The organism is Prevotella amnii DSM 23384 = JCM 14753, from assembly GCF_000378745.1.
Classification (GTDB): domain Bacteria; phylum Bacteroidota; class Bacteroidia; order Bacteroidales; family Bacteroidaceae; genus Prevotella; species Prevotella amnii.
The window spans coordinates 1-57,671 of record NZ_KB905276.1 but is presented as its reverse complement, the minus strand read 5'-3'; the positions used below and the strand labels follow the sequence as shown (position 1 = coordinate 57,671).

Here is a 57,671-nt window from a genome sequence, read left to right as displayed (position 1 = left end):
TCTTTGGTTATTAGATGAGGGGCATTGTTTTAGAGATCAGTTGATGAAATTCTGTTCATTAAAATCGGCTGCTAATAGTAAAAGAGCATATAATTTAGGGAGTATTGAGACTTTTATGCGTATTGTAGAAAGTGGAAAAGGAGTTACATTTATTCCCGAATTGGCTATTTCACAACTTACAGAAGAACAAAGTAAATTAGTCCGTCCTTTTGCTCATCCTATACCTTCACGTGAGATAATTATGATGACAGGTAAAAGTTTTGTACGTAATACATTACTTCAGTTTCTTATATCTACTATTCAAAATGCATTGCCACAAGAAATGATAATATCACATAATATAAAAAAGAATAATGTAGTGAAGATATAAAACACTAAAGGTTAGTTTCGTAACTATAGTATAAGGTAAATATAATATCTCTATCTTGAAAGCTTTGTTTTATGGTAAATTAATTTGATTATAGTTAAGGTGAATTTATATAACTATAGTAAACATAAAATAGAAATCTTATAAATATCTGAGTAAAGCATATTTTTATTATTTTATTATATAACTTTTAATAAAGTTCTCGCCTAATTTCACACCTTCATTATATAATGTTTCGAGTTTTATAGTATTCTTTTCTATTCGTCCTACTTCAACGGGTTTTTGAGGACGAATAACAATAATTTTGCCAGAATCTTCTAATTGTTCTACTAACTCTAATTGTTCATTATAGACTTTTATTCGCTGACTTAATGCTTCACGTAAGTGTGGATAATTTCTATATATAAAATTTGGAATTTTTATATCATGCCCAGTAGCTCGCCATCCTTTATTGCGTGTACATATAACAACATTTGTGTCATGCCCTTTACTGATAGAGCGTTTAATAGGGATAGAGTCTATGATGCCACCATCTAACATAGGAACACCATCTACATAAATTATTTTACTAACAAAAGGCAAACTTGATGAAGCTTGTGCTAATTTGTTAAGGCGTTTTATATTTCCATCTGTTTCAGTTAAGTATTCTGCTTTACCAGATATGCAGTTTGTTGTAACAAATTCAAATGAAAATCCATGATTGATATTGTAAAAATATTCAGTATAGTCGAAAGGAATAAGCTCGAAAGGAAATTTCTCATATAATAATTTTGTGTCAAAAATACAACCTTGAGTTATCAAATGGCGTAATCCTATGTAATTGTATTTTGTTAGCAACTCAATGTTTGATATCCTTGAACGACATGGTTGCCTGCTAATATATGAAACTCCGTTACAAGCACCTGCTGATACAGCTACAACATAGTGAAACCAAAGATCATGCATCATAAATGCATCTAAAACTCCAGATGTAAAAACACCTCTCATTCCACCACCCTCAAGGACGAGTCCTGTATTATTATTTATTTGCATAAAGTTTATAAAAATCTAATAGCAAAGTTACATAATTAAAATGAAATTACTTATCTTTGCAGCATAATCAATATTCCATAAAGTTAATATATGTTTAGCAAAGATACTTATATAAATAGACGTAATGAGCTAAAAAAGCTTGTTAAGAGTGGTATCATTATCTTATTCGGGAATAATGAATCGCCTGTAAATTTTCCTGCTAATGGATATTATCCATTTCGTCAAGATTCTTCGTTTCTATATTATTTTGGACAGAAAAGAGAAGGATTAGTAGGTGTTATTGATATTGACAATAATAAGGAATTGTTAATAGGTAATGATATAGAAATAGAAGATATAGTTTGGTTTGGTAGTGTTAATTCTGTAAAGGATATGGCAGAAGCCGTTGGTGTCGCTTCTACAGCATCGATGAAAGAGTTGGATTCTATTTGTCGTGATGCCGTACGTTTACATCGTAAGATACATTTCTTACCTCCTTATCGAGCAGATATTAAGATTCAAATTTTTGATCTTTTGGGTATCCATCCTACTAAGCAAAAAGAATCTTCAAGTTTAGATCTTATAAAGGCTGTTGTAAAAATGCGTTCTGTAAAAAGTAATGAAGAGATAGCAGAATTGGAACGTGCGGCTATTATAGGATATAATATGCATACTACAGCAATGCGTCTTACAAAGGCTGGTCTTACGGAAAAGTTTGTTGCAGGTCATGTAGATGGTGTAGCTAATTCTTTAGGTTCGATGGTATCATTTCCTACTATTTTTACACAACATGGAGAGATTATGCATGGTAATCCATCAATGAATGTTTTAGAAGATGGTAGGCTTGTTTTATGCGACTGTGGTGGTGAAACTATGGAACATTATTGTTCAGATAACACTCGAACATTTCCTGTTAATGGAAAGTTTACACAAAGACAATTAGATATTTATAAAATAGTAGAGGAGTGTCATGATTCTGTATTAAACATAGCTAAGCCAGGTGTAAAATATAAAGATGTTCACTTTGCTGTATGCCATATCATTTTTGATAGAATGAAAGAATTAGGCTTAGCAAAAGGTAATACCGATGAAGCTGTTGCTGCTGGTGCCCATGCCTTATTTTTACCTCACGGGTTGGGACATATGATGGGTATGGATGTTCATGATATGGAAGCTCTTGACCAAATAAATGTAGGCTTTGATGAAGAAACAAGACCAAATTTAGAACAATTTGGAACTAATGCTTTACGCATGGGCCGTCGTTTAGAAGAAGGATTTGTAGTAACCGATGAGCCTGGTATTTATTTTATTCCAGACCTTATAGATAATTGGAAAATAAATAAGCATTGTGCAGATTTTCTGAATTTTGATAAAATAAGTATGTATAAAGATTTTGGAGGGATTAGAATAGAAGATGATATTTTAATAACTCAAACAGGTTGTCGATTTATAGGTAAAAACATAATACCTTATAAGCCTAAAGATATAGAGGAATATATGGCTTCTAATAAGGAGTAAACTTATTATAGACAAAAGAAAGAGTAAAGAATATCATTTTAATATAAAATTATCAATTAATTAAAAATAGGAATAATATAAGATTATGAATAAAATTATTACATTAACAGTAGCTACTCTCATAACGACTTCAGTATGTGCTGCTACTAATCAAACAGAAAAAGCAAAGGCTAATAAGCCTGTATTTACAGTAGTAAAGGAAAATCCGATTACAAGTATTAAAGACCAACACCGCTCTGGAACTTGTTGGGATTATTCTACATTAAGTTTCTTTGAAGCTGAAATTTTAAGGAAGACGGGTAAAACTTACGATTTATGTGAAAGTTTTGTCGCTAACAAAAACTATATGGATCGTGCAAAAACTGTAGTTCGTATGCATGGTGATGCTCAATTCTCACAAGGAGGTTCGGCTTATGATGTACTTTACGTTCTTAAGAATTATGGTATTTGCCCACAAGATGCAATGCCTTTCCCAGGTTCGTTAACAGGTGATTCTCTTTTTAATTTTAATGAATTCTTTTCTGTTATGGAGCCATACGTTAATGCTGTAGCTAAGAGTAAAGCTCCTAAAATATCTAATCAATGGAAGCAAGGTTTGCAGGCTATTTTAGATGCTTATTTAGGTAAATGTCCAGATAGTTTTACTTATAAAGGGAAAAGTTATACTCCAAAGACTTTTGCTGAGAGTTTAGGGCTAAACTGGAATGATTATGAAACATTTACATCATATACTCATCATCCATTCTATACTACTTTTCCTGTTGAAGTGCAAGACAACTGGCGTCAACCAGGCTCTTGGAACTTACCTTTAGATGAGCTTATGAAGATTATTGATAATGCTATCATGAAAGGTTATACTATAGCATGGGGTGGTGATGTTAGTGAAATAGGTTTCACACGTACAGGCTTAGCTTATATGGTTGATGGTAAGAAAATAGAAAGTAATAAAGGTAGTGATATGGCTCATTGGTTAGGTCTTTCTGTAGCTAAGAAGAAGAATATAATAGATTCTCTTGGTGTGAATGTTCCAGAGATAAAAGCTACTCAAGAGCAGCGACAAGCACGTTTTGATGGTTGGGAACTAACAGATGATCACGGCATGGTTATATTTGGTATAGCTAAAGACCAAAATGGTAAAGAGTATTATATGGTTAAAAATTCTTGGGGAAAAACAGGAACTTATAATGGTATTTGGTATATGACAAAAAATTTCATTGCAGCAAATACAATGGATTTTATGGTTAATAAAAATGCTGTACCAAAAGATATTCGTAAAAAGTTAGGAATATAAATATTGTAATAATAATAGAAGATATAAAAAGCGTAAATCTTAATTGATTTACGCTTTTTTTTGTAACTTTACACCTTAAAAAATAATAAAGATGCACTTTAAATGGAAATATATTCCCCCAACGCAGCAAGAAGAGATTGCTGCAAAGGAATTAGGAGAGAAGCTAAGTATGAGTCCTGTTCTTTCCCTTATTCTTATTAGACGTGGTATTACTACAGAAAGTGCAGCTAAACGTTTCTTTCATCCTCAGTTGTCTGACCTAATAAATCCTTTCTTAATGAAAGATATGGATTTAGCTGTAGATAGATTAAATGATGCTATGGGACATAAAGAGCGTATTCTTGTCTATGGAGATTATGATGTAGATGGGTGTACTTCTGTAGCTTTAGTCTATAAATTTTTACGTCAATACTATTCCAATATCGATTACTACATACCTAACCGCTATAATGAAGGTTATGGTGTAAGTAAAAAAGGCATTTCTTTTGCTAAAGAAACTGGGGTTAAACTAATAATTATATTAGATTGTGGTATTAAGGCTTTAGAAGAGATTGCTTATGCAAAAGAATTAGGTATTGATTTTATAATTTGCGATCATCATGTTCCTGATGAGAAAATGCCTCCTGCTGTTGCTATTCTTAATCCTAAGCGTAAAGATGATACTTATCCTTTTAAACATCTTTGTGGGTGTGGTGTTGGTTTTAAATTTATGCAAGCTTTTGCTAAAAACAATAATATTCCTTTTTCAAGACTTGTTCCATTACTCGATTTCTGTGCAGTAAGTATAGCATCCGATTTGGTACCTGTAATAGATGAAAATAGAATATTAGCATATCATGGGTTGAGGCAGTTAAATAAAAATCCCAGTTTAGGGCTTAAAGCTATTATTGATACTTGCGGATTGTCAGGTCGTGAACTTGAGATGAGCGATATTATTTTTAAGATAGGTCCTCGTATAAATGCCAGTGGGCGCATGGAAACAGGTAAAGAGAGTGTAGATTTATTAGTAGAACGCGACTTTGCAGAAGCGGTAAAGGCAGCTAAACATATAGATGAATATAACGAACAACGGAAAGGTGTAGATAGGCAAATGACCGAAGAAGCTAATAAAATAGTGGAACGATTAGAAAATCAAAAACACCAATCAAGCATTTTCTTATATGATGAGCATTGGAAAAAAGGTATAGTTGGTATTGTTGCCTCACGGCTAACAGAAATTTATTTCCGTCCTACGATAGTTCTCACTAAAGATGGAGAATATGCGACCGGGTCTGCACGTAGTGTTGCAGGATTTGATATTTATGAAGCTATAAAGAGCTGTCGTGATTTATTAATTAACTTTGGAGGTCATACTTATGCAGCAGGGGTAACTTTAAAATGGTCTAAAGTAAAAGAATTTCGTAAACGTCTTCAGCTTTTTGTGGAAAAACATATTCAGCCTCACCAGCAAGAACCTATTTTAAATGTAGATGCAATAATTGATTTTAAAGATATTACAAAGAAAATGCATAATGATTTAAAGCGTTTTTCTCCTTTTGGTCCTAATAATTCTAAACCTATCTTTTCTACAGAAAAAGTGTATGATTTTGGTACAAGCAAAGTAGTTGGTAGAGAGCAGGAACATATAAAGCTGGAGCTTGTAGATTCTAAATCGAATAATGTTATGAATGGTATTGCTTTTGGACAAAGTGCAGCTGCAAGGTATATAAAGTCAAAGCGTTCTTTCGACATAGCATTTACTATAGAGGATAATATTTTTAAACATAATTTGGTGCAATTGCAAATAGAAGATATCCATCAAACGGAAAACGAATAATAAATCTTTTCTCTTTATTATTTTTTAAGCAAAAATACCCATGAGCTATAAAGATATTCTAAAAAAGTATTGGGGGTATGACGATTTTCGTGGCATACAACAGAATATTATAGAAAGTATAGGTGAAGGTAGGGATACATTAGGCTTGATGCCTACAGGAGGAGGAAAGTCTATTACTTTTCAAGTGCCTGCTTTAGCAAAAGATGGTGTATGTATTGTTATTACGCCACTTATAGCTTTAATGAAAGATCAGGTAGATCACCTAAAGAAAAAAGGCATACAAGCTGCTGCTATATATTCTGGTATGAGTAGAAATGAAATTGTTTCGACCTTAGAAAATTGTATCTTTGGCGGTATTAAATTGCTCTATATATCCCCTGAACGTATTTGTTCTGACATTTTTCAGACAAAGTTAAAACGTATTAATGTTAGTTTTATTACAGTAGATGAAGCCCACTGTATTAGTCAGTGGGGATATGATTTTCGTCCTTCTTATCTTGCTATTGCAGATATAAGGAGGCAACTTCCTAACATTCCTATTCTTGCTCTTACTGCAACTGCTACTTCAGAGGTTATAGATGATATTCAAGACCAACTTCTTTTCGCAAAAAGAAATGTGTTCAGAATGAGTTTTGAACGTAAAAATTTGGCATATATTGTGCGTAGGGCAGATGATAAATACTCTGAAATGATACATATATTAAAAGCTATACCTAAAGCTGCTATTGTTTATTGTAGAAGCAGAAAGCGTACAAAGGAAGCTGCAGAGCTACTTGTTAAGAGCGGAATATCAGCAACATGGTATCATGCAGGGTTAGAAAATACTGTTAAAGATCAGCGCCAGAAAGAATGGCAAGCCGATAAAACACGTGTAATTGTTGCTACAAATGCTTTCGGAATGGGTATAGATAAACCAGATGTAAGGGTAGTGATTCATATTGATTGTCCAAGTTCGATAGAAGCTTATTTCCAAGAAGCAGGTAGAGCTGGTAGAGATGGGAAAAAATCTTATGCAGTGCTGCTTTATAATGGTCATGATAGAGCAAAACTTACTAATAGGATAGAAGAAACTTTTCCACCTAAAGAGTATATTAGGCAAGTGTATGATCATTTGTCTTATTTCTTTCAGGTAGGTATAGGAAGTGGCAAAGGGTATACTTTTGAATTTCCTATAGATAAGTTTAGTTTCAATTTTAAGCATTTCCCCACACGTGTAAATTCAGCATTACAAATAATTCATCGTGCTGGTTATATTAAGTATGAACCTAATCCCAATAATATAGCACGTGTTCATTTTCTTCTTAACCGTGATGATTTATATCGGTTAGATTCTCTTTCTAAAAATGAAAATAGTGTGGTTACAGCACTTTTACGGTCTTATGGAGGATTGTTTTCAGACTATGGTTTCGTTGATGAAAGTTGGATTGCTCAGCAAGCAGGATTAGATGTGAATAAAACCTATATGGCTTTAATAGATTTAAGTAAAAAGCGCATTATAAGTTTCATACCACGTCATAAAGTGCCACTTGTTACCTATTTATATGATAGAATAGATGGAGATGATATAGAGTTGTCTGAACAGGTATATGATATTAGGAAAGAAGAGTTTACAAAACGCATCAAAGCAGTAATATCTTATGCAGAAGAAGATAGTATTTGTCGTAGCAGACAGTTACTTCGTTATTTTAGTGAAACAAAAACGTCAGATTGCAATCAGTGTGATGTTTGCCTTTCTAATGTTCATAAACAAGATAAAATAAAATCATCTAATATAAGAAATAAGATAATGGTCTTGCTAAGTGATAGGAAACAGCATCTCATAACAGAAATAAAAGCAATATTTAATGATGAGGTTACTACTTTAAATATAATAGAAGAAATGCTTGCAGAAGAAAAGATAATAATAGATGGAGAGATGATAAGCATGAATATTTAAGCGATAGGCAGATGTGTTTCTTTTATATAAAAGTTTCTGTTTACTTATATATAGTATGAAAATATTTATAGAATAAGTTGTAAGTTTTGTAAAGTGTAGAAACTTTTAGATTGATATATTTTTGTAAATTTGCAAAAAAGGGACAAAGATGAAACAGATAAATTGGGGTTTTATAGGTTGTGGTGAGGTAACTGAGCAGAAATCAGGTCCAGCTTTTAATTTAGTAGCAGGCTCACATGTAGTAGCAGTGTTTAGCAGAAGTGAACAGAACGCTCGGCGATATGCAGAAAAACATAATATACAGAAATGGTATACCGATGCTCAGGCATTAGTAGAGGATCCCGATGTTAATGCTATTTACATAGCAACACCTCCTTCGTCTCATGCCACATTTGCTATAATGGCTATGCAGTCTGGTAAGCCTTGCTATATAGAGAAACCATTGGCATCTTCGTATGATGATTGTGTGCGCATAAATCGTATATCTGAGCAGACTGGAGTAGATTGTTTTGTGGCATATTATCGTCGTTATTTACCTTATTTTCAAAAGGTAAAACAGATGATAAGAGAAGGCGCGGTAGGTAAAGTGCTTACTATTCAGATACGTTTTGCAGTACCACCACGCGATCTTGATTATACACAAAAAGGAGAGCTGCCTTGGCGTTTACAATCTAACATATCAGGTGGAGGTTATTTTTATGATCTTGCTCCTCACCAGCTCGATTTGTTACAAGATATGTTTGGAGTTATTGTAAAAGCTCATGGATATACAGCCAATAGGCGAGGTTTATATGAAGGAGTAGAGGATACTGTAAATGCAGTATTTCGTTTTGATAATGGGCTTACAGCAAGTGGCGCATGGTGTTTTGCTGCACACGAGAGTGCTCGCGAAGATAGGGTAGAGATATTTGGTGAAAAGGGTAGATTAGCTTTTTCTATTTATACATATGATCCTATTCGCTTACATACTAGTACAGGTATAAAAAAAATAGAAATAGAAAATCCTGCTTATGTGCAACTTCCTATTATAAAAGCTGTTATAGAAGATATGCAAGGGATAGGTGTGTGTAAGTGTAATAGTGTTAGTGCTACTCCCACAAATTGGGTCATGGATAGAGTTTTAGGCAAGATTTAAAAGATAAAGATAAAATATTTATTATAAATTCTTTTTTAATATTAATGGTATTGTTTTGCGAATAGTGTTATCATACCTTATGTTGCTTATTTTTGCACAATCCTCTTTTGCTATTAAAATAGATAAAGGGGTTAGTGCTGATTTGTATAAAGATACAGTGAAATGGATGCGAGTAGATACTACTTCTATATGGTATCAGCGACAAATAAATAAGGCGAGAAAAGTAGTATGTGGTTTTAATAAGATAGATACTACATATATAGAACCACAGAGGTATAACTTTACAGTGATGTTACAAAACACTAATACATATGAGCATTATAGAATTAGTAGTTCTTCTAATCAAAGTATTTCGCTTTCTCCTAGTGCAAGCATAAAGGTAGGTCCTTATTTTGGGTGGAGATGGATGTTTTTAGGATATACTATCGACGTGCGTCATTTTAGTTTGTTTAGCAGTAGCAAAGTGCAGAAGCAAGAGTACGATCTTAGTCTATACAGCTCTATGATAGGGATAGATTTATATTATCGCAATACAGGTAGTAATTTTAAAATTCGTCATCTTAATTTAGGTGAGTATATTAATACAGATGTTTTGCACGGTGTAGATTTTGGAGGACTGTCTTCTAGCATATATGGTATTAATCTTTATTATATATTCAATTATCACTATTTTTCTTATCCTGCTGCGTTTAGTCAAAGTACGGTACAACGTCGCTCTGCTGGTAGTCCTCTTATAGGTTTTGGATATACTATACATAAATTATCAGTATCTTGGGACGAATTAAATACGCTAATCCATAATTATTTGCAATATAATTACCCTACAGCAAGGCTTGATAGTACAATCATGTTTAAGCAGCTAAAATATAAGGATATATCTATAAGTGGAGGATATGCTTATAATTGGGTGTTTAAAAAGAATTGTCTTTTAGCAGTTTCTTTGTCTTTAGCTTTAGGATATAAAGCAAGTTCTGGAGAATTAAAAAAAGAGTATAGTATTGGTAATTTCAATTTAGAGAATATTAATATTGACGGCATAGGGCGCTTTGGATTAGTATATAATAATAGTAAATGGTATGCGGGTATGAGTGCTATTTTTCATACTTATAATTATAGAAAAGAAAATTTTTCAACAAACAATTCCTTTGGTAATGTAAATATATATGTAGGGATAAATTTTGGCAGAAGGAAAGTATTAAAAAGTAAAGATAAATAAGTCTTTAATATAATGTGCGCATGTTTTATTTTAATAGGAATAACCATTACTTGTTATAATAGAAGCATGTATGTTTTATATTAAAAACTATATTTGCTTACCCTGAAAAAGAAATCTTTATAAAACATTTTTAATCTATTTTTCGTACAAAAATAGATTAAAAATAAAACAAAAATAGATTATTTTTGTTTTTTAATACTCATCTTTTATTAATAAAAATGTAGTTTTTAGTATTTTAAAAGTTATCTTTTACTATGTATATGACTTATATGCTTAATATAGAGACTTAATTTATTTTGCTGAAGTCTATAAATTTTAGTTTTATACGAGTAGTTTGCGAACTTATATTTTTTAGTTTATATGTTTAGGAACTTTATAAACTTTTCATCTAAAGATTATATAGTAGAAGTGGATATATAAATGTGAATAGTGTTGTGTACTTATATTATAATAGCATTTAAAGGTTTATAGTATTTGCATAGATGAATATTGTTAGTTTTATTTTAGAAATATGTAATATAAAAAATATAGTAACGAACTTGTATAAGCATATATAGGTATTTCCTTTTATTAACCTTTACAATCCAATATATTTTGTTTTTAAAATAAAAAAATCAAGCAACGAAAATATAAAGATGTGTAGATTCGTAGCAAAATGTTTACGCTTTAGAATTTAAAACACAAAATGTAGATAATTATATACATTCTAAAACTGCATACTTTTCCATATACGAAACTGTAATATAACTACTTATATATTAGCCTGTTAATACTTTTGAATAAAGATGTGCTAAAGGTTCTAAGCGTGCCTCTTTAATAAATATAGCATAATTAAAAGTATTTATAGGTTTATAGGAGAGTATAAATAACTGATAATCATTTTATAGTAAAGTTTAATTAAATAATAAAAGGGACTCTTCTTTTCGGTGTTTTATTTACAAAGGTGAATAAAAGGGTAAGTGTCTATTTTGTGTTTACGTTTTAAAACGTAGACGGAATTATTATAGGTTTTTATTTTTAAATTTAAATGAATTTTATTTTGTAGTTTTCTTTTTTATATTTACCTTTGTAGATATGATATATAAAGAAAGGTTTACTTATAGATTATTAAAGATTTTATTATGAAGGATAGAATAAAACTACTTATGGAATTTGAAAAAATGACTCAGCAAGACTTTGCTAACTTTATAGGAATATCTCCTGGTGCTTTAAGTAGCATTTTTAGTGGGCGAACTAAGCCAACACTTAATACTGTAGAAGCTATACACAGTAAATATCCTGAAATTAATCTTGATTGGTTAATGTTTGGAAAAGGTGAAATGTTTTTAAATGCTAATGGTTCAAGAAAAACTAATAAGTCTTGTTATAATAATAATCCTGTATTACCTTTTGATAATTTAGATGTAGATAATTTTGCAGAACAAGATACAAAACCTTCGCCAAAAGGTAATTTAGAAAATGTGCATAAAGAAATTAAATATATTGATAAGCCAGCACGTAAAATTAAAGAAATTAGAGTGTTTTTTGATGATCAGACGTGGGAGACTTTTTCTCCAAAAGATGATTAGTTTGACAGTAGGAAGCGATTGTTCAAGTTTGTTTATAATCAGCTTTTGATAAATTGATATAAGGTAGTAATTCTATTCCTGTTGTATAAAGAAAAGAAAAAGAAGGCTAAAAGATAACCTTCTTTTTTCTTATTAAAGCCGATTTATATATTTAAAAAATCTTGTAGCTTTAAAGTATCAATAATATCTTTTGATAAAGATTCATTATCAGATTTAGTGTATCGTACATCTGTAAATACTTGTGCAAGTGTTTCTTTATGATTGATTTCTACAAATTTTTTATTTTCAGTTTTTTCTTCTTTGTCATAATAAAAATGATCAATACGCTTAGGAGAATAATCTGTATAAGTTTCCTCATGTATTATACCTTCTAAAGGTAAGCGTTCGCATTGTTTTGGATTTTCATCAGGATAGCCAAGGGTTATGGTAGCTATAGGAAACACAAGGCGAGGTAGTTTAAGAATGTCTATAATAAGTTTTGGTTGATATATTGTTGTTCCTAAGAAACAAGTACCAAGCCCATTTGCCTCTGCGAGATTACAAAAAGTTTGGCAATATAGAAGAGTATCTGTTGAGGCATTAAGGAAAGATAGAAAATTATTATAACCAGGTGTAGCTTTGCGGTTTAAAGCCCATTGAGTAGTGCGATTAAAGTCGGCACAAAATGTAAGCACAACAGGTGCTTCTGTTATCATAGGTTGATTAAAGTGAGCTGGTGCTAATGCAGCTTTCTTTTCAGGATCACGAGTAATAACTACTGAGTAAAGCTGTAGATTCCCCATAGTAGGAGTATGCATTGCATCGCTGAGTAATTGCTTTAAAAAGTCAATAGGAACTTCTCTATTAGAATATTTTCGAATAGTTTTTCGTTGAGTAATTGTTTTCATTTTTGGAAATTTTAATATTGCAAAGGTATATAAAAGTTTTCTATTTTGGATAACTATTAGTAACTTCGCAACCATTAAGATGAAATAAATACCGATAATGGAAACCTGTAAAATATATTCTTACGAAGAAGTTTTAGAGTCAGCTTTAAATTATTTTGGAAATGATGAAATTGCTGCCAAGGTGTGGATAGATAATTATGCACTTAAGGATAGCTTAGGTAATTTATATGAAAAAAGTCCAGAAGATATGCATTGGCGTATAGCTAATGAAGTGGCGCGTATAGAAAAGAGATATGTTAATCCTATCAATGCTGCAAAAGTCTTTGAAGTGTTGGATCATTTTCGTTATATTGTCCCTTCAGGAAGTTCAATGGTTGGTATTGGTAATAAATATTTGTTGAGCTCTTTGGCTAATTGTTTTGTAATAGGTTCAGCAGAAGATGTACATTCTTATGGTACAATTATGCATATAGACGAGGAGCAGGTGCAGTTGATGAAGCGTAGCGGCATTGTAGGACATGATTTAAGTTATATTCGTCCTAAGGGTTCTTCTATAAAAGATTCTAAACTTATTTCTACAGGTATATTACCTTTTATGGAACGTTATTTTAACAGTATGCGTGAAGTAGTACAAGGTGGGCATAGTGGAGCTTTAATGTTATCGGTGAATATAAAGCATCCAGATGTAGAGTCTTTAATAGATGTAAATATTAAAAAGGCTAAAGATAATAGTGCTAATATATCAGTAAAAATTACGGATGAATTTATGAAGGCTGTTATTAATGAAGAATCATATATTCAGCAGTTTCCTATTATATCTACTAAGCCTATATTTACTAAAGAAATATATGCAAAGCATCTTTTTGAAAAAATATTATATAAAGCATATCATGATGCAGAGCCGACTGTGTTGTTTTGGGATAATATTTTAAAGGATAGTCTTTCCGATTGTTATGCAGACTTAGGTTTTCAAACAATATCTATAACCCCTTATTATAAAATCCCATTAAGTCCTTATGATAGTTGTCATTTGTTATCATTAAATCTTTATTCCTATGTAATAGATCCATTTACTAAAGAGGCTCGTTTCGATTTTGATAAGTTTGCAGAGCATGTTCAGATAGCTCAGCGTGTTTTAGATGATATTGTAGATCTTGAGTTGGAAAAAATAGATCTCATTTTATCCAATATAGAAAAGGCTTCGGTAAGTAAAGAAATAAAGGAAACGGAGTATAATTTATGGAAAAAGATTAAAGAAAAGAGTGCTATGGGACGTCGTATAGGAATAGGCGTTACTGCTGAAGGTGATATGTTTGCAGCTATGGGGTTATGTTATGGAACTCAGGAATCTATTGATTTTTCTGTTAAAGTGCATAAAGTAATGGCATTGAATGCTTATCGTTCTTCGGTAAACATGGCAAAGGAGCGTGGTAGCTTTGCTATTTATGATGCAATTCGTGAGAAGAACAATCCTTTTATTTTACGTCTTAAGCGAGAAGATGAGCAATTGTTCAATGACATGGAGAGGTATGGTCGTCGTAATATAGCTTGCTTAGCGATAGCTTCTATAAAAACAGTTTCGTTAATGACTCAGACAACATCTGGTATAGAACCAAAATATATACCAGTATATAAGCATCGTGATAATGACAAAATAAATAGTTATAACAAAAACACTAATACAAATACAGATTTAGCATACGAATTAGATAATTCGTTTAGGGAACATATTATTTATCATAGTAAGTTCTTAACATGGATGAAAGTAAATGGTATAGAACCTACAAAAAAATATTCTCAAGAAGAAATAGATGATTTGATAAAACGTTCTCCTTATTATATGACTACTGCAAATTATGAGAGTTTGTCTATGATAATACATATGCAGGGAGCTATTGAGAAATGGACAGATCAATCTGTTTCTGTTACTATAAATATGCCAAGTAGTATTGATGAAGAATCAATAAGCAAACTTTATTTCGAGGCATGGAGGTGTGGGTGCAAAGGTTGTAGTATTATTTCCCATAAAGGATTGTTTGCAGATATGAAGACCTATTTATTAAAAGATAATGATAACAAGGATAATGTAAAAAGAGTTGATAAACAAATTAACTTATATGAAGAAAACCATGACATGCCTTTTCAGCGTCCTGAAGTAGTAGAACATCGCCCAAAAGAATTAGATTGTGATGTAGTTCGCTTTCAGAATAATAAAGAGAAATGGGTAGCATTTGTTGGTTTACTTAATGGTTATCCATATGAAATCTTTACAGGTTTGCAAGATGATGAAGAAGGAATAGCATTACCTAAAAGTGTAACAAAAGGTAAAATTATTAAGCAAACAGAAGAAAATGGGCAGCATCGTTATGATTTCCAGTTTGAGAATAAACGTGGTTATAAGACAACAGTAGAAGGGTTATCAGAGAAATTTAATCCAGAATATTGGAATTATGCTAAACTTATTTCAGGTGTGCTGCGTTATCGTATGCCAATAGAGCATGTTATGCGTTTAGTAGCTTCATTACAACTAAAAGATGAAAGTATAAATACTTGGAAAAATGGTGTAGAGCGGGCTTTAAAGAAATATTTAGTAGATGGGACTAAGGTTAATGGTTTGAAGTGTCCTATTTGTGGAGAAGAATCTTTGATTTATCAAGGTGGTAATCTTATTTGTAAACACTGTGGTGCATCAAGAGGTATATAATATTTTAAAAATTAGTAATGGAAATGATCACACTCTTAAAATATATATTCTATTGAAATATAAATTAAATTTAGAATTATTATTATTTCTAATTTCAAAATACCATTTATTTCAAATAAAATAATGCTTTTAACATCTTCTTTTATTTATATTCATCATCTTAAGATTCATTCTTATATAGGGGTTTCAGAACAAGAAAAAATGGTGGGAAACGATTACATAGTAGATTTAAAGATAAAGAGAAATATTATAAAAGCTATTATGTCAGATGACGTAAAAGACACAATAAACTATGCTTCTGTATATGAGGTTATAAAGAAAACTATGTCATATTCATGTAACTTGTTGGAGTATGCTGCTGGTAGAATAGGGGAATCTTTGTTTGAGCAATTTCCTCAGATAGAAGCTATAACCATCTTGTTAACAAAAAAAAATCCACCTATGGAGGCAGATTGTTATGGTGCAAGTGTAGAATTACACTTAATGAATGAGAAAAATATTACAAAAAATATAGCTTTATCTAAAAAGAGGTAAGTTATATTTCTATAAACGTGACTGTATGAATAAGAAAATTTTATTATTATTTGCTTTCATTTTTTATTTGACTATTAATAGTTTAGCAAAGACAGGAGATAAGTTTACACTTGTGATAGATCCAGGACATGGAGGACATGATGCTGGAGCTTTGGGAACGTTTTCAAAAGAGAAGGATATCAATTTGAATGTATCTTTAGCTTTTGGAAAATATGTAGAGCAGTACATGAAAGATGTAAATGTTATCTATACCCGTAAAACAGATGTGTTTATCCCTTTGCATACTAGAGCGGATATTGCTAATAAAGCAAAAGCCGATTTGTTTATATCTATTCATACTAACTCTGTTGCTCCTGGGCATTATGCTAAGGGCTTTCAGGTGTATACTTTAGGTATGCATCGCGCTAAGGATAATCTTGATGTAGCTATGCGAGAGAACTCTGTAATTTCTATGGAATCGGATTACAAACAAACATATGAAGGTTTTAATCCAAATTCTTCAGAAAGTTATATTATGTTTGAATTTATGCAAAATGCAAATATGGAGAAAAGTGTAGAGCTAGCTCGATTAATACAAAGTAATGTTTGTTCAACTGCAGGCAGGATAGATAAAGGTGTTCATCAAGCAGGATTTCTAGTTTTAAGAGAAAGTTCTATGCCAAGCTGTTTGATAGAGTTAGGATTTATTACAGCTCCAGATGAAGAAGAATTCTTAAATTCTCAAGCGGGTATAAATGCTATGGCTAATGGTATTTATCGTGCATTTGTCAGTTATAAAAATATGTATAATAATCATTTGGTAGCCCCTTATAGAGGTCCTGATAATCCACGTATATCGGTAGGAAGAGCAGTTCCAACTCCGGTTGTATCATCTGCTTCTATTCAGTCTTTAAAATTTCCTCCTAAGAAAAGTAAGATAATACGAAAAATAGAAAAAACAGAAAAGACTCTGCCAGCTTCACCTAATATTGCAGATGCTCCTATTTTTAAAGTACAGATTTTTGCAGCAAGTATGATTTTACCTATTAATAATTTTCAATTGAAAGGGCATAAAGAGGCAGAATACTATAAAGATAATAATTGGTATAAGTATACTATAGGTAGTAGTCAAAATTATAATGAGATGAGGAAATTAAGAGAAAAGTTATTAAAAGATTTTCCTCAGGCTTATATTGTAGCTTTTAAGAAAGGTGTTAAAATGAATATAAATACAGCTATTGATGAATTTTTAAAAAATAAAAGAAGATAAAATATAATGAAAAAATTTTTCTCACCAGAGGTTAAAATCGCGCTTGTCGCAGTGTTAGCTATTATCGTACTCTTTTTTGGATTACAATTTTTAAAGGGATTAAGCTTGTTTTCTAATTCCACACATTATCAGATGAAATTTAATGATATTAGTGGAGTAACCCCCACAACTCCTATATTTGCTAATGGTGTAAAGGTTGGTACTGTAAGAGATATAAATTATGATTATAATAACCCTAATAATCCTATATTGGTAGATGTTAATATTGAGAAAGATATGAAATTACCAATAGATACACATGCTGATATTCTTAGCGATATTATGGGAAATACAAAGGTTAATCTTATTCTTGGTAAAAGTAAAGAAATATTAGCAGAAAATGGATTTATTAATGGTCAGATAAATGATGGCAGTCTTGGACAGATGAAAACAATACTTCCTTCTATAGAAAAGATGCTTCCTAAAATAGATAGTATTTTGGCTAATGTCAATAATCTGCTTGCTGATCCTGCTATGAAAGGAACTTTGCATAATTTTGATAAGATTAGTTCAGAGTTGACTATTTCTGCAAAGCAGTTAAATTTGATAATGGCTAAGGTAAATACAGATTTACCTATATTGAGTTCAAAGGCAAACAACCTACTTATTAATGCAAATAATGTAATGGCAAATGCAAATAATGGTATTTCAGAAGCACAAGAAGTGATGAAAGGAGCTGGAGGTGTAGTAAGAAACTTAAGGAATCAGTTAGATGGGATTGACATATCAGTTACAATGGCTAAGATAAATACTATTTTAGAAGATATTAATACTTTTACAACAAATATAAAAAACAATAAGGGGTCTCTTGGGTTATTAATAAATGATCCAACATTATATTATAACTTAAATAGTACGATGAAAAGTGCTGATAGCTTATTGATAAATTTCAAAAGATATCCTAAGAGATATATTCACTTTTCTGTTTTTGGTAGTAAAAATAAATAATAGTGTGATAAGATATGTATTAAGTTATTTCTAAGTAAGGATATTAATTGGCTGATAACTGATCGTTTGTGATATAATGAAGATTATGATAAATAGAAAATATGTAATATTTCCCATTATTCAACATTGATAGAAATTTTACGAAATAGTGTTAATACGATATATTTTCAAGTAAAGACTAGATAAAAATAATTTTATCTACAGAGATGTTCTCTTAATAATTTTATTATTAAATGAGCTGTATTATCTGGTGCTACTTCGTCTCCAAGCTTTTGTCGTATACTTTTATATTCTTCTAATATACGTTTACGCTCTATATGTGAAGGTAATAAGCGATAAAGTTCATTAGCTATATTATACACACGGAAGGAATCTGCAAAAAGTTCTTTTATAATTTCTTTGTTAGCAATAAGATTAACTAATGAAATATATTTTACTTTTAGAATATGGTTAAAAGCAAAACGAATAAGTTTAGGAAAAGGTGTTTTATAACAAACAACCTGAGGAACATTAAGAAGAGCAGCTTCTAATGTTGCTGTTCCACTAGTAACTATTGCTGCTGTAGAGTGAGTTAAAAGCTCATAAGTTTGCTTTCTTATTACTCTGATATCTTTATTTTTGATATACATGGAATAGAACGATTCACTTATAGAAGGTGCTCCAGCTATTACTATTTGATAATCTTCAAAATGGCGTGCAGCTTCTATCATTGCAGGCAGGTTGTCTTTTATCTCCTGTTTCCTACTACCAGCTAACAAAGCTAATATAGGTTTATTTGATAGCTTATTATAAGTACAAAAAGTATCTTTACTATCATTATAAAAATGCTTAAAACTATCCACTTCATATACAGTAGGATTACCTACATAATATACGGGGAAATGATGTTTTTCTTTATAGAATGATACTTCAAAAGGTAATATTGAAAACATCTGGTCTACATCACGTTTTATAGCTTTTATACGTCTTTCCTTCCACGCCCATATTTTAGGAGAGATATAATAGTAGACAGGAATATTTGTTTTTCGGTGAATATTTTTTGCTATTTTAAGATTAAACCCAGGAAAATCTACAAGTATCAGGCAGTCGGGCTTCCATTTTACTATATCTTCTTTGCATTCTTTTAGCATTTTAAAAATAACATGTAAATGTAAAAGTACGGGAACAAATCCCATATAAGATATGTTTTTATAATGTTTTAAACACGTTCCTCCTACCTGTAGCATCATATCTCCTCCTATGAAGCGGAAATCTGCCATAGAATCAAGTGCTTGTAAAGAACGCATGAGATGCGAAGCATGGAGGTCGCCAGAAGCTTCGCCAACAATGAGATAATACTTCATTTAGTTTTGTTTTAAGTATTGAAATACTAAGATTCTAACATGTTTTATTAAGACTTTATATCTTAAAGCTCAAAATTTAATATTTTCAAATCTCCTGTTATGTCGAGTTTTACAGGTGTTATAGCTATATATCCATGCCTTAAAGCCCATTGGTCATTATCTTTTGCATCTGGTTCATCGTCATGATATTCACCTGTTATCCAGTAATAACTATATCCTCGTGGATGTTGTCTCTTGGCTATTTCATTTATCCAAATTCCTTTTCCCATTCTACAAACTTTAATACCTTTGAAAGTATGTGATATAGGGAAGTTAACATTGAGGCAAATTCCATCAGGTAATCCGTTATCTAATACCTTTTTTACTATCATGATTACATAATCGTATAAATGGCTTAAGTTAGCATTTACATCATAATCGCAGCTTGAAAAGGCTATAGAAGGAATATTTTTCATGCATCCTTCTTTGGCTATTCCCATAGTACCACTATAATGATTGTTTACAGAAGAGTTATCTCCATGATTTATACCACCTATTATAAGATCAGGCTTTTGTCCTTTAAGAATCACGTTTATAGCTATTTTTACACAATCAACTGGAGTTCCTGAACATGACCAGACTTCACAATTTGGTATATTATCTTGTTTTTTTAACCTCAATGGTACAGTTGCAGTAAATGCACATGAGAAGCCTGAGCGAGCTTCTTCAGGCGCACAAATGACAACTTTAGCAAAGTCTGTTAAGAAAGAAGCTAATGTGCGAATACCATTAGAACGATAACCATCGTCATTAGATATAAGGATTAATGGTTTCTTAAAATTCATATTTTTTGTTTTGATTTGTCTGCAAATGTACGAAAAAAGCTTTATAATACCTTTGCATTCTCTCTTTTTTATGTATCTTTGTATCCTAAATACATTTATACGAAAAGGATAAAAATGGGAAAAATTATTGCATTAGCAAACCAAAAAGGTGGCGTAGGAAAGACTACTTCTACCATTAATTTAGCTGCATCGTTAGCTACTTTAGAGAAGACTGTTTTAGTACTTGACGCAGATCCGCAAGCCAATGCCTCAAGTGGCTTAGGAGTAAACCTTAACGAAGTGGACTGTTCTCTGTACGAATGTATTATTAACCATGCTGATATTCGTGATGCTATATATACCACAGATATAGAAGGTTTAGATATTGTACCAAGCCATATTGATCTTGTTGGAGCAGAAATAGAGATGTTAAAACTTGAAGGCAGAGAACGAGTAATGTCTAAGATATTAGATCCCATTCGTGACGAATATGATTATATATTAATAGACTGTAGTCCTTCACTTGGGCTTATTACAGTAAATGCTCTTACTGCAGCTGACTCTGTTATCATTCCTGTTCAGTGTGAGTATTTTGCATTGGAAGGAATTAGTAAGCTTCTTAATACAATTAAGATAATAAAAAGTAAATTAAATCCAAAATTAGAAATAGAAGGATTTTTATTAACTATGTATGATAGTCGTTTGCGTTTAGCTCGTCAGATATATGATGAGGTAAAAAGACATTTCCAAGAATTAGTTTTTAAGGCAGTTATTCAGCGTAATGTGAAATTGTCAGAGAGTCCAAGTCATGGATTACCTGTAATTCTTTATGATGCCGATTCTACTGGTGCTAAGAATCATTTAGCTTTGGCTAAGGAAATTATAGAAAAAAACAAATAATTATATAAAGTTATATATAAGAAATGGTAGTTCATAAAAAGTATAATAGAAATATAAAAACTAATGCATTAGGAAGGGGATTAGATGCTTTAATATCTACAGAAAGTGTTAGTACGCAGGGTAGTTCTACTATTAATGAGGTGGCACTTGAACAGATAGAGGCTAATCCTAACCAGCCTCGTCGTGAATTTGATCAAACAGCATTGCAAGAGTTGGCAAATAGTATAAAGGAGCTTGGCTTAGTTCAACCTATAACACTTCGTCAAGTAGCGGATGATAAATTTCAGATAATAGCTGGTGAGCGTCGTTGGAGAGCTTCTCAGCTAGCAGGTCTTAAAGCTATTCCTGCATATATCCGTACTATTAAAGATGAAAATGTAATGGAGCTTGCTCTTGTTGAAAATATACAACGTGAGGATTTGAATGCTATAGAGATAGCTTTAGCTTATGAGCATTTGCTTGAAAAAAGTGGAATGACACAAGAAAAAGTTTCTGAACGTGTCGGAAAGAGCCGGGCAGCTATAGCTAATTATCTACGCTTACTTAAACTTCCTGCACAGATACAAATGTCATTACAAAAAAAAGAGATAGACATGGGGCATGCTCGAGCTTTACTTTCTATAGATTCGCCTTCTCTTCAATTAAAACTTTTTAAAGATATACAAAAGAATGGCTATAGTGTACGTATGGTCGAGGGGCTTTGTCAACAAATTAAAAATGGCAAAGACACACAATCTGCAAAAGATGATGTAACAAAAAGATCGCACCTACCAGAAGAATTTAATCTTCTAAAACAACGGCTTTCATCTTTTTTCGACACAAAAGTACAAATGAGTTATAATGCAAATGGTAAGGGAAAAATCAGTATACCTTTTGCTTCGGAGGAAGAATTGGAGCATATTATGGCTGTTATGGATAAAATGAAGTCAGATTAATTTTATATATAATAAAATAACTATAATATTATTTATAGTGGGAAAATAAGCGATGACTTTTATTAATAAAAAGATAAAAAAAGCGATAATTAAGAGGATATTAATATTTATAAGTATCCTTTTTATAAGTTTTCATGTATATGCGCAAAAAGATACTATAAAGGTGTTATATCCCCAAAATAGTATAAAAAAAGAAGATTCTATAAAAGTGGGCTCGATTAGTGAGATGCAATATGAGCTATTAACACCTGATGATACACATAAAAGAAAAGAATTGGAAAGAATAACAAGTTCTAACTATAATAAAATTAGATATAGTAGAGATTGGTCTACATGGAAACCTAATCCTAAACGTGCACTTTGGTTGGCATTAGTAATACCTGGTGCAGGGCAAGTATATAATCGTAAATATTGGAAATTGCCTATTTTTTATGGTGGTTTTGCAGGTTGTATATACGCTCTTACATGGAATTCCCAAATGTATCATGATTATGCACAAGCATATAAGGATATAATGGATAATAATGAGAATACTCATAGCTATGATCAATTCCTACATCTTGGTAATAAAATAGATGATAGTAATATTTCTATTTATCAGAATATATTTAAAAAGCGAAAGGATAAATATCGTCGTTGGCGCGACTTAAGCATCTTTGCTACTATAGGTGTTTATGCTTTATCTGTAATAGATGCTTATGTTGATGCATCACTTTCCGATTTTGATATATCAGATGATTTATCTTTACACATATCCCCTACTATATTTAAGGATAATTCATTGACTAATCCTAATCAACCTTTTAGTTCATTTGCTATTGGTATTTTTTGCGAATTAAGATTTTAATATAAGTTTTCTTTTATAGTATAATTATCATCTAAACAATATTTTATAGAATTTTGCTTATGGACACAAAGATACAGCATATTGATACTAAAGAAAAGTTAGAAGAAAAAAAAGTAGATGATGCATTTAACGAGTTAATAAAAATTTATCTTGCTTCTCGCCATCGTAAAAAGGTAGATATTATAAAAAAAGCTTTTAATTTTGCTCGCCAAGCTCATAAAGGTGTTCGTCGTCTTTCTGGGGAACCATATATATTACACCCTATTTCTGTAGCGCGTATTGCTGCTGAAGAGATAGGTTTAGGATCGACAAGTATTTGTGCAGCTCTTCTTCATGATGTTGTAGAAGATACTGATTATACAGTAGAAGATATAGAAAATATATTTGGGAAGAAAATAGCACAAATTGTAGATGGATTAACTAAAATTTCTGGCGGTATCTTTGGCGAACGTGCTTCTGCTCAGGCAGAGAATTTTAAAAAGTTACTTCTAACAATGAGCGATGATATTCGTGTTATTCTTATAAAAATATGCGATCGTCTTCATAATATGCGTACACTTGCATCGCAACCTGCAAACAAGCAATATAAGATAGCTGGTGAAACTCTTTATATTTATGCCCCTATAGCTAATAGATTAGGATTAAATAAAATAAAGACAGAGTTAGAAGACCTTAGTTTTCGTTACAAGCATCCTGAGGAATACGCATCTATACAAGAAAAGATTGCTTCCACACAAGAACAGCGCGATGAACTCTTTACACTTTTTACAGCTCCTATTAAAGCAGAACTCGATAAAATGGGGTTTTCATATAAGATAAAAGCACGTGTAAAAAGTCCTTATTCTATATGGAATAAAATGCAAGCAAAACATATTTCTTTTGATGAAATTTATGATATTCTTGCAGTACGCATTATTTATGAGCCCAAAAAGCCACAAGATGAGATAAATAATTGTTTTCAAATATATGTTGCCATAAGTCAGATTTATAAGAGCCATCCTGATCGTTTACGCGACTGGGTGAATCATCCAAAGGCTAATGGATACCAGGCACTGCATGTTACCTTAATGTCTAACCAAGGTAGATGGATAGAGGTGCAGATAAGATCGGAGCGAATGAACTATATTGCGGAACAAGGATTTGCTGCTCATTGGATTTACAAAGATGGTACAAAGATGACTGATGAGGAAGGAGAGTTAAATGATTGGCTTCGAACTATTAAAGAAATATTAGACGATCCACAGCCTGATGCTATGGATTTTCTTGATGTTATTAAGCTCAACCTTTTTGCTTCAGAGATATTTGTCTTTACTCCAAAAGGAGAAATAAAAACTATGCCTGCTGGCTGTACAGCTTTAGATTTTGCATTTCAAATACATACCTTTATAGGAAGTCATTGTATAGGGGCAAAAGTTAATCATAAATTAGTGCCATTAAGTCATAAATTAAAAAGTGGTGATCAAGTAGAAATTCTTACATCGATGTCTCAGCGTATAGATCCGTCATGGGTAAATATTGTTTCTACGGCAAAGGCTAAAGGTAAGATACAAGCTTTATTGCGCCGAGAAGGACGTGAAATACAAAAAGCTGGAGAAACAGCCTTAGAAGAATGGTTGAAAGCAAAAGGTTTCAGTTTTACCACTTCTATACTTGATAAGCTTACAGAAATACACCATTTCAAAAAGCATGACCAGCTTTTTGAAGCAATAGGAAGAAAGATTATTATTTTAGGTGATGCCGATATAGAAGAATTAGAAGGTAGAAAAAAGAAAGAAACAAAAAAAATATCTACTAATTGGCGTAAATACGTACCATTCTTACATCCTAATCAAAAAGAAGAAGGGACAACTGATTCTATAAATATAGCCAAAGGACTTATTGTTGTAAATAAAGATATAAATAAGAAAAAGCCTATTTATATTAGTGAGGATAATATTGGGCAATTTATCTTTCCGACATGCTGCCATGCTATTCCTGGCGATGATACACTTGGTTATATAGATAATAATAACCATATAGAAATACATAAGCGCGCTTGTCCTGTAGCTGCAAAATTAAAAGCAGGATATGGACCACGAATATTAGATGTAAAATGGGATATGCATAATCAGCTATTTTTTGATGCTACTATTGATATTTGTGGTATTGATCGTCCCAAAATACTTCGTGATGTAGCCGAGGTTGTATCTGATCAACTTGGAATTAATATACGCAAAACAACTATATCGAGTGAGCGGGGTATCTTTGAAGGGTCTCTTGAATTACAAGTGCATGATCGTAAACAAGTATTTCTCATTATGGAAAAACTGCGTCAGATAAGTGGTATGCAAACAGTAAGACAGATTTTATAATTTATTTTTGCTATTTGTAGTAAATGGTAAAAGTAGTTATAATTTTTTATTTACAGTAAATATAAATTTATAGCCATTGTAGAATATAAGCCTTTATTGATCAGGATTATTAACAAAGCCTTGACATTCCTTTGTAAGCCCTTCCATGATAACAGTATAAGCTTCCTGCATAGCTTGCTTTTCAAATCTTGTATCTTTACCTTTAGGTATAATAGGCTGATGAATAGTAAGCCGTAAATGATGCCAATGAGGGAAAGCCCAATCTTTAGTTCGAGGCATAATGTCAAATGATCCATTGATTGTTAAAGGGCAAATGGGTAGCTGGAGTTCATCAGCAAGCATAAATGCACCACGCCGAAATATTCCCATGTGTCCCGTAAAAGAGCGTGCTCCTTCAGGGAATACAACAAGAGACATACCCTCTTGTAGAATATCACGAGCATGATCATAAGTCTCTTTTATCTTTCTTGTACTACTTTTATCCACAAATATATGATGAGCACTTGCACATGCTTCTCCTACAAAAGCTATCTTGCGGAGACCTTTTTTCATCATCCATTTAAAATTTCTTCCTAAAAAACCATATATCAGAAAGATGTCAAAAGCTCCTTGGTGATTACTTACAAAGACATAACTCTGCCCAGGTTTTAGATATTCTCGTCCCTCTACCTTTACAGGAAGTAATAGTAAGCGAATAGTAAGATATGACCATATCTTACCAGGATAATATCCCCAGAAATGACCATCACCTAACCTGCATCCTATTATAGTTATAAAAGCAGTAACTATTGTAAATAATAGGAATAATGGAAGAAAAATAAATAAAGAATACAGACAATAAAAAAAACGTAAAACCTTCATTTGTAATAAATATTAATTAATAATGAGAGGAGTGAAGAGTGATAATAGTTATTTCGTTAGGCATATTAATCCGTAATGGTATTAATCCTCCTAAGCCCGTAGTTACATAAAGATAACGATTATTTTTTTTATATACTCCTTTATCTTCTAATCCAAAGATACTAGTAGGACGAAGTCCAAACAATTGCATCTGACCACCATGTGTATGTCCGCTAAGAGTAAGGTCGGCATGAGTTTTAGGTAATACAGACCGTTTCCATGCAGATGGATCATGTTGAAGCATTATAGAAAACACTCCTTTTTTCATTCCTTTAGTAGCTTTCTTATAATCTGCTAAATTAAGCATTTTATTATTATTAGAGTCATATTCTGTACCTATAATATAAATAGAGTCATTTTTTGCTTTAAGTTGTTTATTTTCCTTATATAAAGGAATATGCTCGTTTTTAAGTAATCTCCAGTGAAGACTATCTTCTATAATTGATTGCAAGTTATCAGTCTGTTTCTTTTTTGCAAGGGTTGAGGCTTTAAGCATATAGTTACCATAATCGTGATTACCACGTACAGCTATTACATTAGGTAAACGTTTTTTAAGTAAAGAAATGAAAGGGATTAATTCTTTGGCTTGTACATTTTCTAAATCGCCTGTAAAACAAATAAGATCAGGTTTATATGCTTCTATAGTATCAAGTTCTGAAAGAAGAATTTTTTTTCGCCAACCATTAAAAGTTCCAATATGCATATCAGATATATGAACTATCTTATAACCATTAAAAGAAGCAGGGAGGTTATTAAAAGTTAAGTTTATATGACGTGTAACTACTTTTGTTATCCCAAAGGTAAAGCCATAAATATAAATTATTACAGTAGCTAAAGCAGATAATCCTCCTAACAAATTAATATAAGTATTATTAATGTTAAAAACATAGTGTGAAAGTATTTGTAAAAAAAGGGTAAATAACATAAATACTATTTTAGGCAAAACAAATATGCCTAATAGAATAAAGTATGTGTTTTGTAAGGTTAAATTATCTGTTGTAAAATTAGATAATGATGCCATCCATATAGTATAGGCTACTATTATCATCGTAGGAATCCAATATATCAGCTTCCAACTTTTTTTAAAACGATAGAAATTGAAGTGTTTATAAACATAAATATCTGACAATGCGATAATTACTAATAAAGGTATTACTATTCTTGCAATCATACTTTTCTTCTTAAAATGTTATGTAAAAAATGATTTATCTTTAAAAAGTAATACTCACATATATTATTAACTATAAAAAAAAATTCTTTTTATTCTCTAAAGAAAAGTTGCTCTCCCCTACTTTCTTTATCAAATATTCCCTTATTATATATATGATGTCCATTACAAATAGTATGTTCTACTTGCCAATTAAAGGTTGTACCTTCAAGAGGAGACCATCCACACTTGCTTTGTATAATATCTTTGGTAACTTGCCAGGGAGTTGTTCGACGAACAATAGCTATATCAGCCTTATACCCTTCACGTAAAAAGCCACGCTTTGCAACATGAAATAGCTTAGCAGGATTATGCGACATTAGCTCCACTACCTTGGTCATAGGTAAGTATCCTTTATCCATCAATGTTAACATCATTATTAATGAAAACTGTATCATAGGCATACCAGATGCAGCCTTGTAGCAGCCTTCTTGCTTTTGTGATAATAAATGAGGAGCATGATCGGTACCTACGACATAAACCTTACCATTAGTAAGTGCTTGCCGTAAAGCTAATTTGTCATTATAGGTTTTTACAGAAGGGTTACACTTTATAAGTGCTTTTTTAGATGTATAATCATTACTATCAAACCATAAATGAGCCATGCAGGCCTCTAAAGTAATTAATTCATTATTAGGCTGAGGTACTAAGTTGAGCTCATCTGCTGTAGATATGTGGGCTATATGTAAGTGTGTGTGATAACGGTGAGCTAGGCTTATAGCTAATAGAGAAGAAGCTACACATGCTTCACGACTACGAATTTGGTAATGATATTCTATAGCAGGGTCTTCGCCATATTTTTTCTTATATAGCTCCATATTTTCAGAAATAATTTTCGAATCTTCGCAATGTGTCATTATAGGAAGATCTAAATCGTGAGCTGTACGAAAAATATTATTAAGCTGGTCTTCTTTATCCACTAACATATTTCCAGTAGAAGCTCCCATAAAAAGCTTAATACCGGGAATAAGATGACGATTGAGCTGGCTAAAAACAGGATAATTCTTATTACTTGCTCCAAAGAAAAAGCTATAATTAATATGGCTTGATAAAGCTCCTCTTTGCCACTTATATTCTAAAGCTTCTATAGAGGTAGTTGGTGGATTAGTATTAGGCATCTCCATAAAAGAAGTAACACCACCATAAGCAGCAGCTCTTGTTTCACTTTCTATATCTGCTTTATCAGTAAGTCCGGGCTCACGAAAGTGGACATGGTCGTCTATAACACCTGGCAAAACAAAACAACCTGTAGCATCTATGACTTCATCATACACCTCATCAGGCTTTTTCACACTCTTATCTTGTTGTAAGGATACTATTTTATCATCTTCAATAACTAAATTACCCACAAAGGAGTAACCCTCATTAATTATAGTACCACCTTGTATTAGTATTCTCTTCACAACCTTTTTATTTTATTTTCTTTGTAGGGTGTTTTTATTATTTAGCTTTAGCAGAGTCGCCAGCTAAATCCATTGGAGTAGGTACAGCTACATGAGAACCTAACTTTGTGGTAGGATCTGTCCCTATAGCAGGGGTTGCTGTGCCATTCATCTCTTTTTGGGTTTGCTGAAAACGTGCATAAAACTCTTTGACATGCTTATTATTCTTAAACTGCTCAGTAGCCTTTGCCATAATATATTCCACCCAAGAAGGTAGCTGATTCATAGCATTTGCATACATAACCTCGTCCATCCACACAGGATAAACATTTGGCGTACTATCATAACCTATACGGGTAAGAAATATCCAAGGACCAAGTATATTATCGAAATTGTCTATGACATACTTTGTAAATAGCTTATCACTTTTAGCATATATTCCTAAAGCCTTTTTTATAAGCTGCGCATCTACCTCATTTTCATCATGACCATTTAGTATAGCAGCACTTTCTTCATGATCAATCTCACCATACTGACTACGAATCTGATTAAATTTAGACCAAAAAGCATTTAAAGATTCATTCAAAGGAGTACCACCAACACGCTGCTGTATATTATCAAGTCGCACTGTAATATTACCTTCTTCTAAAACTACAGGAAATTGAAGGTCGATATCGTCCATATAGATTTGAGCCATACGTACACTGTCCATTTGCCCATGAAAAGCAAACTGTCCATGGATAACGTCACAAGAGTCTATACTTATCAAAGAGTCGGCTTGATCTGTTTTAAGATAAAGCTTTCTGCCGTCTAAGCTAGAAACATTTGATGTGCCCTTGATGTCGTATGATGTAGCACAAGATGCTAAACAAACTATTAATAACAGAGCTAAGAGTATTTTATACATAAAAAAAATATTTTCAGTTTCACAAATATACTACCTTTATTGCAAGCTTAGAAAATTTTTGATAGAATTTAATCCTATAACATACCTTTTAGCGTTTTTTTGAATTATCTATTTACTTTTTTTTAGCTCACTATTTATCCTTTGGGTAGAATATAGCTCTAACACAGCGCCTATAAGCAGCAGCACTACCCAGTTGTGATAAAACACCTTAATATAAAGAGAGTAGCTACCAAGCCAGTTACTTGCAAAAGGCTTTAAAAATTCGTAAGAATCTTCCAGCATAAAAGCTCCTGCTGCTATTAAGCAGACAGAGGAAAACAACATTATACGGCGTAAGCGGCACAACACAAGCTCCTTGCCTAAATACTTTTGCTTATATTGCATAGCAGAAAATATTACAGCCCCTATAAGCATTACCCAGCAACTTATTTTTGGGATAAGAAACATTGCATAAAGTATTGCACCTACTACCATAAGCAAACTACCTAAAAAATATATATATTGCTGTAATTGGTTGAGTTCTTTCATTATATTATTTTTTCGTGTTTTCTATCTGAGCTTCATCATCGCTCAAAACAAAAATGTCTTCATCATCGGCTTTCATAAAATAACGTTCCCGTGCTATACGAGATATAGCTTTAGGATCACGCTTTATAGCACGCAGCTTATTAGTATCCTCCTTATATTGAGCATTATATTTTTTAATGCCAGCCTTTAGGTCTTCTATCTGATAATGATAACCTATGAGCTTGATAAAACTGTTGCCATCTATTACACCAACTAACAACAAGCCTAAAAAAATGGTTATTGCAAACTTAAATCTACTTAGGAAACCTAATATATCTCGTGTTACTTTGCTCACTATTTTATTTTATTTTCTGCAAAAGTAAGCAAAACTTTTCACATTAATATATATGTCCTACCCTTTTTGAGCTAATTAACAAATAATATATAAAAAAAAGAACTTACAAAAACAAATATATAATAATAGAAAATTATTGCTGTATGGTAAAGTTTTTTTCTCTTTATAAAAGAGATTGTTTTCCACCTTTTATCTACCAAACAGCAATAATTTATAAATAGGTTATTGTTTACGTATTATTTTCTTTCCTTCATCTACAGCTTGCATATTTAAAGGAATAAGACCATGATGGCGTTCGGGAAGAGTCTTATATAACGCTTTCTCTAAACCGTTGTTGCTCACTACTGGGCAAACTCCTAATAAGCCACCAAGTACTATCATATTAAAAACTTTAGAGTTTTTTAATTCTGCAGCCTTCTCTACAGCATCTATACGATATATTTCTATATCTGTGCGAGTTGGAGGGTTAATAATACCATTACCTTCATAAATAAGAATGCCTCCAGGCTTAACCTTTTCTTCAAATTTATCTAAAGAAGGCTGATTAAGAACTATAGCTACATCATATTTACTTAGGATAGGAGAAGATATACGTTGGTCGCTCACTATAACCGTAACATTGGCAGTACCTCCACGCTGTTCAGGACCATAGGCAGGCATCCATGTAACTTCTTTATCTTCCATTAATCCAGAATAAGCAAGAATTTTCCCCATTGATAAAACTCCTTGACCTCCAAACCCACTTATAATGATTTCTTTCTTCATTTCTATGTCTTTATTTATTAATAGTGCTGGCTCTATATTAAGCTATACTTTATTAAGGAAAGCACTACTTAAAAAAAATCTATATTAAAGTCCTGTTGTATCTTTGAGATCTCCTTTTACATATTTAGGATACATATTATCACGCATCCATTCATTAGCTTTAATAGGAGAAAGTTTCCAACCACTATTACATGTAGAAACTATCTCTACAAGAGAACTACCTTTTCCTAACATGCTTGAGGTAAAAGCTTTTCTAATAGCTTTCTTTGCTTTAATGATAGCAGACATCGTTTCTACACTTTGACGTGAAACGAAACAAGTACCTTCAAGACCACTTGCTATTTGGGTAATATTTAGTGGATATCCATGAATTTTAGGATCGCGACCATAAGGACAAGTGGCTGTCTTTTGTCCGATTAAAGTGGTAGGAGCCATTTGACCTCCTGTCATACCATAAATAGCATTATTAATGAAAATAATACTAATGTTTTCTCCCCTATTTAAAGCGTGAATTGTTTCAGCTGTACCTATACAAGCTAAGTCTCCATCGCCTTGATAGGTAAATACCAGCCTGTCTGGCCATACACGCTTAATACCTGTTGCTAATGCAGGAGCACGACCGTGAGGAGCCTCTTGCCAGTCTATATCTATGTATCGATAAGCAAACACTGCACAGCCTACAGGTGATACTCCTATAGCCTTATCTTCCATGCCCATCTCTTCTATTACTTCTGATACTAACTTATGCACAACACCATGTGAGCAACCAGGACAGTAATGCATAGTTTCGTTGTTTAACAACTTTGGCTTTTTATATACCAAATTTTCTGGTGCAATAATATTATCTGACATAAAGCTCTCCTATTTTTTTATTAATTTTTCTTTGAGCGCAGCTATAACTTCTTCAGGATCAGGAACTATACCACCTAAACGTCCAAAATGTTCCACAGGGATAGCACCATTTATAGCAAGACGCACATCTTCTACCATTTGTCCTGCATTAATCTCGCTTGTAAGCACTCCTTTCATATTCTTAGCAACCTTTGCTAACTGCTTAGAAGGAAAAGGCCATAATGTTATAGGACGGAACAGACCTACCTTAATACCCTGCTTACGAGCTAAACTTATAGCTTTCTCACCAATACGTGCAGCACTACCAAAACTTACTATCAGATATTCTGCATCTTCACAGTTAATAGTCTCATAACGACATTCTTTTTCTTGGATTTCTTCATACTTCTTCTGAAGATGAATATTCCTTATTTCCATTACCTCTGGTTTTAGTTCCAAAGACGTAATAATATTAGGAGTACGACCACCTTTCCTCCCATAAGTGGCCCATGGGCATTCTTTTATAATTTCTTCTTCTGTTCGGCGAGGCTTCATAGGAGGTAAAATAACTTTTTCCATCATTTGCCCAATCACACCATCAGATAAAATCATTGCAGGATTGCGATATTTAAAGGCTAACTCAAAAGCTAAATCGACAAAGTCTGCCATTTCTTGTACTGAATTAGGAGCTAAGACTATAACATAATAATCGCCATTACCTCCACCACGAGTAGCTTGGAAATAGTCACTTTGACTAGGCTGGATAGTACCTAATCCAGGGCCACCACGCTGAACATTTACAAAAACTCCAGGTAGCTCGGCACCTGCTAAATAGCTAATACCTTCTTGCATTAATGCGATACCAGGAGAGGACGAAGATGTTAACACTCGTTTGCCCGCACCTGCTCCGCCATATACCATATTAATAGAAGCTACTTCGCTTTCTGCTTGTAGAACCACCATTCCTGTTGTTTCCCAAGGTTTTAAAACGGCAAGAGTTTCGATTATCTCGCTTTGTGGAGTAATAGGATAACCAAAATAAGCATCAGTACCACATCTTATGGCAGCATGTGCTATAGCCTCATTACCCTTCATTAGTTTTATTTCTTGTTCTGCCATAATTTATTCCTCTACTTTTTTCCTATAAACTGTAATACAACCATCTGGACACACCACTGCACATGATGTGCAGCCTATGCAGTCTTCTGGCCTCTCAGAAACCATATAAGCATAACCATGTGTGTTTACTTTCTTCTTGACTATCGCTATAACATCTTTTGGACAAGCCACAAGACATAGCTGACACCCTTTACAACGGTCAGTATCTATAACGATAGCACCTTTAATCTTGCTCATTGTTTTTGAAATTTAAGGATTATAAGCGTCTTTATTATAGAAATTAAACATATCATCTAACATCTGCTTAGCTTCTACCGCAGGAGAATTAGCATCAAGCTCTATTGCTTCCAAATAGCAATTCATAGCGTTTTGCCAATCACCACGCCTTCGGTAATCATTACCTAATCGATAATATTCTTCTGCTGTCATAATTTCGCTTGCGTTTTTATTTATAATATTCTTTCTTCCCAGCAGATAAGGTATTTTTCATAAGGGAACATATCGTCATAGGGCCAACACCTCCAGGTACTGGAGTAATGTAAGAGCAAAGAGGTGCAACCTCATCAAACTTAACGTCCCCTGTTAATTTAAATCCTTTTTTAGCTGTAGAATCAGGAACTCGCGTTGTACCTACATCAATTACTATAGCACCTTTTTTTACCATATCTTTTGTAACAAAATTAGGTACACCTATAGCTGCTATAATAATATCTGCTGCACGACATTCCTCTTTTAATGTTTTTGAATGAGAATGGCATACCGTAACAGTAGCATCTCCTAAATGTTTTTGCATCATTAGTTGTGCCATAGGTTTACCCACTATATTACTTCTACCCAATATTACACATTTCTTACCAGAAGTGGAAATATTATAATAATTTAGTAATGTGAGTATTCCCAGTGGCGTTGCTGAAATAAAACATGGAAGCCCTATTACCATTCTACCAACATTGATAGGGTGAAAACCATCAACATCTTTTCTATAGTCAATGGCCATTATGATTTTTTGTTCATCAATGTGCTTTGGCAAAGGCAACTGAACAATGAAGCCATCTACATCATTGTCATTATTCAATTGATCAACGCAAGCAAGCAACTCTTCCTCTGTTACATTTTCTTCGAAACGAATTAAGGTAGATTTAAAGCCACATTGCTCGCAAGCAATAACCTTGTTTTTTACATAAGTTTCGCTGCCTCCATCATGTCCTACAAGAACTGCTGCTAAATGAGGCTGCTTGCCACCTTTAGATAATATTTCTTTTACTTCTTCTGCTATTTTTTGCTTTATAGCATAAGCGGTAGCTTTACCATCGATCAATTGATATTCCATAGTTATATTTTTTAGATTTATAATTTATTCAAATTTGGCAAATCAGACATATTTGACATATTCTTTAAACTTTTCATTCTGCTCATCATACCTGCCATTTTAGAACCAGTAACCATCTTCATCATTTTGCGAGTTTGGTCAAACTGCTTTAGCAAGCGATTAACTTCCTGAATGTCAGTGCCAGAACCTTTTGCTATACGACGCCTACGTATGTTATTAAGTATTTCCGGGTTAGTACGCTCTTTAGGAGTCATACTTTGTATGATAGCTTCTATTCCTTTAAAAGCGTTGTCGTCTATGTCAACATCTCTAATGGCTTTACCTACACCAGGTATCATAGAAGCTAAATCCTTTAAATTACCCATTTTCTTAATCTGCTGTATCTGATTGTAGAAGTCGTTAAAGTCGAACTTGTTTTTTTGTATCTTCTTTTGTAAACGTTTAGCCTCTTCTTCATCAAACTGCTCTTGGGCACGTTCAACAAGAGAAACAACGTCTCCCATACCTAAGATACGGTCAGCCATACGTTCAGGATGGAACACATCAATGGCGTCCATCTTTTCGCCTGTACCAATAAACTTGATAGGCTTTGTTACTACAGTACGGATAGAAAGAGCAGCACCACCGCGAGTATCACCATCAAGCTTGGTAAGAACAACACCGTCAAAATCTAATCTGGAGTTAAATTCCTTTGCTGTGTTTACTGCGTCCTGACCAGTCATAGAATCTACCACAAATAAGGTCTCATCAGGGGTGATATGATTTTTCAAGCTTTCTATCTCGTTCATCATATCCTCATCAACAGCTAAGCGGCCTGCTGTGTCGATAATAATAACATCATTTCCTTTACTCTTTGCTTCTGCTATTGCATGAGTGGCTATCTCGTTTACATTCTTATTGCCAGCTTCGCTATATACAGGTACATCTACTTGCTCTCCTACAACTTTCAATTGGTCTATAGCTGCAGGACGATAAACATCGCATGCAACAAGCAAAGGCTGCTTATGATTTTTTGTCTTAAGCATTTTAGCTAACTTGCCCGCAAAGGTAGTTTTACCAGAACCTTGCAAACCACTCATTAAGATTATGGCAGGACGGTTTTCCAAACTCATTCCTACAGCTTCGCCACCCATTAGAAGAGCTAACTCATCGTGTACTAACTTCACCATAAGCTGACCAGGCTTAACGGCTGTAAGAACATTCATTCCGAGAGCTTTTGCCTTAACCCTATCAGTAAAAGATTTAGCTACTTTGTAGTTAACATCTGCATCAAGTAGTGCTCTGCGCACATCTTTTAGTGTTTCTGCAACATTAATTTCTGTTATCTTACCTTCACCTTTAAGGATTTTAAACGAGCGCTCTAAACGATCACTTAGATTTTCAAACATTGTTTTAAAAGTATACTTATTTATTTCGAAAATATATCGCAAAGATAATAAAAACAAAGGAAAATATCAAACACTTTATAGCCTTTTTTATATATTTTATTCTGCCGGATTAATTAAAGTAACTATGTAATAGGAGTTTATATGAAAAAAACTACTATTGATAATCACACTAAAAAAAAAGAGACTAAAACCTCTTGTAAGATTTATTTTTACAGTGAAAGGCTTATCTCTAATTATACAAAGGCAGATACTTTCACATGCAATTAAGCATATATGAGAAGCAAAAATAATCTATTTTTATACCAAAAATAGATTAAAAATAAAATAAAAATAACCTATTTTTGTTTTGTGTGCTTATCTTATTATCATCTTTATTTATATAAAAGGAAAAGTAAGTAATGGTGTTTTGAAGACAAATATTTTGTTGTTAAATGAATGGAAAAATGGACTTAATATACCATTTACATCAAAAAAAAACAATAAATTTGCAATAAAAATAAAGAAAAGATGGAATTTTTTATAAGTCTAAAAAACGAAAAGATAGGTCCTTATACGCTTAAAGAGCTTAAAGAGCGTAATCTTGATGCAGCTACTCTTGTTATGTCTGTAAATGATACTAAATGGGTTCCGGCATGGCAAGTAGAAGAGTTGCGCCCTATACTTGAACATGAGGCTAATCTAAAGACAAACAACATACCTAACGAGCTTACCTCTAAAAATATCCAGGCTGATAATACTAAGGCGGAAGAAGACTTTTCTTATGTAAAGGCAAAACCAATATATAATAATGCTACCACCCAAGAGCATGAGCCTAACTTTCAGTCTGTAAAAAAGAAGAAGTCGCATGGCTGCCTTATAGGCTTCATTTCTTTAGTTTTTATTTTGTTAATATTATGTTTTACATGTCCTTCTAAAGATGATCACAAAAAGGCTTTAACAGATGTGATAACACAAACTTTAGATGATGCAAAACAAAAGCTAAATGATAATTCTGACCTTGCAGGTATTGACCAAACCTTTACAACGATGTTTCTTTCTTCTATAGATCAAGTGGTCAAATCGTCTATAGACAGCTTACTGAAGGTAAATAACTATGGAGTTTTCTCTATTGGAAAAATAAATTTTGCAGGACAGGAAAAGATAGTATCTTTAGGTATTCTTAATCATGTCTTTACTTTAGATAAACAAGATATAGAACAAGAAATTAATAGAAGGCTTCAAGCAGGTAATAATATCCAAATAGGAGGTAAGCTAAAACAAGGTATAAAAGGGTTGATAGAAGATGGCATTATACCGCTTACCAAATCGCTTAAAGATGTTATAGGGTCTACCATTAACGATCTTATAAACGAAGGCGACAATAACAATCAAGAGCCAGCTGACTCCATTTAATATATATAGATATATTTTGTTATTATAGTAAAGCGAAGATTAACGTTTAAAAAAAAAAGAATAAAACTTATCTTGTAGCATTATATCTGCAACTATAAAAAGGTATATAGAAAAGATATCTTCCTCTTGTTTTTAGCTTTAAAAAGTCAGTCTTAGCATCAAAGGAAGATGATCGCTAAAGCCGCTATTATATCGCAACCCATTATAGTTGCGACGTGGTTTCACACCACCATATTTCGTATCTTCTTCTAACAAAAAAGGGGTATCGTTAATGGAACACGATTTTATATTTGAGAGCAAATTAAGTGATATTAAAAAGTGGTCTAAGCTCCCCCACTCTCCTTGAAAGCGATAAGTGCCCATAGCTCCATGTGTGCCTTGTGCTTTTTCAGATATATCTATTATATTATGTTTGCAGATGCGGCGCAAAGCAGGTGAAGAGGCATAGTCGTTAAAATCGCCCATTATCAGTATTTTAGAGTTATTATTTATTTTTCTAATAGAGTCTATCGAATGGCACAACACATCGGCTACATGCAATCTAAAAGGACGAGATTGCAATTCTCCACCCGATTTGCTTGGTGCATGTAATAAAAAAACATGAAGAGTATCTCCGCTCACTATTTCTCCTTCCACATGTAAAATATCACGTGTTGGCTTCATTCCTTTTAGTGGCTTCACTTTAATAGTATCGGCTTTTAATACTTTAAATGAAAAAGGAGAGTAAAGTAAAGCTACATCTATTCCGCGTTCATCGGGAGAATTAGTCATTATATATTCGTAACGTGCTTTTCGCAATAAAGAACGTTTTGTAAGATCAAATAATACGGTATCATTTTCCACCTCACATAATCCTACAATATCTGGCACAGACCACCCTACACTATCCTTACCACAAGAAAGTATTTCTTTACCTATCTTATTTATTTTTTCCCAATATCTTGCCTTTGTCCAATGCCTCATACCATTAGGTAAGAATTCTGTATCGTTTTTCAGGCTATCATGTCGTACATCAAACATATTTTCGGCATTAAGCTCTACTACAACTATTTTTGTTTGAGCTAAAAGGCTAAAAGGTAAAAATATGAAAAAGAATGTAAGCAAAAATATTTTCATATTCACAAGACTAATATTCTTATTGTTACAGTAAAGAGGTGTGTTATCTAAAATACTTCTTAGTGAATGTTTTTACATTTTATTGTTAATAATAGATAACTGCTGACGTAGGCTTTCCTCGTGTATAAGTTCGAACACTTGTGCTACAAAATCTATATTCATTCCACAAAGACCAGCCTGAACTCCTCGTTTTTCTAAAATTTCCTTATACCTATTCGATTGTAAAACAGTCATATTATGTTTCTTTTTATAAACTCCTATTTCCCTGCAAATACGAAATCGCTTAGCTAACAAGTCCATTAAGCTGTTATCTATGTCGTCTATCTGTGAGCGTAACTGCCTAATACCTTCTGTAGAAATAGACTCATTTCTTACTATTAATAAAGACAGAATGTAATCTAATATATCAGGAGTAATCTGCTGCGCAGCATCACTCCAAGCGCAATCAGGGTTGCAATGGCTCTCTATTATTAAGCCATCAAAGCCTAAGTCCATAGCTTGTTGGCAAAGTGGTGCTATTAATTCGCGGCGTCCTCCTATATGGCTTGGGTCGCATATAATAGGAAGTTGTGGTATACGGCGACGTAATTCTATAGGAATTTGCCACATAGGGGGGTTGCGATATACCTTATTATCATAAATAGAAAAACCACGGTGTATAGCTGCTAAACGCTTAATACCTGCTTGGTTAAGACGTTGTAAAGCTCCTATCCATAGCTCTAAATCAGGGTTGATAGGATTTTTTACAAGTACAGGAATATCTACTCCTTGCAAGCTATCTGCTAAAGCCTGCATAGCAAAAGGATTTGCAGATGTTCGAGCTCCTATCCATAAGATATCAATATTATAGGCTAAAGCTAACGATACGTGTTCAGGGGTAGCCACTTCTGTAGCTACAAGCATACCTGTAAAGTCTTTTACCTTCTTTATCCAAGGTAAAGCAGCCTTTCCCTTTCCCTCAAAGCCACCGGGTTTAGTGCGAGGTTTCCATACTCCTGCTCTAAAAACGTGGCAGCCCTTAGCGGCTAAACTCTTAGCGGTAGTCATCACTTGTTCCTCTGTTTCAGCAGAACACGGACCTGCTATTATTATAGGACGTTCCTTATCACATGGTATATTTAATGGTTTTAAGTTAAGCTCCATATACTTGTTTTTTTTTAATCCTCCTTTTTTATATATATTTTTTAATGCACCATTTTATATTCATTTATATATCCATTTTGTTATAAACCGTATCCCCTCGCCTACCCATAATACTAAAGACGTGATAATGATAATAAGTACCCAGTCTATAACACTGAGTGGAGATACATTAAACATCTCACCTCCCAACTGTACAATAGCTATTTGCCCTACAAGGATAAAAGCCGCAATAAGCAAAAATCCTTTACACCCTTTTAAATGGAAAGCACTACGACCTGTACAGAAAGCACGAGCATTAAACATGTTCCAAAACTGAAGCATCACAAAAACAGTAAAAAATATACTAAGTTCATAAGCCGTCATACCCTTATCAGCGTGATGGCTAAGATGGAACAAATCAGTTACGTGTAAAACGGTATAGTGTTCTAAAACAAATAATAACGCTACCAATATTAAGAAGAATGCACCTCCCATAAGAAAAATATTTTTTTTCATTGCAGGTGATATGATAAAAGCAGACCGCTTGCGTGGGGCATCTTCCATTACTTTTTTAGAAGGAGGTAAAGAAGCCAAAGCCATTGCTGCAAATGTGTCCATTATGAGGTTTACCCATAGCATTTGTGTTACCGTTAATGGGCTTTGTGTCCCCATAAAAGCACCTATCAAAACTATTAAGCATGCTGCTACGTTTACGGTCATCTGAAAAAGTATAAACCGTTGTATGTTTTGATAAAGCGAGCGCCCCCACATGACTGCACGTCCTATAGAGTTAAATGAATTGTCTATAATGGTAATATCAGATGCTTGCTTGGCTACACTTGTGCCATCGCCCATTGAAAGACCTACATGTGCAGCTTTTAACGCAGGAGCATCATTAGTGCCATCACCAGTTACAGCTACTACCTGATTACATTTTTGTAATGCTTCTACTAAGCGTTTTTTGTCCATAGGACGCGCTCGGGCTATTATCTTTAGGTCAAGTACGCAGCTTTGCAACTCTTCATCTGTGAGCTGTTCAAATTCTGCACCTGTTATTATATGATTTTCTTTATCAACATCATCATTCCATAATCCCACTTCTCGCCCTATCTCTTTTGCCGTGCCAGGTGTATCTCCTGTAACAATTTTTATATCTATTCCTGCTTTTAAGCACTCTTTAATAGCAAAAGGCACATCAAGGCGTACAGGATCGGATATAGCAACAATGCCTATAAAAGTTAAGCCACGCTCATTACCATTAAAAGAAGCCATAAGTTTTTCTATAGGATTATTATGTTGTAATATTTCCTCTCCCTCGTTTATTATATAATATGCAAAACCAAGTGTACGCATAGCTTTGTTTTGCCATGTAAGCAATTGCTTGTCTATGTTATCCCATTTTGCTTCGCCTGCTATCTCTTTACATTTGTTGCGTATAATATCTGTCGCGCCTTTCACATAAAGCACATATTTATTAGGTAGACAAGCAGTTTTTACAAGTGTAGCCATATATTTACGCTCAGTAGAAAAAGGTATTTCATCTATTATCTCTGCTTCTTGTCTTAAAAGGCGATAATCTTCTTTTTGGTCTTTGAGCCATAAAAGCAGTGCTCCCTCTGTGGGATTACCTATAGCCTGTGGACGCTTAGGCTCTGTTAGATCAAGTTCGGCTGTAGTGTTTACAGCTATTCCCTCTATAAAACATTTATTAATAATGTTATCATTGCTACACTTATATACTTTATTTACTCGCATTTGGTTTTGTGTTAGCGTGCCTGTCTTGTCTGTACATATTACAGTAGTAGCCCCCATCGTTTCACATGCGTGCATCTTACGAACAAGATTATTATTCTTGAACATACGGCGCATAGAGTAAGCTAAGCTCAACGTAACAGCCATAGGCAATCCTTCAGGTACTGCTACTACAATAAGTGTAACACATATCATAATAGATGTAAGAAGATATTGTAAAAAATATATCCAGCTAAAATCGAAAGAAACAAAATACATTACCATTCTTCCTATAAGGATAAGTGCAGCTATAACATAGCTACCTATAGTAATTAGTTTAGATAGTTTGTTGAGTTGTTCTGTGAGTGGAGTTTTTACGTTATTATCTATTTGGGTTGCAACGAAAACTTTACCATTCTCAGTGTTATCACCCACACGGTCTACTTTAAACATGCCATGTCCTTCAATTACTTTTGTACCACGCAAGACATGATTAGTAGGGAAAGTTGCATCAGAATCGAAATCATCAGGATTAACGCTCTTATGGCATATAGGTTCTCCTGTGAGAGTAGATTCGTCTACATTTAACGCAATGGCTTCAAGAAGTTCTCCGTCGGCAGGTATTTCTGCTCCTGTATTGAGTAACACTATGTCGCCTACTACAATGTCTTTTTTAGCTACTTTAGTAGTATTACCATTTCTAATAACCTCTACAGGATCATCATCGTTTATTTTGTTTAATATAGAAAATGCTTTATTTGCTTTTTCCTCAAAAAAGAAAGCCATACCCGTGGCAAGAAAAATAGCTATAAATATGCCCATTGGCTCAAAGAAAACACTCTTTTCGCCATGCATTCCAAAATATTCATACAAGGAAATTCCAGTAGAAAACACTCCTGCTATAATAAGTATTGCAATGAGCGGATCTTCTAACTTGGTAAAGAAACGTTTCCATAGCGTATCTTTTTTTGGTGGTGTAATGATGTTTTCACCATATTTTAATCTGCTTTCTGTAACCTCTCTGTCGCTAAGTCCGGTGTATGTTTTGTTTGGTTTCATAAATGTTCTGTATTGTTTTTTAAAGTTTTTATTATGCTTTTTTCAGGTGTAAGGCTAATTGAAAAAGAGAAGGAATAAAGATGCAAAGAGAGAAAAATATACCTCCATACATTAGCTGGTTATTACCATGGAAAAAATCTATAAGTTTTCCATCAGATATTTCAGGCATAATGTGAAACATTATATAAGCTATAGTATTATTTACCCAATGTACAATAACTCCTGGTATAATGCTATAAGTGCGATAATACATCCAGCCAAGTATTAACCCTATGATAAAAGCATGAATGCCTTGTGCCAAATTGAAATGAATAAAGCCAAAGAGAAAAGCTGAAATAATAATACCTACCCAGTGCTGTTTACCTTTAAAAGCCTTGAGAAGTAAGCGTAAGATGGCTCCTCTAAAGACAAGCTCTTCTGTAACAGGTGCTAAGATACCTATAAAAACATATCCCCATGGCTCTTTCATGATGTTTTTAAACAACTCTTCATTTTGTTTTGGCATAGTAAGATTAATGTGCTCATAGATATATTCAAAAGGAAGGATAGAACCTATAGCTAAGAGTATGGCCCAAGTAAGTACTGCCCAAGGGCGAGATTTTATATAATTAGTAGAAATAATTGCCCAGTTGAGTTTTAAGAAAAGTATTATAGTAAAAATGCTACTAAGTGCGTTTATTATGCAAAGCAAAATGTTTTTTTCGCCTGTGCTAAGACCTGCCATTATAGTTCCTACACTTTGGTGTGAAAACCCAGCATATATACTCGCACAAATAATATTAAAGCCTATTTGTAATAAAACGAAAATAGCAACAAAAAGAATACTGTATAAAACACTATGTAAAAATTGTTTATTTACCATTTATTTATATATTTGTTTTTATTGAGAGAGTTTTTTTAGAATTGTTTCATGTTATATGCTTTCCTTTAATATTTCCTCACATTGCTTTTTGTCATTAGCTAACTGCGAAGAGAGAGCAGAAAGGGTGTCGAACTTCCTCTCTCCTCTAACACGCTGAATAAAAGATACTTTAATGTTATGCCCATAAAGAGATTTATTAAAGTTGAAAATATTAGTTTCTATGCAAAGAGTTTTGCCATTATATGTGGGACGAACGCCTATGTACAACATACCATTTAGCCATAATGGAGAAAGGTCTGTTTTTACTTTTACAGCATATACCCCTTCTGCAGGTATAAGCTGAAAGCAAGTTTTTCTATCTATGTTTGCTGTAGGATAACCCAGCTTATGACCGTTATGATATCCTTCTATTACTTGTCCCTCTATAACATAATTATATCCAAGAGCTTTATTAGCTGCTTTTATTTCACCTAAAGTTATTAATCGTCTAATTACAGATGAGCTTATATGCTCTTTATTACTATTAAGCTCTGTTGCTTTTATAACTTCTATTCCCAATTCTTGCCCATACCGTTGATAATCTTCAAAGCTTTCTTTACAGCCATAACCAAACTTATTATCATAACCTATAATAAGTTTTGTAACATGTAGCCGCTCTGATAGTATAGATTGCATAAAGTCTTTTGCGTGGAGTAAGGATAAAGCTTTATCAAAATGAAGAATTATACAAATATCCACTCCTGTAGCCTCTATAAGTTTAATCTTTTGAGCAAAAGAAGAAAGAAGAGATAGGTGCTGATGGGTATGTAATACTTGGCGAGGGTGATTATCGAAAGTTATAACTGCTGATTGCATATCTGCGAAGCGGGCTTTTTGTTTCACCTCTTCTATTAAGAAGCGATGCCCTCTATGTACACCATCAAAGAAGCCTATTGTTGCTACTAAAGGAGGAAGATTATTGTTAACCTCATCATTTAAGTATATTATTTTCACTATGTATTCTTTTGTTCTATTGATAATTTTAATATATTATGGATTAACCATATATTATAAGGTAAGTGTTTTTTATAAAAACCGAAACTTATATACATCTTTTTGCTTTTTAGGCATTCACTCTAAGTTATAATATCCTTCAGCTATGCTATAATATTTACTTCTAAGAAAATCTTTTTTTTATTTGTGCATTATCCTTGCCTTTATTAAAAGCATAAGAAATATCTTGTGCAAAGGTACATAAAACCACTCTAATGATAAGGCTCTATTACCAAAATAGTGTTAAAACGAAAAAAAATAAACAGCTACTGTGTGTTTTTTCATTTTTATTTATTACCTTTGCAAACGTAAATAAAAACAAACATATCGCGGACTTGTAGCTCAGTTGGTTAGAGCAACAGACTCATAATCTGGAGGTCACAGGTTCAAGCCCTGTCTGGTCCACAAAAACAATTGATGAGTTACAGTAATGTAACTCATTTTTTTTGTCTTGTAGCTAAATTTAAACTACCCTTATTAATAAACCTCACATAAAAAAAGGTTTTTCTCAAGAAGAACAATTCCACTTATCTAATATTTTTTTGTAAATTTGCGAGAAACATTCGTTTTATATATTTCCTACTATGTCCGAGATTATAGATATACTCGAAAATAAATTGCTGCAAGATGAACCAGGACTGCTTGAAGTACTCCTCATAGACCATACCACCCGAAATAATATCTTTTGGGCAACGGACTGCTATGCCTACTACGGTCAAGGCTATGAATGGCATGACAGCATAACCGTGGAGACCATAACGGGAAAGCATGGCAATGTCATCATGCCACGTGCCCTAAAGAGCCGCGATGAACAGCTGCGCCGCTCACGGCAGATGGCAGAGGTGTTTACACCGGCATGGATTGTGAGAAAGATGACTGATGTAATGGACAAGGAATGGACAGCCTTTTATGAGGAAAAGAAGAAAGATGCATGGCAGGGCTATGTGCTTGCCACCGTATTGGAGATAACCTGTGGAGAAGCTCCGTTCCTCTCCTCTCGTTATGATACTGTCTCGGGCGAACTTATCCCTATGGCAGAACGGTTTGGCGCGCTCGATAGGAAGCTGCGCAAGGTGAATGACAACTGCTCAGACGACGAGTGGACGCGTTGGGCACTTTTGGCTTTGGGCAGCGTGTATGGCTATGAGTGGCAGGGAGACAACCTGCTGCTGGCGCGCGAAGCCTTGCTTGCCACCTTTAACGAGTATCACGAGCAACGGTTTGGCACAAGGGCGGATAGCTCAACGCTGCTCAAGGCGGCAGAGATAGTGTCGTGGAATGTTTGGCAAATGGATGGGCTGAAAGCTGTTGTCCCCTGTTCTTGTCATGATAACAGACAAGTAGTCAGCGACTTCTTCGTAGGACAGACCACCACCGTAACCCCCTGCCTTGGTTGCGACAAGAACGACATTTTGCTTCATAATGGTTTGCGTTGCCGTCTGCGACGCTGGCTGCTCTCCAGCTGCGATATGCCCGACCACTTCGACTGCCTTTATCTCGACTTTATTACCAAGAACTATAAAACTCATAATAAAACTAAATGGCCTATGAAATTCGATTTCGTTATTGGGAACCCACCATTTAATGAAGATACAGAAGGTACATCAGATAAGCCTATGTATAATTACTTCATGGATAGTGCATATCAAGTTTCGCCTAAAGTTCTACTCATTACTCCTGCACGATTTCTTTTCAACGCAGGCAAAACACCTGCAAAATGGAATAACAAGATGCTCAAGGACAAGCACCTTAAAGTCTTTGATTATTACCAAGTGAGTGGCAAAATTTTTCCAAATACAGATATAAAAGGTGGAATTGCCATTACTTACCATGATAAAACAAAAGAGTTTGGGTCTATTGATGTCTTTACGTATTATTCAGAACTAAACTCCATATACCATAAAGTTGCACCTGCTGTAAAAGAACACTCGCTGTGTGATTTATTCTATATGCAAAACAAATTCAAATTAGACGTACTCTATAAGGACTATCCACAATATAAAGATATAATAGGAAGTAATGGAAAAGAAAAAAGATTAACGGCTTCCATTCTTTATCAATTAGGTTTATTCAAAGATATAAAGAATAATGACAATTGCGTAGCAATTATAGGAGTCATAAACAACAAACGGGTTCGCAGGTATATAGACATTAAGTATTTGGACTTACGTAAAACAAATTTAAAGTTTTGGAAAGTTCTTGTACCAAAATCAAATGGATCTGGAGCATTGGGCGAAGTATTATCTACACCGTTAATCGGCGAACCGTTAATCGGCTATACACAAACTTTTCTTGGAATTGGCGCATTTGAAAAAGAAGCCGAGGCTCAAGCTGCATATAAATATATTACAAGTAAGTTTGCCCGAACTATGTTAGGTATATTAAAGATAACACAAGATAATCCACCAGAAAAATGGAAGTACGTCCCTATGCAAGACTTTACTTCTTCCTCCGACATCGATTGGACGAAGAGCGTGCATGAAATAGACTTGCAGCTTTATAACAAATACGGGCTGACCATTGAGGAGCGCAACTTTATAGAAACTCATGTAAAGGAGATGGTCTAATGAAAACACCGAATATACAAACCACCCGCGTGGCTCTGCCACAGATTTATGCCTACACCACGCCAGAGATAGCCCGCCATAATGGCTGGGTAAAAATAGGCTATACGGAACTAAAAGATGTGGAAGTCCGTATTAAGCAGCAATGTCACACGGCGAATATTGCCTGGGTATTAGAATGGTATGGTAATGCGGTGTATGAAGGCTCTAATCAGAGTTTTATTGACAAGGCTTTCCATGCCTATTTGAACAAGCTGGGATATGAACAGAAGCCCCAAACGGAATGGTTCAAGATAGGCACTGAGGAGTCGCGCCATCGCTTTTATGACTTCCGCGCTAACCATGGTGTGGTAAAAGGCAAGGCCACTCAGCAGTATCAGTTACGAGACGACAGCCAAGGGGAAGCGGTGCGTAAGACGGTGGACAGCTTTACCAACCGCCCTCAGACCGAATACCTTTGGAATGCTAAGCCTCGGTTTGGCAAGACGCTGGCAGTCTATGACCTGTGCCTGCGCATGAAGTTCAAGAATGTGCTCGTTGTTACCAACCGCCCTGCCATTGCCGATTCGTGGTATTCCGACTACTTGAAGTTCGTGGGGGACGAACGCTATCTTTTCGTCAGCCGTGTGTCTGCCCTCCTTGAACGTAAGGATGCGCCTTGTCTCACGCGCCAGCAATATTTGGAATATATCACGCAGCCAGACAGGGTGAAGAACTGTATAGAGTTCGTAAGTCTGCAAGACCTGAAAGGCTCTATCTATTTCGGCGGAAGCCACGACAAGCTGGGAGAAGTAGCCCAACTCAACTGGGACTTACTGGTCATTGATGAAGCCCATGAATGGGTAGATACCTATAAAACAGATGTTGCTTTCGACCAAATCAGGCGCAAGCATACCCTTCACCTCAGCGGTACACCATTCAAGGCATTGGCCAACGAGAAGTTTCCACAGGACGCCATTTTCAACTGGACGTACGCTGACGAGTGCAAGGCAAAGGCATCTTGGGACGAAAGCCGGGGCACCAACCCCTATGCCGAAATGCCACGACTCAATATGTACACCTATCGCATGAGCGATATTGTAACGGAAAAGGTACGTGAGGGTGTGGAAATAGATGGCGAAACCGAGGTGTATGCTTTTGACCTGAACGAGTTTTTCAGAGTTGAACGTGGGCACTTTGTTCACGAAGAAGCAGTAGATAAGTGGATTGATGCATTGAGCCGTCAACAGCGTTATCCTTTCTCCACTCCAGAATTGCGACAAGAACTGCGCCATACTTTCTGGTTGCTCAACCGAGTGGACTCTGCTAAGAAACTGGCAGAGAAACTAAGAGACACCCAGCGTCACCCAGAATTTGCCGACATCGAGATTATCGTTGCAGCTGGAGACGGAAAGACCGACAACGACGAAGTGATAGAGGACGAGAATTCGCTCAACCGTGTGCGCAAAGCCATCGCTGAGCATCCACAGGGAACTATTACCCTTTCGGTGGGGCAGCTCACAACGGGCGTAACCATCCCAGAATGGACAGCGGTATTGATATTGAGCAATATGAAAAGTCCTGCCCAATACATGCAGGCTGCTTTCCGTGCACAGACACCTTATTTATATGTAGATACCAATGGGGTGTATCATCGTAAAGAGAACGCTTATGTCTTCGATTTCGACCCAGCAAGAACCCTGACCAATTATGAGGAAATGGCGAATGGACTTTCAGCAGATACGGCTTCAGGAGGTGGCGATAGCGACACTCGCAAGCAACATATAAGGGAGCTTCTTAATTTCTTTCCTGTTATTGGCGAAGACGAAGACGGCGAAATGATACCGCTCGATGCCGAACAAGTGATGCTTATTCCGAGGAAGATACGCTCCAAGGAAGTGGTGCGTAGTGGATTTATGAGCAATTTCCTCTTTGCCAATATCTCCAGCATTTACAGTTGTTCTTCTGGTATTATCAACATCATCAATCAATTCACCCCAGTAAAGACACCTAGGAACAGCGAGGTAGACGCCAGCGAGGTGGAGGAGCTTTCGCACGATATGGACGAGGAGGGCAATGCGCAACCCGATCCTGCAAAAGTTGCAGTGGTGAAAGAGAATCTGTTCGGTGATAAAATATATGGAGAGCCTAAAGATAATCTTGATGGCTTCATAGCAGAGAGCATACAAAGATACAGTCAGGCCAAAGAGCGTCAAGGCAAGAGCGCCGAAGAACAAATGATAGACAATGTGAGCAGTCATCTTACATCCGTATTACTCTCTGCTGCCGATAAGGGAGCGGAAGAAGCACAGGAGGACAAACTGACGAAACGCAATCAAGGCATGGCATCCGTCCGCATCAAGAAAGCAGTTAATGAGCAAATAGGCACCCATTGCCATCAGGCATCCATCGACAAGAAAAAGATAGACCGCCAGTGTGAATTGGATTGTCAAGGTAAGACGACCCAACAGCAAAAAGACATCAAAAATAAGGCAGAAGCTGATAAAAAAGCCATTGATGATAATTTGGCCAACACCATCCAAGATAAGGCGAAAGACTTGTTGGATAAAGGTTCTGAAATTATTGCCGACACTTATGAACAACAGCGTATTGACAAAAAGAAAGTTAATACGGACGAGCTGATTCGCGATCATCTTCGTGGCTTCTCACGCACCATTCCCTCGTTCCTGATGGGCTATGGCAACGAGGAAACGACCTTGCAGAACTTCGACAGCCATGTGCCCGATGAAGTGTTCCTGGAAGTGACCAGTATCACCAAGGAGCAGTTCCATTTGTTGCGTGATGGTGGAGACTATACTAACGAAGAGACAGGCAAAGCAGAACACAGCCCAGGCCATTTTTTCGACGAGGTGGTGTTCAATGATTCTGTGCGTGAGTTCATGACATTGCGTAAGCGGCTGGCCAACTATTTTGACCCGGAGATAGAGGAAGACATTTTCAATTACATTCCCCCGCAGAAAACCAATCAGATATTTACACCGAAATCAGTAGTAAAGAAAATGGTTGACTTGTTGGAACAAGAGAATCCAGGGTGTTTTGACGATCCCAGCAAGACTTTTGCCGACCTCTATATGAAGTCGGGACAGTACATCACGGAGATAGTGAAACGTCTTTATAATAGCGAAGGACTACGCAAAGCCTTTCCTGATTCAGAGACACGTCTGCGCCATATCTTCAACCATCAAGTGTATGGGCTGGCACCCACGGAGTGTATTTATCGTATTGCTCTGCGCTACATCCTTGGCTTTGACGACACCATACACATTGCCACAGAGGAACATCATCTGCGTATGGCGGATTCCTTGCCTGCCGCGAAAAACGGAACAATGGAAGAGCTCTTGGATAACATCTTTAAGGGCTGAAACATAGAAAGGCAGAAATTCTTTATGATAAGCTATAAAAGGCTCTGTAGAATTTTTCTGGGGAATAATTTGCTATTTATCTTAATAATTCCGACCTTCGCATCATGGAAGAAAATATGTTACGAGACCTTGGCAACTCTTGTGTTGCCCAGTAAAATATTAGAGTTTTTTACTATTGTTTCTGTCCGTAAGGTCGGATCAGAGTTTCATATTAGTCTTGACGAACGTATGGACAAGGCTTTGGCGGATGATGCCAACTTCGAGTCCAAAGGATTCATGGAAGCAGTAAATATAACCGACTTTCCGATCCGAGACCATAAGGTTATATTGAAAGTTCGTCGAAGACGATGAACGGACTTGCTCACGGGCAAGAGCTTTACGCCTCCCATCGCTTTAGACATGGTAGCTCAAGGCACCCGTTACTCCAAGGAATTTGGAGCTTTTTTAAAAGAAACGTATGGAAACATCCCCCGTGACCTGCCTTACGCTTGAGGATTTCTATCATATTGACGGACATACATTTGAGAAACAATATAAGGAGGTTCTAAGCGATTTCCGTCAATGGGACCAGGCAGAACATACCGATGAGTGGCTGCTATTTCCTGACAACATCGGCCCCTCTCTGGCTATTGATGAAACTTCCCTATCTAACGGCGAGCTGTACACTTTCGTGACCAACCGTGCAGCAAGGACACGGGAAAGAAGTATCGAGGCAGTAGTTGCAGGGACAAAGTCAGAGGAAGTCATAGCAGTACTGGATAGGATTGATGAGGAGAAACGCTCCTCTGTTGAGGAAATCACCCTGGACCTGTCCAACTCCATGCGCAAAATAGCCAGAAGGTTGTTTCCCAACGCCAAGCGTGTAATCGATAGGTTCCATGTACAAAAGTTAGCATGCGATGCCGTACAGAAATTACGTATCAAGTACCGCTGGGATGCAATACAGCAGGCAAACGACGAAATGGAAGAGGCAAAGCTCTGCGATAAACCATACAGCCCATACCGATACACTAATGAAGATACAAGAAAAGAGCTTCTCGCCAGGTCAAGATATCTGCTCTTCAAGTCCGCTGACAAATGAACAAAGCGTCAGAAACTGCATGCTAAAATTCTTTTTGAACAATATCCGGACATCCAAAAGGCATACGGACTGTGCCATTCACTGTGCATGATTTTTGCCAAGAACACCATCAAGGATGCAGCAAGACTTTCCATGGCAAGGTGGTACAATAAAGTTGAAGAGGCAGGCTTTCATTCATTCAATGTCATTGCTGCCACATACTACGAACATTATGATGAAATATTGAACTTCTATAATAACAGGTCTTCGAATGCCATGGCAGAATCGTTCAATACCAAAATCAAACTTTTCCGAGCTAATCTAAGAGGAGTAGCAGACAAGAAGTTTTTCCTATTCAGAATTGCAAAACTATACGCCTATCCCCACTGATTTTCTACTGAGCCGGAAAGACCCAGTAAAGCGATGCACTGCTTTCCATAACGGTATCGACCTCGAATGCAACCATGCACGGGTCTATGCGATGCTGCCCAGCATCATCAAGGAAGTTCACTATGGAAATAAAGGTTACGGTAATTCTATCGTGCTGGTCATGGTACCTTTGAGTGTCTGTACGGACACCTTGATCAAATCACCGTAAGGGAGGGCGATGTGGTGTCGGCAGGAACCATCGTTGGAATTTCTGGGAACACGGGCAAAAGTACCGGCCCCATCTTCATATCCGAATTAGGAAAGCTGGGAAGAGCATCGATCCACATATTCTCATTAACTATATCAATGGCTATATCACGCAGCTACAGGACAAGATGGCATACGTCAGATTCGGGACAAAGCCCAACAAAGAATTGAACATCGAAAACCTGATGGTCGTTCTCCGACAGTATGATGTGAAATTTCCACAAATAGTGGCAGCGCAAGCCATGTTCGAAACAGGCTATTTCACTTACCGTATGTGCCTTGAAAACAACAGCCTCTTCGGGCTTTGCCGCCCCAGCGATGGCAGCTACTATGCCTTCTGCTCGTGGGAAGAGAGCGTCAAAGCCTATAAAGATTATGTGCAGTATAAATACAAAGGTAGTAACTACTATGACTTCCTATATAGACTTGGATATGCAGAAATAGAGGATATATCTCAAAGTTGATAAGCCTTGAAAAGAGTTTTTAAAAGCCAAAGATTCTATTCGGCGAAATCAAGGTCAGTATAGTCGAGAGACGCATAGCACAGAAGAAGATTTACATTGCGCAGAGAAACTTGGATGGACTGAATCTTAGACTCTCTGCTAAAGGGTGATAGATGCTACATAGGAAGTAATACAAAAAATATAATTCTTCTATAAATCAGACGGTTACATTCAATCGACAGGTGTGAGACTTTGTTATGATACAATTTTGCAGGATTATAGTATAGCAACAATCCATAAGTAGCTGATATTCAATATTGTCTATTGTATGATGGTGCCCACCATTCGCTTTTTTTTGAATTTAATAAAAGTAAATTAAATAAAAATAGTTATAAAAAATAAAAATATATAAGAAAAATTTTGTATTATTGCAAAATTAATGAGGTTAATATCTAGTGAAGGAAGTTTTTCTTAAATTGGATTCATATTAGCCTGACAGTTTTTAACAAATGACTGCCCTCCATGAGTACAATAATCAAAATTAATATAACTAATAATAAAATAGGTGAACAAATCTAATTTATACAAAACAAGTATGAGTATATGGAATTCTCGTTCTACTATCAATTACGGGAAAACCAAGAGTATTGGAGTAAACCGACGTATAACACTTGAACTCAAGAGGGGGATTTTGCGTAGGCAAAAAGCATTGTTGCTGCATGTGTTGCCATACCGTTCTCTTTACCTTCTTCCCCACCCTATATTCCCCTCACTTGAACATTGCAGAAACTCCTTGAAGAATATTGAGACCAAAATGGATAAGACTGCGAGTCAGTGCAAGCTATATCTTTACCATCGACAGGGTGTTGTCAGACATCAAAATAGCCTCCATGTTAATACCTTGAACATATTGAGTATTTTTGCTTTCTTACCCATCTAACTTTCTAGATTATTTATTATGAGACTTAAATATATATATTCTTTTGCTTTATTAATGTTGGTACCTTCTTCAGTTCTTGCACAAAATACTGTTACAGGTAAGGTAGTAGGCTCTTCTGGAGAAGCACAAGATGCGATGGAACTTATCTTATGGCAAGATAGCGATATTGTTAAGAGGGATTATACTCAGCCAGATGGTACATTTTGCATCAAAGATTTGAATGGTTTGTATCGCCTTCAGATTGCCTCTTTGGGTACCATTGCTATTGACACTGTATTTGTTGCTGACAAGGATGTTAACTTAGGTGTCCTTCAGATTAAGAATGAATTTAGTCTTAATGAGGTTACTGTGAAAGGTACCCGAAGAGTAATAAAAAAAGAAGTAGATAAGATAATCTATAATGTATCGCAGGATGAGTTTGCCCAGAATAAGAGCGCAATGGAAGTCTTGAAAAAAACTCCTAGAATTACGGTAGATGAGTCTTCTGGTACCCTGCATATGATTGGAAGAAACGGAGTCAAGGTGATGTGTGATGGAAAACTCATCAGTACAGAAGAATCAGCCACCTTGATAAAAAACCTTCGTTCTTCAGAAATTGAAAAGATAGAGGTTATTGCTATCCCTTCTGCTAGATACAGTGCCAATGGCAATTACGGCATGATAAACATTATTTCTAAGAAAGACCCTACTAAAGGTCTTCAAGGTACATTGAGCAATGATCTTATCCGGAGTAACCGATGGATGGAAAGCCTTTCTGGAAATATCAACCTGAATTACAAGAAATGGCAATTCCGCATAGGAGTGCTTCCTGAATATATGAGCGGGACCAATGAGTTACAGGAAAGTTACATTTATTCCGATCATGAGATTCAGCGCAACCAGAATTTGGAGATGAAAGTGAAACAGGTTTCAGCCAATACTATCATCAAATATCTGCCTTCTGATAATGTTGAATTGGGAGTAATACTCAATGCAGGGGTAAGCAAGGTTCATAATAAAATGTGGCAGTCTACTCTCAATAACATTGCTGAATTAAAGAGCACCTCAATAGAGACGAGTTCTGTCAACAAACCTCTGAAGAAGAATTTCACCTTAACTGTTTATGGAGATTTCAAGTTGGACTCTCTCGGGAAAAAAATTAATATAACTTACAATAGTCACTATCGCAATCAGACGATTCATGATGATAATACATCTCTTGTCAATGATAGCAATATGACATTTCAGAATCGAGGCCTATATCAATTCCGTGCCAATTCCATTCTATTGAATATGGAAATGCCCTTCCGTAAAGGTAAGCTGGAGTTTGGCCTGAATGACCAGTTAGTGAATAATGACAGCCGCCTAAACTATATTGGTGACAGATATACAATCATCGATGAGACGACCGACGATTTCAAATATAAGGAAAATGTGGCATCAGCTTACGTCTCGGCTACTTGGAGTGTGAGCCCTCATTGGGTGTTGAAAGGCGGATTACGCTACGAGTACACCAATCTAAAGGGTGAAACAGGTAATACTAGTACGAAGATGGAACAGAATTATGGAAAGTTGTTTCCTACAGCCTTTGTCATGTGGTCTCCTAGCGACAATCATCAGTTCACGCTAAACTACAGTCATAGAATACAGCGTCCTTATTTTGAGGATCTCAATCCAATGGTGCGCTTCTACGACGTGAATTATTATTCGGCTGGCAATCCTAATCTGAAACCGGAAGTTTCCGACAATATGGAAATTGGCTATACCTTGAAAGGCAATTTGAATATCATAGCTTGGGGCAACCACATTTCCGACTGCTTTGACTATGTGCCTATCGTAAATGCCGATGGCGTAAGATCCGATATGTCTCTCAACAGCAACAAGGTATTGAAAGGTGGTTTCACCGTAAGTTACAATTGGATGCCTTTCCAATGGGTAAATGTCTATATGCAGGGAAGTGCGTTCTATAGTTCTACAAAATGTACAATGGCTGAACTAAATATCCCCAACAAAAAAGGTTTCGGCGGTTCATTCAACGTCTATACAGGACTGATGCTTAACAAAGCACATACATTGATGGCGGAGATGTCGTACTATCAATTGCTACCATCCTGCGACAACCTAGTGTTCACTCACGGCATGGGCAACTTTACGGCCGGCATACGCTATAGTATGTTGAATGACCATCTTGCGTTCTCATTGCACGCCAATGATATTTTTGATCAGAATATTTCGAAATCGACCCGATACTTTGATGAATATAAGTTTAAATCGAAAGCTAAAATACATGCCCGCAATATCAATCTTACGGTAACTTGGAACTTTGGCAAAACGGGTGTACATGAAGTAAACCGACAGACAAAAGATGTACTTGGCAATCGAGATAACAAATAAAATAGCAACACTAGATTTCCGGAAAGTATAGTAACGATGGCTAATGGCGAGACCATCAATGTTTTCAAAACTTGCCGTAATTAATTTAATAACAATTATGAAACTTAACAAATTTAATTTGAATGACAAAATGAACGTTGAAGAAATGCGTCAGGTCAAGGCTGGTAGTGTATCCACTACTTCAACAGGATCAGATGGATCTTCAAGTTCTTCTTCTACTAAGTGCGGATGGGATTCAGATAAGGGCGGTTCAGCTCACGATACTGGCTTCTAAATATAGTTAATATGCGGCAGATATCTCTGCCGCATATTTAACCTAGAAACAGACATATCAAAAAATGTCTCAGTGTATATAAAATATGGAATATCGATAGTCTTGTTGTTAACTTCAATAATAAGACCTTCATAAATACTTAAAAAAGATATGGCAAACATCTAATTAAAGCTAGCTATACAGCAAGGTTACGGTATAAACATCTACAAGGAGATTGTGACTACTATAGTACGAGAGTAGGGCATAATGCTATCATGTGAGGAACACAAGCTTCACAGTCCCACAAGCTATTGTCAGTTGATACAGATAGTCGCGGTTTATAGGAACAGCACAGTGCTAGTACTTGAGGCTGGCAATATTAAAATCCATGCTATTTTTAGTCAAACTCTTGACAAAAGCAGCAGAAAACTCTTAAACATGTTCTGCAATGGATTTAAATTTCCTTAGAGAACTTCGAGGCTGTTCGCCATATACGGTAAAACTCTTTGTCCATGAAATGCTCCTTGCTTGCATCGGTAAATGAATGAGTATAAGCTATATGAGTTTAAGAAGAATAGTGTAAGTCTCCTTTTAGGATGGTCACACTAACTTCCTATATTGACAAAATTGTGTGTCATAGCGAAATTTGGGTTATGAAAGATTGTACTTGTGAAGACTTGATAGACGAAACTCCCATCTGCTGCTCATCTTTGCTTCAGGGTAGGATACTCGAGTAAAAAACAAAGCACAGGTAAGGAGAACGGACAAATCACGATACCAAGCATGTAAGTACAAAACTCTTGGATGCTCTGTTGGTTGCATTACATACGAAGGGAAGAATCTTACAGGAACAGCACGTATCCAATCATAAAATAGATTCCGAAAGCTGAGAGGTTAAGTTGCTAATATAAGAACATGCATATGAAATTCCTATTCTACTATATAATAAATATAGATGTCAAGCCGACCTATGCGGTTGCACTTATCTCTCAAAAAGTGAAGGCTGTTTTTTTACCATTATCATAGGAGTGAGTGAAATATTAATAATAATACTGTAATAACCAAAAATGGCAAATAATTTTTACGTATCAATAAAACAATGATATTAATTTTCTCTATTAATCACGATGCATCAACAAATCAGGTCATCGACTGGCTTCATTATTACAACGAAGATGTGCTCCGTATAAATGGCGATGACAGCTGTTATAGTTATGTGGGTTCTGATGAACATGAGATACTATTCCGCAATAATCTTACAGGTAAAGTCTATAATTTAAAAGATGCCAAGGCATGTTGGTGGAGAAGGACAGCTTTACGGTTTGAGCAGCTCTATTCTAAGAAGAAAATTGAGGCGTATAGCTCATTTTGCAGGATGATTTTGAGAAGTATGTATCCTATAGCTCAAATTGCAGGATGATTTTTTCCGATGTTTCTTCGTTGAAGCAGCTTACATATTGTACCTTTGGTTTGCAGTTTGAAGCGTAGTGAAGCTCTGCTGGGGAGCAACTTCATAAGGAATAGAACTGCGCAGATTGACAAGTATGGGCAGGAGTTGCTATCAACGCGGCTCCTGCTTTTTCATACTTAGAGATTCTGCTAATGCCAAGAAAAACCCAGAAATGAACCGCTTGCGG

Annotated in this window: 44 protein-coding genes, 1 tRNA gene and 3 pseudogenes (1 of these 48 running past the window's edge); 26 read left to right on the top strand and 22 right to left on the bottom strand. The window is 34.9% G+C overall.

Translation table 11 applies throughout. The features are described 5' to 3' along the window. Positions 1 to 370: the 3' portion of a hydrogen peroxide-inducible genes activator gene (locus F596_RS0105755; protein WP_008449911.1), read on the top strand. 569 nt of this gene lie to the left of the window's left edge; only the last 370 of its 939 coding nucleotides appear in the window; its start codon lies off the left edge, out of view; it ends in the stop codon at positions 368 to 370. Between the two features lie 168 nt (positions 371 to 538). Here F596_RS0105755 and F596_RS0105750 read toward each other — a convergent pair whose 3' ends face one another. After that, positions 539 to 1,399, bottom strand: coding sequence for a patatin-like phospholipase family protein (locus F596_RS0105750; protein WP_019036203.1), 861 nt, complete (start codon positions 1,397 to 1,399; stop codon positions 539 to 541). A 90-nt stretch (positions 1,400 to 1,489) separates the two neighbouring features. On the opposite strand from F596_RS0105750, the gene F596_RS0105745 reads away from it, so the two are divergent. The 7 genes from F596_RS0105745 to F596_RS0105715 all read left to right on the top strand — a co-directional run bounded on the left by F596_RS0105745 (position 1,490) and on the right by F596_RS0105715 (position 11,858). After that, entirely contained in the window at positions 1,490 to 2,896 is a 1,407-nt protein-coding gene (locus F596_RS0105745; protein ID WP_019036202.1) for an aminopeptidase P family protein, read from the top strand. Between the two features lie 85 nt (positions 2,897 to 2,981). After that, entirely contained in the window at positions 2,982 to 4,187 is a 1,206-nt protein-coding gene (locus tag F596_RS0105740) for a C1 family peptidase (RefSeq protein WP_008449907.1), read from the top strand. Between the two features lie 91 nt (positions 4,188 to 4,278). Further along, positions 4,279 to 6,003, top strand: a complete 1,725-nt coding sequence (gene recJ, locus F596_RS0105735) for a single-stranded-DNA-specific exonuclease RecJ (protein ID WP_019036201.1) — start codon at positions 4,279 to 4,281, stop codon at positions 6,001 to 6,003. A gap of 40 nt (positions 6,004 to 6,043) precedes the next feature. Continuing rightward, positions 6,044 to 7,939: a RecQ family ATP-dependent DNA helicase gene (locus F596_RS0105730; RefSeq protein ID WP_019036200.1), complete on the top strand. Its 1,896-nt coding sequence runs from the start codon at positions 6,044 to 6,046 to the stop codon at positions 7,937 to 7,939. A 148-nt stretch (positions 7,940 to 8,087) separates the two neighbouring features. Next, a complete protein-coding gene (locus tag F596_RS0105725; protein ID WP_008449948.1) occupies positions 8,088 to 9,074 on the top strand; it encodes a Gfo/Idh/MocA family protein in 987 nt (328 codons plus the stop codon). 79 nt (positions 9,075 to 9,153) lie between these two features. Further along, positions 9,154 to 10,290 (top strand): DUF4421 domain-containing protein, encoded by a 1,137-nt coding sequence (locus tag F596_RS0105720; RefSeq protein WP_019036199.1) that lies wholly within the window; start codon positions 9,154 to 9,156, stop codon positions 10,288 to 10,290. Between the two features lie 1,121 nt (positions 10,291 to 11,411). Next, positions 11,412 to 11,858 (top strand): helix-turn-helix domain-containing protein, encoded by a 447-nt coding sequence (locus F596_RS0105715; RefSeq protein WP_024992658.1) that lies wholly within the window; start codon positions 11,412 to 11,414, stop codon positions 11,856 to 11,858. A 143-nt stretch (positions 11,859 to 12,001) separates the two neighbouring features. Here the strand turns inward: F596_RS0105715 and F596_RS0105710 are convergent, their stop codons facing one another. Continuing rightward, a complete protein-coding gene (locus F596_RS0105710) occupies positions 12,002 to 12,745 on the bottom strand; it encodes a nitroreductase family protein (RefSeq protein WP_008449893.1) in 744 nt (247 codons plus the stop codon). A 97-nt stretch (positions 12,746 to 12,842) separates the two neighbouring features. Between F596_RS0105710 and F596_RS0105705 the strand changes: the two genes are divergently transcribed. The 4 genes from F596_RS0105705 (at position 12,843) to F596_RS0105690 (ending at position 18,219) form a co-directional block, all read left to right on the top strand. Beyond that, positions 12,843 to 15,449 (top strand): adenosylcobalamin-dependent ribonucleoside-diphosphate reductase, encoded by a 2,607-nt coding sequence (locus F596_RS0105705; RefSeq protein WP_019036197.1) that lies wholly within the window; start codon positions 12,843 to 12,845, stop codon positions 15,447 to 15,449. A gap of 123 nt (positions 15,450 to 15,572) precedes the next feature. After that, positions 15,573 to 15,983, top strand: a complete 411-nt coding sequence (gene folB, locus F596_RS0105700; protein WP_019036196.1) for a dihydroneopterin aldolase — start codon at positions 15,573 to 15,575, stop codon at positions 15,981 to 15,983. Positions 15,984 to 16,008: 25 nt separating this feature from the next. Continuing rightward, the gene (locus F596_RS0105695; RefSeq protein WP_019036195.1) at positions 16,009 to 17,232 is read left to right on the top strand and encodes an N-acetylmuramoyl-L-alanine amidase family protein; all 1,224 of its coding nucleotides are present in this window, start codon (positions 16,009 to 16,011) and stop codon (positions 17,230 to 17,232) included. Positions 17,233 to 17,238: 6 nt separating this feature from the next. Then, positions 17,239 to 18,219 carry an MlaD family protein gene (locus F596_RS0105690; protein WP_019036194.1) on the top strand — a complete coding sequence of 327 codons (981 nt, stop codon included), beginning with the start codon at positions 17,239 to 17,241 and terminating at the stop codon, positions 18,217 to 18,219. Between the two features lie 194 nt (positions 18,220 to 18,413). On the opposite strand, the gene lpxB is transcribed toward F596_RS0105690, so the two are convergent. Further along, positions 18,414 to 19,562, bottom strand: a complete 1,149-nt coding sequence (gene lpxB / locus F596_RS0105685; protein WP_019036193.1) for a lipid-A-disaccharide synthase — start codon at positions 19,560 to 19,562, stop codon at positions 18,414 to 18,416. Positions 19,563 to 19,624: 62 nt separating this feature from the next. Continuing rightward, positions 19,625 to 20,386, bottom strand: coding sequence for a 5'/3'-nucleotidase SurE (gene surE / locus F596_RS0105680; RefSeq protein WP_019036192.1), 762 nt, complete (start codon positions 20,384 to 20,386; stop codon positions 19,625 to 19,627). A gap of 114 nt (positions 20,387 to 20,500) precedes the next feature. Here surE and F596_RS0105675 point away from each other — a divergent pair, with 114 nt between their 5' ends. From F596_RS0105675 to F596_RS0105660, 4 genes are read left to right on the top strand one after another with little or no spacing between them, the layout of a single operon-like run. Beyond that, complete coding sequence (locus F596_RS0105675) at positions 20,501 to 21,265, top strand: ParA family protein (protein WP_008449946.1); 765 nt, start codon at positions 20,501 to 20,503, stop codon at positions 21,263 to 21,265. 23 nt (positions 21,266 to 21,288) lie between these two features. Next, positions 21,289 to 22,200 (top strand): ParB/RepB/Spo0J family partition protein, encoded by a 912-nt coding sequence (locus F596_RS0105670; protein WP_019036191.1) that lies wholly within the window; start codon positions 21,289 to 21,291, stop codon positions 22,198 to 22,200. Between the two features lie 52 nt (positions 22,201 to 22,252). After that, positions 22,253 to 23,047 carry a DUF5683 domain-containing protein gene (locus F596_RS0105665; RefSeq protein ID WP_019036190.1) on the top strand — a complete coding sequence of 265 codons (795 nt, stop codon included), beginning with the start codon at positions 22,253 to 22,255 and terminating at the stop codon, positions 23,045 to 23,047. A gap of 59 nt (positions 23,048 to 23,106) precedes the next feature. Then, on the top strand, positions 23,107 to 25,398 hold the full coding sequence (locus F596_RS0105660) for a RelA/SpoT family protein (RefSeq protein ID WP_019036189.1): 2,292 nt from the start codon (positions 23,107 to 23,109) through the stop codon (positions 25,396 to 25,398). 93 nt (positions 25,399 to 25,491) lie between these two features. Here the strand turns inward: F596_RS0105660 and F596_RS0105655 are convergent, their stop codons facing one another. The 13 genes from F596_RS0105655 to ffh form a co-directional block, all read right to left on the bottom strand. After that, positions 25,492 to 26,259 (bottom strand): lysophospholipid acyltransferase family protein, encoded by a 768-nt coding sequence (locus F596_RS0105655; RefSeq protein ID WP_019036188.1) that lies wholly within the window; start codon positions 26,257 to 26,259, stop codon positions 25,492 to 25,494. A gap of 16 nt (positions 26,260 to 26,275) precedes the next feature. Beyond that, positions 26,276 to 27,469, bottom strand: coding sequence for a metallophosphoesterase (locus F596_RS0105650; protein WP_019036187.1), 1,194 nt, complete (start codon positions 27,467 to 27,469; stop codon positions 26,276 to 26,278). Between the two features lie 89 nt (positions 27,470 to 27,558). Then, positions 27,559 to 28,908: a dihydroorotase gene (locus F596_RS0105645; RefSeq protein ID WP_019036186.1), complete on the bottom strand. Its 1,350-nt coding sequence runs from the start codon at positions 28,906 to 28,908 to the stop codon at positions 27,559 to 27,561. Positions 28,909 to 28,945: 37 nt separating this feature from the next. Continuing rightward, entirely contained in the window at positions 28,946 to 29,794 is an 849-nt protein-coding gene (locus tag F596_RS0105640; RefSeq protein WP_008449959.1) for a DUF4369 domain-containing protein, read from the bottom strand. A gap of 108 nt (positions 29,795 to 29,902) precedes the next feature. Beyond that, entirely contained in the window at positions 29,903 to 30,322 is a 420-nt protein-coding gene (locus F596_RS0105635; RefSeq protein ID WP_019036185.1) for a hypothetical protein, read from the bottom strand. 4 nt (positions 30,323 to 30,326) lie between these two features. After that, positions 30,327 to 30,656 (bottom strand): FtsB family cell division protein, encoded by a 330-nt coding sequence (locus F596_RS0105630; protein ID WP_008449938.1) that lies wholly within the window; start codon positions 30,654 to 30,656, stop codon positions 30,327 to 30,329. Between the two features lie 222 nt (positions 30,657 to 30,878). Continuing rightward, on the bottom strand, positions 30,879 to 31,421 hold the full coding sequence (locus F596_RS0105625; RefSeq protein WP_008449901.1) for a 2-oxoacid:ferredoxin oxidoreductase subunit gamma family protein: 543 nt from the start codon (positions 31,419 to 31,421) through the stop codon (positions 30,879 to 30,881). Between the two features lie 84 nt (positions 31,422 to 31,505). After that, positions 31,506 to 32,273: a thiamine pyrophosphate-dependent enzyme gene (locus F596_RS0105620; protein WP_008449961.1), complete on the bottom strand. Its 768-nt coding sequence runs from the start codon at positions 32,271 to 32,273 to the stop codon at positions 31,506 to 31,508. Positions 32,274 to 32,282: 9 nt separating this feature from the next. Further along, on the bottom strand, positions 32,283 to 33,371 hold the full coding sequence (locus F596_RS0105615) for a 3-methyl-2-oxobutanoate dehydrogenase subunit VorB (protein ID WP_019036184.1): 1,089 nt from the start codon (positions 33,369 to 33,371) through the stop codon (positions 32,283 to 32,285). Between the two features lie 3 nt (positions 33,372 to 33,374). Further along, a complete protein-coding gene (locus tag F596_RS0105610) occupies positions 33,375 to 33,608 on the bottom strand; it encodes a 4Fe-4S dicluster domain-containing protein (protein WP_008449875.1) in 234 nt (77 codons plus the stop codon). A 12-nt stretch (positions 33,609 to 33,620) separates the two neighbouring features. Further along, complete coding sequence (locus tag F596_RS0105605) at positions 33,621 to 33,800, bottom strand: tetratricopeptide repeat protein (protein WP_008449925.1); 180 nt, start codon at positions 33,798 to 33,800, stop codon at positions 33,621 to 33,623. A 16-nt stretch (positions 33,801 to 33,816) separates the two neighbouring features. Further along, positions 33,817 to 34,701, bottom strand: a complete 885-nt coding sequence (gene folD, locus F596_RS0105600; RefSeq protein WP_019036183.1) for a bifunctional methylenetetrahydrofolate dehydrogenase/methenyltetrahydrofolate cyclohydrolase FolD — start codon at positions 34,699 to 34,701, stop codon at positions 33,817 to 33,819. Positions 34,702 to 34,718: 17 nt separating this feature from the next. After that, positions 34,719 to 36,089, bottom strand: coding sequence for a signal recognition particle protein (ffh, locus tag F596_RS0105595; RefSeq protein WP_019036182.1), 1,371 nt, complete (start codon positions 36,087 to 36,089; stop codon positions 34,719 to 34,721). A 507-nt stretch (positions 36,090 to 36,596) separates the two neighbouring features. On the opposite strand from ffh, the gene F596_RS0105585 reads away from it, so the two are divergent. Continuing rightward, entirely contained in the window at positions 36,597 to 37,481 is an 885-nt protein-coding gene (locus tag F596_RS0105585) for a GYF domain-containing protein (RefSeq protein ID WP_019036180.1), read from the top strand. Positions 37,482 to 37,619: 138 nt separating this feature from the next. On the opposite strand, the gene F596_RS0105580 is transcribed toward F596_RS0105585, so the two are convergent. The 5 genes from F596_RS0105580 to F596_RS0105560 all read right to left on the bottom strand — a co-directional run bounded on the left by F596_RS0105580 (position 37,620) and on the right by F596_RS0105560 (position 44,364). Continuing rightward, positions 37,620 to 38,597 (bottom strand): endonuclease/exonuclease/phosphatase family protein, encoded by a 978-nt coding sequence (locus tag F596_RS0105580; protein WP_019036179.1) that lies wholly within the window; start codon positions 38,595 to 38,597, stop codon positions 37,620 to 37,622. A gap of 72 nt (positions 38,598 to 38,669) precedes the next feature. Beyond that, positions 38,670 to 39,740, bottom strand: coding sequence for a bifunctional 3-deoxy-7-phosphoheptulonate synthase/chorismate mutase type II (locus F596_RS0105575; protein WP_019036178.1), 1,071 nt, complete (start codon positions 39,738 to 39,740; stop codon positions 38,670 to 38,672). A 60-nt stretch (positions 39,741 to 39,800) separates the two neighbouring features. Further along, the gene (locus tag F596_RS0105570; protein WP_019036177.1) at positions 39,801 to 42,509 is read right to left on the bottom strand and encodes a calcium-translocating P-type ATPase, PMCA-type; all 2,709 of its coding nucleotides are present in this window, start codon (positions 42,507 to 42,509) and stop codon (positions 39,801 to 39,803) included. Positions 42,510 to 42,540: 31 nt separating this feature from the next. Further along, positions 42,541 to 43,371: a CPBP family intramembrane glutamic endopeptidase gene (locus tag F596_RS0105565; protein WP_019036176.1), complete on the bottom strand. Its 831-nt coding sequence runs from the start codon at positions 43,369 to 43,371 to the stop codon at positions 42,541 to 42,543. A 51-nt stretch (positions 43,372 to 43,422) separates the two neighbouring features. Beyond that, positions 43,423 to 44,364 (bottom strand): bifunctional riboflavin kinase/FAD synthetase, encoded by a 942-nt coding sequence (locus F596_RS0105560; RefSeq protein WP_019036175.1) that lies wholly within the window; start codon positions 44,362 to 44,364, stop codon positions 43,423 to 43,425. Positions 44,365 to 44,734: 370 nt separating this feature from the next. On the opposite strand from F596_RS0105560, the gene F596_RS0105555 reads away from it, so the two are divergent. The 9 genes and pseudogenes from F596_RS0105555 (at position 44,735) to F596_RS0105510 (ending at position 57,454) form a co-directional block, all read left to right on the top strand. After that, positions 44,735 to 44,808 (top strand) — tRNA-Ile (locus F596_RS0105555). A gap of 179 nt (positions 44,809 to 44,987) precedes the next feature. Then, complete coding sequence (locus F596_RS0105550) at positions 44,988 to 46,970, top strand: Eco57I restriction-modification methylase domain-containing protein (RefSeq protein WP_019036174.1); 1,983 nt, start codon at positions 44,988 to 44,990, stop codon at positions 46,968 to 46,970. Further along, positions 46,970 to 50,329, top strand: a complete 3,360-nt coding sequence (locus tag F596_RS0105545; protein ID WP_019036173.1) for a DEAD/DEAH box helicase family protein — start codon at positions 46,970 to 46,972, stop codon at positions 50,327 to 50,329. Before F596_RS0105550 ends, F596_RS0105545 begins: the two co-directional genes overlap by 1 nt. Before the next feature lie 114 nt (positions 50,330 to 50,443). Next, positions 50,444 to 50,821, top strand: a pseudogene (locus tag F596_RS12140) (ISAon1 family transposase N-terminal region protein). After that, positions 50,787 to 51,779 (top strand): annotated as a pseudogene (locus F596_RS10880) (ISAon1 family transposase). Before F596_RS12140 ends, F596_RS10880 begins: the two co-directional pseudogenes overlap by 35 nt. Next, positions 51,769 to 52,512 (top strand): annotated as a pseudogene (locus F596_RS11485) (peptidoglycan DD-metalloendopeptidase family protein); the annotation flags it as partial. The pseudogenes F596_RS10880 and F596_RS11485, both read left to right, overlap by 11 nt. A gap of 914 nt (positions 52,513 to 53,426) precedes the next feature. Then, positions 53,427 to 55,781: a TonB-dependent receptor domain-containing protein gene (locus F596_RS0105525; RefSeq protein ID WP_019036169.1), complete on the top strand. Its 2,355-nt coding sequence runs from the start codon at positions 53,427 to 53,429 to the stop codon at positions 55,779 to 55,781. Between the two features lie 43 nt (positions 55,782 to 55,824). After that, positions 55,825 to 56,055, top strand: a complete 231-nt coding sequence (locus tag F596_RS11830) for a hypothetical protein (RefSeq protein WP_154648178.1) — start codon at positions 55,825 to 55,827, stop codon at positions 56,053 to 56,055. A gap of 1,078 nt (positions 56,056 to 57,133) precedes the next feature. Further along, positions 57,134 to 57,454 carry an ATP-grasp domain-containing protein gene (locus tag F596_RS0105510; protein WP_019036166.1) on the top strand — a complete coding sequence of 107 codons (321 nt, stop codon included), beginning with the start codon at positions 57,134 to 57,136 and terminating at the stop codon, positions 57,452 to 57,454. The last annotated feature ends 217 nt before the right edge of the window (positions 57,455 to 57,671 follow it).

Coding starts and splice junctions, on each gene's coding strand:
- F596_RS0105750 (WP_019036203.1), bottom strand. CDS start 1,399: ATGCAAATAAATAATAATACAGGACTCGTCCTTGAGGGTGGTGGAATG.
- F596_RS0105745 (WP_019036202.1), top strand. CDS start 1,490: ATGTTTAGCAAAGATACTTATATAAATAGACGTAATGAGCTAAAAAAG.
- F596_RS0105740 (WP_008449907.1), top strand. CDS start 2,982: ATGAATAAAATTATTACATTAACAGTAGCTACTCTCATAACGACTTCA.
- recJ (WP_019036201.1), top strand. CDS start 4,279: ATGCACTTTAAATGGAAATATATTCCCCCAACGCAGCAAGAAGAGATT.
- F596_RS0105730 (WP_019036200.1), top strand. CDS start 6,044: ATGAGCTATAAAGATATTCTAAAAAAGTATTGGGGGTATGACGATTTT.
- F596_RS0105725 (WP_008449948.1), top strand. CDS start 8,088: ATGAAACAGATAAATTGGGGTTTTATAGGTTGTGGTGAGGTAACTGAG.
- F596_RS0105720 (WP_019036199.1), top strand. CDS start 9,154: ATGTTGCTTATTTTTGCACAATCCTCTTTTGCTATTAAAATAGATAAA.
- F596_RS0105715 (WP_024992658.1), top strand. CDS start 11,412: ATGAAGGATAGAATAAAACTACTTATGGAATTTGAAAAAATGACTCAG.
- F596_RS0105710 (WP_008449893.1), bottom strand. CDS start 12,745: ATGAAAACAATTACTCAACGAAAAACTATTCGAAAATATTCTAATAGA.
- F596_RS0105705 (WP_019036197.1), top strand. CDS start 12,843: ATGGAAACCTGTAAAATATATTCTTACGAAGAAGTTTTAGAGTCAGCT.
- folB (WP_019036196.1), top strand. CDS start 15,573: ATGCTTTTAACATCTTCTTTTATTTATATTCATCATCTTAAGATTCAT.
- F596_RS0105695 (WP_019036195.1), top strand. CDS start 16,009: ATGAATAAGAAAATTTTATTATTATTTGCTTTCATTTTTTATTTGACT.
- F596_RS0105690 (WP_019036194.1), top strand. CDS start 17,239: ATGAAAAAATTTTTCTCACCAGAGGTTAAAATCGCGCTTGTCGCAGTG.
- lpxB (WP_019036193.1), bottom strand. CDS start 19,562: ATGAAGTATTATCTCATTGTTGGCGAAGCTTCTGGCGACCTCCATGCT.
- surE (WP_019036192.1), bottom strand. CDS start 20,386: ATGAATTTTAAGAAACCATTAATCCTTATATCTAATGACGATGGTTAT.
- F596_RS0105675 (WP_008449946.1), top strand. CDS start 20,501: ATGGGAAAAATTATTGCATTAGCAAACCAAAAAGGTGGCGTAGGAAAG.
- F596_RS0105670 (WP_019036191.1), top strand. CDS start 21,289: ATGGTAGTTCATAAAAAGTATAATAGAAATATAAAAACTAATGCATTA.
- F596_RS0105665 (WP_019036190.1), top strand. CDS start 22,253: ATGACTTTTATTAATAAAAAGATAAAAAAAGCGATAATTAAGAGGATA.
- F596_RS0105660 (WP_019036189.1), top strand. CDS start 23,107: ATGGACACAAAGATACAGCATATTGATACTAAAGAAAAGTTAGAAGAA.
- F596_RS0105655 (WP_019036188.1), bottom strand. CDS start 26,259: ATGAAGGTTTTACGTTTTTTTTATTGTCTGTATTCTTTATTTATTTTT.
- F596_RS0105650 (WP_019036187.1), bottom strand. CDS start 27,469: ATGATTGCAAGAATAGTAATACCTTTATTAGTAATTATCGCATTGTCA.
- F596_RS0105640 (WP_008449959.1), bottom strand. CDS start 29,794: ATGTATAAAATACTCTTAGCTCTGTTATTAATAGTTTGTTTAGCATCT.
- F596_RS0105635 (WP_019036185.1), bottom strand. CDS start 30,322: ATGAAAGAACTCAACCAATTACAGCAATATATATATTTTTTAGGTAGT.
- F596_RS0105625 (WP_008449901.1), bottom strand. CDS start 31,421: ATGAAGAAAGAAATCATTATAAGTGGGTTTGGAGGTCAAGGAGTTTTA.
- F596_RS0105620 (WP_008449961.1), bottom strand. CDS start 32,273: ATGTCAGATAATATTATTGCACCAGAAAATTTGGTATATAAAAAGCCA.
- F596_RS0105615 (WP_019036184.1), bottom strand. CDS start 33,371: ATGGCAGAACAAGAAATAAAACTAATGAAGGGTAATGAGGCTATAGCA.
- F596_RS0105610 (WP_008449875.1), bottom strand. CDS start 33,608: ATGAGCAAGATTAAAGGTGCTATCGTTATAGATACTGACCGTTGTAAA.
- F596_RS0105605 (WP_008449925.1), bottom strand. CDS start 33,800: ATGACAGCAGAAGAATATTATCGATTAGGTAATGATTACCGAAGGCGT.
- folD (WP_019036183.1), bottom strand. CDS start 34,701: ATGGAATATCAATTGATCGATGGTAAAGCTACCGCTTATGCTATAAAG.
- ffh (WP_019036182.1), bottom strand. CDS start 36,089: ATGTTTGAAAATCTAAGTGATCGTTTAGAGCGCTCGTTTAAAATCCTT.
- F596_RS0105585 (WP_019036180.1), top strand. CDS start 36,597: ATGGAATTTTTTATAAGTCTAAAAAACGAAAAGATAGGTCCTTATACG.
- F596_RS0105580 (WP_019036179.1), bottom strand. CDS start 38,597: ATGAAAATATTTTTGCTTACATTCTTTTTCATATTTTTACCTTTTAGC.
- F596_RS0105575 (WP_019036178.1), bottom strand. CDS start 39,740: ATGGAGCTTAACTTAAAACCATTAAATATACCATGTGATAAGGAACGT.
- F596_RS0105570 (WP_019036177.1), bottom strand. CDS start 42,509: ATGAAACCAAACAAAACATACACCGGACTTAGCGACAGAGAGGTTACA.
- F596_RS0105565 (WP_019036176.1), bottom strand. CDS start 43,371: ATGGTAAATAAACAATTTTTACATAGTGTTTTATACAGTATTCTTTTT.
- F596_RS0105550 (WP_019036174.1), top strand. CDS start 44,988: ATGTCCGAGATTATAGATATACTCGAAAATAAATTGCTGCAAGATGAA.
- F596_RS0105545 (WP_019036173.1), top strand. CDS start 46,970: ATGAAAACACCGAATATACAAACCACCCGCGTGGCTCTGCCACAGATT.
- F596_RS0105525 (WP_019036169.1), top strand. CDS start 53,427: ATGAGACTTAAATATATATATTCTTTTGCTTTATTAATGTTGGTACCT.
- F596_RS11830 (WP_154648178.1), top strand. CDS start 55,825: ATGGCGAGACCATCAATGTTTTCAAAACTTGCCGTAATTAATTTAATA.
- F596_RS0105510 (WP_019036166.1), top strand. CDS start 57,134: ATGATATTAATTTTCTCTATTAATCACGATGCATCAACAAATCAGGTC.